At 41.9% G+C, this 57,671-nt stretch carries 55 protein-coding genes (1 of these 55 running past the window's edge); 21 read left to right on the top strand and 34 right to left on the bottom strand.

All coding sequences use genetic code 11. The features are described from left to right. Nucleotides 1–732, bottom strand: the 5' portion of a protein-coding gene (gene tsaD / locus DPG01_RS12330) for a tRNA (adenosine(37)-N6)-threonylcarbamoyltransferase complex transferase subunit TsaD (protein WP_110975289.1). 285 nt of this gene lie to the left of the window's left edge; 732 of the gene's 1,017 nt are visible here — the first part of the coding sequence; its start codon is at nt 730–732; its stop codon lies beyond the left edge, outside the window. Between the two features lie 146 nt (nt 733–878). Between tsaD and rpsU the strand changes: the two genes are divergently transcribed. Together rpsU and DPG01_RS12320 are read left to right on the top strand one after the other, a co-directional pair. Next, nucleotides 879–1,094, top strand: coding sequence for a 30S ribosomal protein S21 (gene rpsU / locus DPG01_RS12325; RefSeq protein WP_001136722.1), 216 nt, complete (start codon nt 879–881; stop codon nt 1,092–1,094). Nucleotides 1,095–1,127: 33 nt separating this feature from the next. Then, nucleotides 1,128–1,574, top strand: a complete 447-nt coding sequence (locus DPG01_RS12320) for a GatB/YqeY domain-containing protein (RefSeq protein ID WP_004982206.1) — start codon at nt 1,128–1,130, stop codon at nt 1,572–1,574. A gap of 168 nt (nt 1,575–1,742) precedes the next feature. Here the strand turns inward: DPG01_RS12320 and DPG01_RS12315 are convergent, their stop codons facing one another. From DPG01_RS12315 to DPG01_RS12260, 12 genes are all read right to left on the bottom strand, one after another. Then, entirely contained in the window at nt 1,743–3,182 is a 1,440-nt protein-coding gene (locus tag DPG01_RS12315) for a M48 family metalloprotease (protein WP_086208386.1), read from the bottom strand. A gap of 84 nt (nt 3,183–3,266) precedes the next feature. After that, nucleotides 3,267–4,235: a 2-hydroxyacid dehydrogenase gene (locus DPG01_RS12310; protein WP_110975288.1), complete on the bottom strand. Its 969-nt coding sequence runs from the start codon at nt 4,233–4,235 to the stop codon at nt 3,267–3,269. 2 nt (nt 4,236–4,237) lie between these two features. Then, a complete protein-coding gene (locus DPG01_RS12305) occupies nt 4,238–4,903 on the bottom strand; it encodes a hypothetical protein (RefSeq protein WP_110975287.1) in 666 nt (221 codons plus the stop codon). Between the two features lie 120 nt (nt 4,904–5,023). Then, entirely contained in the window at nt 5,024–6,910 is a 1,887-nt protein-coding gene (locus tag DPG01_RS12300) for a M48 family metalloprotease (RefSeq protein WP_213033317.1), read from the bottom strand. Between the two features lie 87 nt (nt 6,911–6,997). Continuing rightward, nucleotides 6,998–8,533, bottom strand: a complete 1,536-nt coding sequence (purF, locus tag DPG01_RS12295; RefSeq protein WP_086208390.1) for an amidophosphoribosyltransferase — start codon at nt 8,531–8,533, stop codon at nt 6,998–7,000. Between the two features lie 24 nt (nt 8,534–8,557). After that, nucleotides 8,558–9,142, bottom strand: coding sequence for a CvpA family protein (locus tag DPG01_RS12290; RefSeq protein WP_110975286.1), 585 nt, complete (start codon nt 9,140–9,142; stop codon nt 8,558–8,560). Then, a complete protein-coding gene (locus DPG01_RS12285; RefSeq protein ID WP_110975285.1) occupies nt 9,139–10,149 on the bottom strand; it encodes a quinone-dependent dihydroorotate dehydrogenase in 1,011 nt (336 codons plus the stop codon). The genes DPG01_RS12290 and DPG01_RS12285 overlap by 4 nt, the downstream gene beginning before the upstream one ends. Nucleotides 10,150–10,239: 90 nt before the next feature. Beyond that, nucleotides 10,240–10,719 carry a type II secretion system protein GspM gene (gspM, locus tag DPG01_RS12280; RefSeq protein ID WP_110975284.1) on the bottom strand — a complete coding sequence of 160 codons (480 nt, stop codon included), beginning with the start codon at nt 10,717–10,719 and terminating at the stop codon, nt 10,240–10,242. Continuing rightward, nucleotides 10,719–11,858 carry a type II secretion system protein GspL gene (gspL, locus tag DPG01_RS12275; protein ID WP_110975283.1) on the bottom strand — a complete coding sequence of 380 codons (1,140 nt, stop codon included), beginning with the start codon at nt 11,856–11,858 and terminating at the stop codon, nt 10,719–10,721. Before gspL ends, gspM begins: the two co-directional genes overlap by 1 nt. Nucleotides 11,859–11,887: 29 nt before the next feature. Next, nucleotides 11,888–12,343, bottom strand: coding sequence for a phosphohistidine phosphatase SixA (sixA, locus tag DPG01_RS12270; RefSeq protein ID WP_110975282.1), 456 nt, complete (start codon nt 12,341–12,343; stop codon nt 11,888–11,890). Between the two features lie 102 nt (nt 12,344–12,445). Then, nucleotides 12,446–13,519 carry an NAD(P)H-dependent glycerol-3-phosphate dehydrogenase gene (locus DPG01_RS12265; protein ID WP_086208396.1) on the bottom strand — a complete coding sequence of 358 codons (1,074 nt, stop codon included), beginning with the start codon at nt 13,517–13,519 and terminating at the stop codon, nt 12,446–12,448. A 23-nt stretch (nt 13,520–13,542) separates the two neighbouring features. After that, nucleotides 13,543–14,118 (bottom strand): nitroreductase family protein, encoded by a 576-nt coding sequence (locus DPG01_RS12260; RefSeq protein WP_086208397.1) that lies wholly within the window; start codon nt 14,116–14,118, stop codon nt 13,543–13,545. A gap of 236 nt (nt 14,119–14,354) precedes the next feature. Here DPG01_RS12260 and DPG01_RS12255 point away from each other — a divergent pair, with 236 nt between their 5' ends. Further along, nucleotides 14,355–14,735 carry a hypothetical protein gene (locus DPG01_RS12255; protein WP_110975281.1) on the top strand — a complete coding sequence of 127 codons (381 nt, stop codon included), beginning with the start codon at nt 14,355–14,357 and terminating at the stop codon, nt 14,733–14,735. A gap of 59 nt (nt 14,736–14,794) precedes the next feature. Here DPG01_RS12255 and rhlB read toward each other — a convergent pair whose 3' ends face one another. Further along, nucleotides 14,795–15,946 (bottom strand): ATP-dependent RNA helicase RhlB, encoded by a 1,152-nt coding sequence (gene rhlB, locus DPG01_RS12250; RefSeq protein WP_110975280.1) that lies wholly within the window; start codon nt 15,944–15,946, stop codon nt 14,795–14,797. A 98-nt stretch (nt 15,947–16,044) separates the two neighbouring features. After that, nucleotides 16,045–16,257 (bottom strand): cold-shock protein, encoded by a 213-nt coding sequence (locus tag DPG01_RS12245; protein ID WP_004648643.1) that lies wholly within the window; start codon nt 16,255–16,257, stop codon nt 16,045–16,047. A gap of 391 nt (nt 16,258–16,648) precedes the next feature. Here DPG01_RS12245 and DPG01_RS12240 point away from each other — a divergent pair, with 391 nt between their 5' ends. The 6 genes from DPG01_RS12240 to DPG01_RS12215 all read left to right on the top strand — a co-directional run bounded on the left by DPG01_RS12240 (nt 16,649) and on the right by DPG01_RS12215 (nt 20,318). Further along, complete coding sequence (locus tag DPG01_RS12240) at nt 16,649–16,882, top strand: sulfurtransferase TusA family protein (RefSeq protein WP_086208400.1); 234 nt, start codon at nt 16,649–16,651, stop codon at nt 16,880–16,882. 141 nt (nt 16,883–17,023) lie between these two features. Next, nucleotides 17,024–17,893 (top strand): RNA polymerase sigma factor RpoH, encoded by an 870-nt coding sequence (rpoH, locus tag DPG01_RS12235; RefSeq protein WP_086208401.1) that lies wholly within the window; start codon nt 17,024–17,026, stop codon nt 17,891–17,893. 130 nt (nt 17,894–18,023) lie between these two features. After that, nucleotides 18,024–18,389 carry a DUF423 domain-containing protein gene (locus tag DPG01_RS12230; RefSeq protein WP_004982244.1) on the top strand — a complete coding sequence of 122 codons (366 nt, stop codon included), beginning with the start codon at nt 18,024–18,026 and terminating at the stop codon, nt 18,387–18,389. A 19-nt stretch (nt 18,390–18,408) separates the two neighbouring features. Then, nucleotides 18,409–18,606 (top strand): sulfur carrier protein ThiS, encoded by a 198-nt coding sequence (gene thiS / locus DPG01_RS12225; protein WP_078388931.1) that lies wholly within the window; start codon nt 18,409–18,411, stop codon nt 18,604–18,606. A 12-nt stretch (nt 18,607–18,618) separates the two neighbouring features. Next, complete coding sequence (locus DPG01_RS12220) at nt 18,619–19,404, top strand: thiazole synthase (RefSeq protein WP_110975279.1); 786 nt, start codon at nt 18,619–18,621, stop codon at nt 19,402–19,404. Nucleotides 19,405–19,592: 188 nt separating this feature from the next. Then, nucleotides 19,593–20,318: a hypothetical protein gene (locus DPG01_RS12215; RefSeq protein ID WP_110975295.1), complete on the top strand. Its 726-nt coding sequence runs from the start codon at nt 19,593–19,595 to the stop codon at nt 20,316–20,318. Nucleotides 20,319–20,358: 40 nt separating this feature from the next. Here the strand turns inward: DPG01_RS12215 and DPG01_RS12210 are convergent, their stop codons facing one another. The 3 genes from DPG01_RS12210 to DPG01_RS12200 all read right to left on the bottom strand — a co-directional run bounded on the left by DPG01_RS12210 (nt 20,359) and on the right by DPG01_RS12200 (nt 22,035). Further along, on the bottom strand, nt 20,359–20,670 hold the full coding sequence (locus DPG01_RS12210) for a putative quinol monooxygenase (RefSeq protein WP_110975278.1): 312 nt from the start codon (nt 20,668–20,670) through the stop codon (nt 20,359–20,361). Between the two features lie 15 nt (nt 20,671–20,685). Next, nucleotides 20,686–21,267 (bottom strand): NAD(P)H-dependent oxidoreductase, encoded by a 582-nt coding sequence (locus tag DPG01_RS12205; protein WP_110975277.1) that lies wholly within the window; start codon nt 21,265–21,267, stop codon nt 20,686–20,688. A 156-nt stretch (nt 21,268–21,423) separates the two neighbouring features. Continuing rightward, nucleotides 21,424–22,035 (bottom strand): glutathione binding-like protein, encoded by a 612-nt coding sequence (locus tag DPG01_RS12200; protein WP_078388936.1) that lies wholly within the window; start codon nt 22,033–22,035, stop codon nt 21,424–21,426. A 219-nt stretch (nt 22,036–22,254) separates the two neighbouring features. Between DPG01_RS12200 and DPG01_RS12195 the strand changes: the two genes are divergently transcribed. Continuing rightward, entirely contained in the window at nt 22,255–23,697 is a 1,443-nt protein-coding gene (locus DPG01_RS12195; protein ID WP_110975276.1) for a SulP family inorganic anion transporter, read from the top strand. A 63-nt stretch (nt 23,698–23,760) separates the two neighbouring features. Here DPG01_RS12195 and DPG01_RS12190 read toward each other — a convergent pair whose 3' ends face one another. Beyond that, the gene (locus tag DPG01_RS12190; protein WP_171327410.1) at nt 23,761–26,217 is read right to left on the bottom strand and encodes an ExeM/NucH family extracellular endonuclease; all 2,457 of its coding nucleotides are present in this window, start codon (nt 26,215–26,217) and stop codon (nt 23,761–23,763) included. A 192-nt stretch (nt 26,218–26,409) separates the two neighbouring features. Here DPG01_RS12190 and trmB point away from each other — a divergent pair, with 192 nt between their 5' ends. Continuing rightward, a complete protein-coding gene (gene trmB, locus DPG01_RS12185; protein ID WP_005400603.1) occupies nt 26,410–27,126 on the top strand; it encodes a tRNA (guanosine(46)-N7)-methyltransferase TrmB in 717 nt (238 codons plus the stop codon). Between the two features lie 53 nt (nt 27,127–27,179). On the opposite strand, the gene DPG01_RS12180 is transcribed toward trmB, so the two are convergent. The 7 genes from DPG01_RS12180 to DPG01_RS12150 form a co-directional block, all read right to left on the bottom strand. Continuing rightward, on the bottom strand, nt 27,180–27,965 hold the full coding sequence (locus DPG01_RS12180) for a fatty acid desaturase family protein (RefSeq protein WP_110975274.1): 786 nt from the start codon (nt 27,963–27,965) through the stop codon (nt 27,180–27,182). Between the two features lie 127 nt (nt 27,966–28,092). Further along, complete coding sequence (locus tag DPG01_RS12175; RefSeq protein ID WP_110975273.1) at nt 28,093–28,866, bottom strand: Rossmann-like and DUF2520 domain-containing protein; 774 nt, start codon at nt 28,864–28,866, stop codon at nt 28,093–28,095. Between the two features lie 90 nt (nt 28,867–28,956). Beyond that, entirely contained in the window at nt 28,957–29,754 is a 798-nt protein-coding gene (locus tag DPG01_RS12170; RefSeq protein WP_110975272.1) for a thioesterase family protein, read from the bottom strand. Between the two features lie 53 nt (nt 29,755–29,807). Continuing rightward, complete coding sequence (locus DPG01_RS12165) at nt 29,808–30,482, bottom strand: class I SAM-dependent methyltransferase (protein WP_110975271.1); 675 nt, start codon at nt 30,480–30,482, stop codon at nt 29,808–29,810. Between the two features lie 70 nt (nt 30,483–30,552). Further along, nucleotides 30,553–31,545: a biotin synthase BioB gene (gene bioB / locus DPG01_RS12160; protein ID WP_110975270.1), complete on the bottom strand. Its 993-nt coding sequence runs from the start codon at nt 31,543–31,545 to the stop codon at nt 30,553–30,555. Nucleotides 31,546–31,619: 74 nt separating this feature from the next. Next, nucleotides 31,620–33,308 (bottom strand): AMP-binding protein, encoded by a 1,689-nt coding sequence (locus DPG01_RS12155; protein ID WP_110975269.1) that lies wholly within the window; start codon nt 33,306–33,308, stop codon nt 31,620–31,622. A 101-nt stretch (nt 33,309–33,409) separates the two neighbouring features. Continuing rightward, nucleotides 33,410–34,039, bottom strand: a complete 630-nt coding sequence (locus DPG01_RS12150; protein ID WP_086207833.1) for a TetR/AcrR family transcriptional regulator — start codon at nt 34,037–34,039, stop codon at nt 33,410–33,412. A gap of 148 nt (nt 34,040–34,187) precedes the next feature. On the opposite strand from DPG01_RS12150, the gene DPG01_RS12145 reads away from it, so the two are divergent. From DPG01_RS12145 to DPG01_RS12115, 7 genes are read left to right on the top strand one after another with little or no spacing between them, the layout of a single operon-like run. Then, entirely contained in the window at nt 34,188–35,360 is a 1,173-nt protein-coding gene (locus DPG01_RS12145) for an isovaleryl-CoA dehydrogenase (protein ID WP_110975294.1), read from the top strand. A gap of 36 nt (nt 35,361–35,396) precedes the next feature. Beyond that, nucleotides 35,397–36,998 carry a carboxyl transferase domain-containing protein gene (locus DPG01_RS12140; RefSeq protein ID WP_110975268.1) on the top strand — a complete coding sequence of 534 codons (1,602 nt, stop codon included), beginning with the start codon at nt 35,397–35,399 and terminating at the stop codon, nt 36,996–36,998. A gap of 10 nt (nt 36,999–37,008) precedes the next feature. Beyond that, a complete protein-coding gene (locus DPG01_RS12135; RefSeq protein ID WP_110975267.1) occupies nt 37,009–37,803 on the top strand; it encodes an enoyl-CoA hydratase/isomerase family protein in 795 nt (264 codons plus the stop codon). 20 nt (nt 37,804–37,823) lie between these two features. Then, nucleotides 37,824–39,815, top strand: a complete 1,992-nt coding sequence (locus DPG01_RS12130) for an acetyl/propionyl/methylcrotonyl-CoA carboxylase subunit alpha (RefSeq protein WP_110975266.1) — start codon at nt 37,824–37,826, stop codon at nt 39,813–39,815. Beyond that, a complete protein-coding gene (locus DPG01_RS12125) occupies nt 39,812–40,714 on the top strand; it encodes a hydroxymethylglutaryl-CoA lyase (RefSeq protein WP_110975265.1) in 903 nt (300 codons plus the stop codon). Before DPG01_RS12130 ends, DPG01_RS12125 begins: the two co-directional genes overlap by 4 nt. A 26-nt stretch (nt 40,715–40,740) precedes the next feature. Continuing rightward, nucleotides 40,741–41,445 carry a CoA transferase subunit A gene (locus DPG01_RS12120; protein WP_086207838.1) on the top strand — a complete coding sequence of 235 codons (705 nt, stop codon included), beginning with the start codon at nt 40,741–40,743 and terminating at the stop codon, nt 41,443–41,445. A gap of 3 nt (nt 41,446–41,448) precedes the next feature. Further along, entirely contained in the window at nt 41,449–42,078 is a 630-nt protein-coding gene (locus DPG01_RS12115; RefSeq protein WP_010327116.1) for a CoA transferase subunit B, read from the top strand. Nucleotides 42,079–42,292: 214 nt separating this feature from the next. On the opposite strand, the gene DPG01_RS12110 is transcribed toward DPG01_RS12115, so the two are convergent. The 5 genes from DPG01_RS12110 to DPG01_RS12090 all read right to left on the bottom strand — a co-directional run bounded on the left by DPG01_RS12110 (nt 42,293) and on the right by DPG01_RS12090 (nt 47,958). After that, nucleotides 42,293–43,315: a DUF1311 domain-containing protein gene (locus DPG01_RS12110; protein WP_171264400.1), complete on the bottom strand. Its 1,023-nt coding sequence runs from the start codon at nt 43,313–43,315 to the stop codon at nt 42,293–42,295. 112 nt (nt 43,316–43,427) lie between these two features. Next, nucleotides 43,428–44,885: an OmpA family protein gene (locus tag DPG01_RS12105; RefSeq protein WP_110975264.1), complete on the bottom strand. Its 1,458-nt coding sequence runs from the start codon at nt 44,883–44,885 to the stop codon at nt 43,428–43,430. Between the two features lie 168 nt (nt 44,886–45,053). Beyond that, entirely contained in the window at nt 45,054–46,289 is a 1,236-nt protein-coding gene (locus DPG01_RS12100; RefSeq protein ID WP_110975263.1) for a dihydroorotase, read from the bottom strand. Between the two features lie 11 nt (nt 46,290–46,300). After that, on the bottom strand, nt 46,301–47,317 hold the full coding sequence (locus DPG01_RS12095) for an aspartate carbamoyltransferase catalytic subunit (protein WP_086207842.1): 1,017 nt from the start codon (nt 47,315–47,317) through the stop codon (nt 46,301–46,303). A gap of 287 nt (nt 47,318–47,604) precedes the next feature. Further along, nucleotides 47,605–47,958: a hypothetical protein gene (locus tag DPG01_RS12090; RefSeq protein ID WP_110975262.1), complete on the bottom strand. Its 354-nt coding sequence runs from the start codon at nt 47,956–47,958 to the stop codon at nt 47,605–47,607. A gap of 230 nt (nt 47,959–48,188) precedes the next feature. Between DPG01_RS12090 and rlmKL the strand changes: the two genes are divergently transcribed. Further along, nucleotides 48,189–50,393, top strand: a complete 2,205-nt coding sequence (gene rlmKL / locus DPG01_RS12085; RefSeq protein WP_110975261.1) for a bifunctional 23S rRNA (guanine(2069)-N(7))-methyltransferase RlmK/23S rRNA (guanine(2445)-N(2))-methyltransferase RlmL — start codon at nt 48,189–48,191, stop codon at nt 50,391–50,393. A gap of 121 nt (nt 50,394–50,514) precedes the next feature. On the opposite strand, the gene DPG01_RS12080 is transcribed toward rlmKL, so the two are convergent. From DPG01_RS12080 to DPG01_RS12070, 3 genes are all read right to left on the bottom strand, one after another. Then, on the bottom strand, nt 50,515–51,801 hold the full coding sequence (locus DPG01_RS12080; protein WP_110975260.1) for a DUF945 family protein: 1,287 nt from the start codon (nt 51,799–51,801) through the stop codon (nt 50,515–50,517). A gap of 237 nt (nt 51,802–52,038) precedes the next feature. Continuing rightward, nucleotides 52,039–54,618 (bottom strand): ATP-dependent chaperone ClpB, encoded by a 2,580-nt coding sequence (gene clpB, locus DPG01_RS12075; protein ID WP_110975259.1) that lies wholly within the window; start codon nt 54,616–54,618, stop codon nt 52,039–52,041. 391 nt (nt 54,619–55,009) lie between these two features. Continuing rightward, nucleotides 55,010–55,432, bottom strand: coding sequence for an OsmC family protein (locus DPG01_RS12070; RefSeq protein WP_110975258.1), 423 nt, complete (start codon nt 55,430–55,432; stop codon nt 55,010–55,012). A 147-nt stretch (nt 55,433–55,579) separates the two neighbouring features. Between DPG01_RS12070 and crp the strand changes: the two genes are divergently transcribed. Continuing rightward, nucleotides 55,580–56,287 (top strand): cAMP-activated global transcriptional regulator CRP, encoded by a 708-nt coding sequence (crp, locus tag DPG01_RS12065; protein WP_086207848.1) that lies wholly within the window; start codon nt 55,580–55,582, stop codon nt 56,285–56,287. A gap of 183 nt (nt 56,288–56,470) precedes the next feature. Further along, nucleotides 56,471–57,520 (top strand): NADP(H)-dependent aldo-keto reductase, encoded by a 1,050-nt coding sequence (locus DPG01_RS12060; protein WP_110975257.1) that lies wholly within the window; start codon nt 56,471–56,473, stop codon nt 57,518–57,520. Nucleotides 57,521–57,671 lie beyond the last annotated feature (151 nt).

The raw sequence follows: 57,671 nt of genomic DNA, 5'->3' as shown, positions 1-57,671 counted from the left end.
AGTATCCACGATGGCTTCTTGGAAACTCGCCGCAATATCTGCATCTCGGTTTTCGTCACCTAATTTTTTCATTTGCACAGATACGGCTGTTTTTAAACCACTAAATGAAAACTCTAACCCCTGATGCAACATTGGACGCGGGAAAGCAAAAGCATTCGGGTCGCCTTGCTCAGCCAGTTTTGAAATATTCGGGCCACCTGGATAAGGTAAACCCATCATTTTCGCCACTTTATCAAAAGCTTCACCAGCGGCATCATCAATAGATTCGCCTAAAAGCTCGTATTGACCAATACCATAAGCGGCCATGAGCTGAGAATGCCCACCTGAAACCAAAAGTGCCACAAAAGGAAATTCAGGTGGTGTCGCTGATAAAAGCGGAGCCAACATATGTCCTTCCATATGGTGTACGCCAATTGCAGGTTTATTTAAGGCAAAAGCCAAAGTCCGACCAAATAATGCACCTGTCATGAGTGCGCCCATCAGCCCTGGACCACGTGTATAGGCTACAGCATCTATTTCAGATTTATGCACCCCACTTTCCTCAAGTAACTGATTTATGAGGGGAATAAGTTTACGTACATGATCGCGTGAAGCCAACTCAGGCACCACACCACCATACTCTGCATGCAGTTTAATTTGGCTGTACAGCACTTGCCCACGCAAACCCAACTCGCTGTCATAAAGGGCAAGTCCTGTTTCATCACAAGATGTTTCTAAGCCTAAAACGATCATTAAACTGCCTATAACCTGTATCAAATCTATTGCGTGAACCATTATAGACTTGTGGTATGAGATGTAAATGAGTAAAATACTGACCTTCACTTGTGATCATGGGCAATATCGCCCTGATCTTATCCATAACTTAATGAGGATTCTTCATGCCACAAGTTAAATTGAAAGAAGGCGAACCAGTAGACGTAGCTATCCGTCGTTTCAAGCGTTCATGCGAAAAAGCGGGTGTTTTGGCTGACGTTCGTAAGCGCGAATTCTACGAGAAACCAACTCAAGAACGTAAGCGCAAAAAAGCTGCTGCTGTTAAACGCTACCAAAAGAAATTGGCGCGTGAATCAGTACGTACTACTCGCCTTTACTAAGATTAATTTGTGATTGACTGTCTGGACTAAATAATGACTACTTTAAAAAGCCAAATAACTGAAGTTTTGAAAGCCACTATGCGTGCTAAAGAAATGGATAAGTTAACGGTAATTCGTGGTCTACAGGCAGCAATTAAGCAAATCGAAGTCGATGAGCGCAAAGAACTTGACGACGCTCAAGTTCTTGCGGTCATTGAAAAACAAATTAAACAACGTAAAGAATCGATCAAAGCCTTTGAAGGTGCTGGTCGAGAAGATTTAGCTAGTAAGGAACAAGCCGAACTTGAGGTTTTATCTCAATTTCTACCAGAAGCTATGACTGAGGAAGAACTTGATTCCATGATTGCGCAAACGATTGCAGCGCAAGAAGCTACTAGCATGAAAGATATGGGTAAGGTGATGAATTCTCTGCGTCCGCTCATAGCCGGGCGCGCCGATCCTTCTCAAGTTTCAGCTAAAATTAAAGCAAAACTGGCTTAATTTAAAAATCTTTAAATCCATTACGTTGAACTGACCCTTAAAAAGGCAGTTCAAAGTTTACTTGTCATAAAAATAATTCTCTCAAATCTTCTCTCTTTTTTATTTTCAAACCATTATCAATCTCTAATCTACCCCGTTCAACACACTACTTTTGCAGCTCAGTTTGGATTAAGCTCTAAATTGTCGATCTTTCTGCATTTGCGTTAAACGCATTTTAATTGTTGCAGACATCGACTCATTATCTTTCGCTAAACGCTGCGCATGCAATAGTGACTTAATTCCCTCTTCCTCAAAGCCCGACCAAAATTGTACCTCAGCCCGGTACCGCAAAACATTAACAGTATGCATTGGAGATTGCTTATCTAAGCTCGCTGCTTGTTGCATCAGGCGCCATGCACTTACATCTCTAGGATTGGTATTTAGGAACCGATTTAACACAGGTTGTGCCAGTTCAGGTCGTTTTTGCTGAATATACACTTCCGCTAACTTATAATTTAAAGCACGATTTTCAGGCATGATACTCGCAGGTGATTGGATCACTGCTAAAGCCTCATTCACCCGATTTTGCCCAAGTAAAATATCGGTCTGAATCAAGGTTTGCAAATTATGTAATCTTTGATGCGACTTTGCTTGATCTAATACTTGTTGAGCAAGCTTATAATCACCCTGTTTCACATAAAAACTAGCCAAAGCTAGCTCTGCTGCATAATTGTTCTGGTTTACTAACGTCTGTAATTGCTGCTCTGTGGCTTGATTGGAAGCGACCAAGGTGTATAACTTTAGGATTTCAAAGTCTTCATCACGCCAAGAAGACTTCACTTTAGGCAGCTGATTTGCTCTGAGCCTCGCTTCACTCATTCGTTCCGTTGTCAGTGGATGTGTGAGCCAAAAGTCAGGCAAAAAGCTCACTCGACTAGTCGCACGATGCATCACTTCAAAAAAGTCAGCCATACTCTGCGGGTTATAACCCGCACCATACATATATTGCATACCTATACGGTCAGCTTCACGCTCTTGGTTACGACTATAGGACAACTGCTTGTCCATCATCGCAGCCTGTGTACCCACCATCACAGCAGAACCCACATCCCCATCTGCTTTTGAAGCAACCAAAGCACCCACCAAAATACCAGCCAAAGCAAGTAAGCCCTGCCCCTTAAATGCTTCCTGTGAACGACTATAGTGGCGCTGTGTGACGTGCGCAATCTCATGTGCCATAACACCCGCCACTTCGTCCATATTATTGGCATTGGTGATCAAGCCTGCATTTAATGCAAACAAACCACCTGGGACTGCAAAAGCATTAATTTGTGGATCATCTATCACAACCAGACCGATCGGCTGTCCAAGTTGAGTTTGACTCAAAATATTGGAAAAAGCCTTCAACAATTGATCTTCCAACCAAGTGTTTTGCATAACTGGAAGCTGACGGTGCACTTCACGATAGACTTTCTCTCCAATATAACGCTCGTTATATTGGTCAATAAAACCTATACCTGAACCAATTTCAGGTACATTGAATTGGGGCGCAGTTGTTGAGAATTGATTTTCTGCAAAACCAACAGTCGAAATTAGACTTAAACTGTATGCACACAGAAAACGTTTCAACCCTCACCCCAACTTTGTTTAAAGGAATAAAATCACTATAACATTGATAATTGAATGAAAATGCAATGAAGTGTTATCAATTTTTTATTTAAATTCAGGGTTCACCAGATATTGTGGCTGATCTCCATCCAAAGCTTTTACTAAGTTTTGATACGCTAATTCTGCCATCTTTTTACGAGTTACTTCTGTTGCAGAGCCAATATGTGGCAAAGTGACGACATTCGGCAATTGAAACAGACCAGAATCTTGCAAAGGCTCTTTATCATAGACATCCAGACCTGCTGCAAAAATTTGCTTTTGTTCTAATGCTTGAATCAATGCTTGCTCATCCACCACCGCACCGCGAGAAACATTGACAAAAACCGCATGCGGTTTCATTTTCTCAAAGGCTTTAGCATCAATCAAATGCTTGGTATGTGCATTCAAATCAACGGCTACCACCACAAAGTCAGACTGCACCAGCAGCTCATCCAACCCACAGAAACGCGCATTTAAGGCTTGTGCTAATTCTAATTTTTCATGACGACCATGATATAAAATATTCATGTTAAAACCATGAAAACCTCGACGTGCTATCGCAGCACCAATATTCCCCAAGCCAATAATTCCCAAGTTTTGTCCAAAAATTTCTTGACCAAACTGTGCTTGACCTACGGTTCTTAGCCATTGTCCAGTTTTGGTCCATTGATCTAAATAGGGCACTTGACGCGCTGCACTCATCAATAGAGTAAAAGCCAAATCTGCTGTCGCATTGGTTAACACATGTGGCGTATGGCTCAGCCAAACTTTTGCTTGATTAAGATAGCTCAAGTCATAGTTATCATAACCAACACTGACACTAGATATAATTTTGAGCTGTTTCGCAGTTTCTAGGTTATTTTGATTGAGTACGCGCCCTGCGCCAATCATGCCATCCGCATCCGCAACTTGCTCACGGATTTGCATATTAACATCACCCTCTTTCGGGTTGATGACCACCACGTGATAACGCTGCTTTAGGCGCTCCAATACTTCTGTATCAATTTGACTAAAAACAACGACTTTTTGCTTCATATCTATTCCGTACCGGGTTGTTTTACTCGCATCATTTGCCACAGCTCTTTTTTCAACAAAGACTGATCCAGCATTTCTTGCAAACTTGCTACTTGTGTGAATTTTACACCATTAGCATTTGGTATGGCACCCAGTGCAATGACTGTCTTACCCTGACTTAAGCCATCAAAGAAACCTTGGATATAACTTTGCACGCCACGCCCATCTTGTAAATTAAGCAAAGGGAATGGCCAATTCAACGCATACTTTTGCGCAGGTAAAGCTTGTACGATATTTTGCCAAAGTTGTTGCTGCTCGGCACTCAATGAAGAAGCATCTATGACCAAAGCACAATGCGCCAAGGTAATCGCCTGCAACTGAAAAGCATCAACATGCATTGTCTCTCGGACAATCTCTTCTTTGAGCGCTGTAACAACTTCTTGTTGGATCGGCTGTGTTACAATTTCAGCAGATGGCGTTGGATGCGGATTCTTTTTTTGAATCAGCGGACGTTCAATGGTTATTTCTGCATTGGGTTGAACCTGAGGCACAATAATTTCAGAAATACGTTCCGCACTGTTTTGATCTCTCCAAATCGAAGGTGCAACATTTTGTTGAGACGGCAGTGATCGCGGAACCCATAAATCAATTCCTAAACCTGCCAAAACCTCACGCTGATGCCCGATCATCTTTTCACTTCACCTACCGATCAATGCTTATTCTAACGACAAATGCCCAGAGATGCTTTGCTTTTCACACGGTATTGCATACTCAATAGGCAAATACTGCCCCCATAAGTCTCCAATCTACTAAACAATCATCAAGCGGTTTTTCTTCTGCATTTGCTCAACGATCTCTTCACTATCAAAACCAAGACGCCAATAGAGCAACTCCAAAACATCTTGCTCATCTTGAGTAATGATGCGGTCATTCCACAAACAAATTTCAGCCACCCCCAAAATGCTTAAACGATCTCGGAGTAGAAGCCCAGCCATATCATTTAAAATTTCTGCCAAATCAATCGGCTCATCTGAAATTTCTGCATATTGCTCCAACTCTTGAAGGGTCAGAACCCGACGTAAAATTTTCTCACGTACTTCCAACTGTGTTTCACTATTGATTTGCTGTACATGCAACAGCGCATCAATCAAGCGCACAATCTGCGGTTTAACTTCATCCAGTGCGGCTGGCGTATGCACAGGCAATAGATTCAATTCAAATTTAACCCGTTCTAGCAACAAAGCATCCAAAAGACCGATTTCCCCATCCTCTTGAATAATTCTCGCCAGTTTCAGTAAAAACTGACGTGCAATCGTGGCAGGCATCCCCCCAATATTTAGACAGGCCTCATGGAAAATAGAAATGTGCACACGTCCATCAAGATTTAATAGTGAGTCAACAATGGCACGACTGACTTCCGCTTCAGCAGGGATAAATTCACGAAACTGGCGAATCATGAGAATCGCGACCATTAATTCTCGCGAACCTGTTGCAGTCTGTAACGCACGCTGAATCAACTCTGGACGTTCAATATGTGCACGTACTTCAGGGTTCAATGGTTTAATCGCATCTTTAATCGCAAAACTAATAGGGGATAGTCGTAGCAAAGGTAAAGGTTGTGGAGACGTCCACGGTGCTTGAAAGTCAGTATATTGCTCCTCTAAGGACCGAAACAAACCAAACAAAGGACGATTACGTAATTTCTCTAAATTTTCGAGTTGTATATCTTGTACCAAATTCGGATTCATTTCATAAATACGCTCTTCAATACTTGGATGAATATTCATCCAGCTCTGAGCGCTTAAAGAGTTAGCAAAACACATATGTGCAATCGACTCGGAATATTCACTATGAATTTGCGAGCCTGCATGATGCACATAAATCCGCATTAGTGTTTGAATATTGGCATCGTTTTGCATCAGGCGGCGCGTTTTCATGTCATTTTTTAGAGTTCGCCCGCCCAAGGTCAAAAACTTGATACAACGTGTGACCAATACACCTAAACTGCCCACCAACCAAATTACACCACCTGTTGCAACAAATGTCGTCTCAAAACCTTGTGACTTTTTATGATGAGTTGAAAAGCCTAATTTAGCAATTTTACTGCCCCACTGACTAAAGGTGGTTAAGGCACTATATAGAATTTTCAGACGTGTATTTTCTGCTGTTTCACCTGATAGAATTTGGTTAAATTCATGATTTAACAGACCAGTCAGCTCAAGCTCATCGAGGTTTTGTAAGGCACCCCATGTTATAATAATTGCAATATTTTTCGGCTCAAAACCCGCAGTCAATGCATTGACCCCTACTTCATCAGGCAAAACATAGATCGCAGGGGTTTCTATTAAAAAAGTATCTGCTAATTTTTCAGTAATTTTCAGCGCAATACTTTCTTCAGGCGTGCTTTCAATCAAACTTAAACGTCGTGCACGCAGTTGCTTTGCTAAACTATGTCCCCCTGAGCGAAACACATACAATTCATAAACAACTGAATAGCCCATTATGAGGAGCAATACACCAATTAAGTAAACACTCAAGCTGTGCCAAAAAATGCTTTGGCTCGGGTCAAAGTAAAAAACGAGAAGACCAACCACCGTATTTAAAATAAACAATGACAAGAGCACTGCAAGCATACAAATACTCGCAGACCACAACATATTTTTATTCTTTATGATTGAATAACTTACACCTTTCAATGTAAATCCCTTTTCTTACATTGCCTAATCAAATCCATCATAAATGAAAAAAGCGGGAAACTCCCGCTTTTCTCCACGCTAAATCGCTTAGACTTCTTTTACACCCGTCAAATCAACAGAAGCTGCATCAATATTGACGTCAATATAACTGTCTTTTTTCTTCGATGTTTCGCGACGTTTCGCTTGTAATTCATTTAAATATGCTTCATCAATACCGCCTGCAACATATTTACCATCAAATACAGAGCAATCAAACTCTTTCAAATCAGGCACTTTACTGGTACGCACAGCCGCTTTTAAGTCTTCCAAATCTTGGAAAATCAAACGATCAGCACCAATAATTTCACGAATTTCTTCCACACTGCGATCTGATGCAATGAGCTCATCTTTCGCAGGCATATCAATACCGTAGACGTTTGGGTATTTCACCATTGGTGCAGCAGAAGCAAAGAAAACTTTTTTCGCACCCGCATCACGTGCCATTTGGATAATTTCGTTACACGTAGTACCACGTACAATTGAGTCATCTACCAACAGTACATTTTTACCTTGGAACTCTAGTTCAACAGGGTTGAGCTTTTGACGCACTGATTTTTTACGTAGTTGCTGACCTGGCATAATGAAGGTACGGCCAATATAACGGTTCTTCATAAAGCCTTCGCGGAACTTCACGCCTAACATATTTGCAAGTTCAAGCGCTGAAGTACGTGAAGTATCAGGAATTGGAATCACCACATCAATGTCATGCTCTTCACTCCACTCCGTCAGGATTTTCTGAGCAAGTTTTTCGCCCATTTTTAAACGTGCTTTGTAGACTGAAATACCATCAATGATTGCATCTGGACGAGCAAAGTACACGTATTCAAAAATACATGGACGATATTCAGGCGCTTCAGCACATTGCTTTGTAAACATCTGACCTTTCGAGTCGATAAAGATCGCTTCACCTGGGGCAATATCACGCTCAACCTTAAAGCCAAGCGCCGTAATAGCAACTGATTCAGATGCAATGATGTATTCCATCCCAGCATCAGTTTCCCGCGAGCCATAAATGAGTGGACGAATACCATTTGGATCACGAAAACCCACTAAACCGTGGCCTGTAAGCATCGCAACTACAGCATAACCACCTTTACAACGCTGATGTACTTTGCTAACTACGTGGAAAATATCGTCTGCCGTAGGCATCAATTTACCGCGTTTTTGTAGCTCGTGTGCAAACACGTTTAACAGCACTTCCGAGTCTGAATCTGTATTCATATGACGTAAGTCTGTTTTGAACAGATCATCATGAATTTCTTCAGCATTGGTTAAGTTACCATTATGCGCTAACGTGATCCCATAAGGTGAGTTCACATAGAAAGGCTGCGCTTCAGCGCTGCTCGATGAACCCGCCGTAGGATAACGTACATGGCCAATACCGTAATTACCTTGTAATGCACGCATATGGCGAGTATGGAACACATCGCGAACCATGCCATTGTCTTTACGTAAAAATAAACGACCTTCGTGGCAGGTTACTATCCCAGCTGCATCTTGCCCACGATGTTGTAACATCGTTAATGCATCAAACAACATTTGGTTAACAGCTGATTTACCAGCTATACCAACTACTCCACACATAGCAACCTCGCAGACAAGCTAGGATTAATAAAAAGGATTATTTGTTGACTCACCCTGCCCCTCAGCATTTTTCGAGGAAATTTTAGGTGAAGAATCTGAAGATACATGTGCATCTTCAGACTTGATATGTGACATAGCCTCATTGGCCGCTTCTTTTGAAAGCTGCATCGCAAAAGGCGCGTAAGGCAAAAGTGTTTGTACAAACTTGGATTGTTTCCAATGTGGAGACGTTTCTACCCAAGATCCCACACCTTGCATCGTAATCAGAACAATTAACAACCCTTTTAAAGAACCAAACGCACCACCGGCTAAACGATTCAAAGGTCCGAGTTTTAAGCTCTTTAAGATGTTGTTGAGTAATGCCGTGACGAACCACGTCAAAACCACAATAACCAATACAATAAATGCAAAAGCTGCAATTTTTTGAACCACTGGATCTTCACTGAGTGAGACCATCGAAGGTGCTAGGACAGTTGCAAATTTCGCACCTAAAATCAGTGCTAGAATCCATCCTATCAAGTTCGCAAAGGCTTTGACAAATCCTTGACGCAAACCGTTAAGCCCTCCAATGAGCAATATAATCAATATGAAGATATCAATGGCATTCATGTTGTTTTCAGTGCGGCGACGCAGTCTTGAATTAAAGCTGGCCCTGTATAGATGAGGCCACTATAAACTTGTACAAGGCTTGCACCTGCATTTTGTTTTGCAACAGCCTGCTCACCCGATAAAATTCCACCCACACCAATCAACGGAATTTGACCCTTCAAAGCATCAGCAAACGCTTTTAAACACGCTGTACTTTTTTCAAATACAGGTGCACCAGACAAACCACCTGCTTCATCACCAAACGGTAAGTTTTCCACACCCTCGCGTGATAAAGTCGTATTGGTCACGATCAGGCCATCAATTTTAAACTGAAGCAATTGTTTCGCAATAAACTGAATATCTTCCGCTTCCAAATCTGGAGCAACTTTAAGCACCAAAGGCACATAATGTTGTTGCTCTTCTGCGAGTTCCAGTTGACGTTTTTTCAACGTTTCTAACAATTCTGTCAGCGCATCGCCACTTTGTAGACTACGTAGGTTTTTAGTGTTTGGAGAGGAAATATTGACAGTAATATAAGAGGCATAGTTATAGACTTTTTCTAAACAAATCAAATAGTCATCTACTGCTTTTTCAACTGGAGTATCGGCATTTTTACCAATATTAATGCCCAGAACACCTTTAAATTTTGCTGCTTTGACATTTTCAATCAGTTGGTCCACGCCATCATTGTTAAAACCCATACGGTTAATAATAGCTTTGGCTTGCGGAACACGAAACAAACGTGGCAAAGGATTCCCTGCCTGAGGACGTGGGGTAATGGTACCAATCTCAATAAAACCAAAACCCAAACCTGCCAGTGCGTCAATATAAGCACCATTTTTATCTAGACCAGCAGCCAAACCCACAGGATTAGGGAACTCGATGCCCATACATGTCACCGGTTTAGCCGCTATATTTTGACGCATTAAGCCTAGCTTATGCGTTGATTTCAATAGCGATAGTGTTAGCTCATGTGCACGCTCTGGTGCTAAGGTAAACAACAAAGGGCGGGCAAGAGAATACAACATATCTGTAAAAGTCTACTGCTTTTTAAGTCGCCATATTATAGGCATAGCCTAGCTAAAACACCATGCTTCGTCTGGCTTTATTTTTAGCGATTATTTCACGCTCGCCGATAATTTAATCTGCCCTGCGTCTGAGACCAACTCCATTTTTTCAATACTCAAACCATTTTGCGTCAGTTGGGTCAAAAAGTTGGCCAACACCACATAGTTTGCATGGCTTACGACCAACTGAATTTGTTCAGCATTTTGCTGTGAAGTAACCGATAAGCCTTGCTGCTGGGCGATACGCTGTATTTGCTCCATCGGGGTCAATTGACCATCAGAACTTGACTTCATGGTGACTGCATTGCTCTGCATCCATGTCATGGTTTCCTTGAGCTGATTCACGCGTTTTTGCTGTTTCTCTGCCGCAGCATGGGTATACCAAAGTGCAGCCCCTATCGAGCTCACCAAGACGAAAACGACCAAGAAGATAGCCAATATACGGTCGCGCGGTGTAAGACGGTCAAAATAAACACCGATTACCTCTAAACGCTGATCGAAAACTGTTTGTAAATTTTGCATGGCTTTCATTATTGTATTTTCACCATTCCAATGGCCCCACCCGTAGTCGGCTGGATATTGCCTAATTCAACCTGAAAACCTTGTTGGTTCAGTTGCTGAGTAAGTGCTTGCAAAGCGTCTGCCGAATTTGCCTTCAATTGCATATTCAAAGTATTCGCTTCATATACCACCTGATTGGCCACAATTTGCTGTTGCATCAATACAGGACCAACTCGACTAAGCAAAGATAAAGCTTGTGCATCAGCTTGTTTATTTATTTTTAGCTGGTATTCAAACTGACTTCGTAACGTTTGCTCGGTCACAGGATAATTCGCACCAAACCAATACTTAAATTGATCGACAGCTTGAACCGCAACTTGGTCTGCTATTTTTTTGTTTTGATACCAACGAGTTGTATCATAAGCGAGTTGCGTCACAATCAATGCAACCAAGACCACAGCACAGACTTTCCAGTAACCTCCTGAACTGCTCTGCTCTTTAACTTTAGGTAACACATTCCACGGATGTTGCTTTGCTCTTGGCAAGGCAACCCACTCATAGTGAAAAGACTCTAGCTGCTCCTGTGTCACACGGGCACTTAGACTGTGCATGTGTGAAGCAGTAAAATTACAAATTTTATATTTTTGCTCAGGCGCTTGATAATCTAAGAACACCGAAAGATCATCAATCGAGCCACCCAACCATGTATTAGAACGAAATAACAAGCGTTCTTCAATACAGCCCAGTATAACCTGTTCTGCTGTCGGTTCTGGCAGAATCAAAAAGTCTGGTAATAGACTCACCAATTTCACAGGAATTAAGCTAAGTGCATGTTGCAATGTTTCTAAGCGATGATTTGCAATACCTAATACCGTTAACTGCTCAGGCGCTTGAAAGTGGTGTAGAACCTTCATCTGGTCAATTGAGCTCAGCACATATTCTTCGAGCAAATATCTCACCCCTTCAGCACCCAATTGTTTGTATTGAGCCTTAGGTATGTTTTGCTGAATCATTTGCACATCTCGACTTGGAAAGAAAACGGTTGCTTCCTCACCATGATGAGCTTGTATATCTTGGATCAATTGCTCAAGTGTATAAGCAGTTTGCCATCTTTCCCCTGTAGACCAGTGCCATGTTCCATCGGCTTCGGGCATCCAAATTTGCAACATGTATTATATTCTGCCGTTTGAATTATTTTTTATATACTAGGTATAAATGCTTTTGTTTGTGTCGACAAGCCCTCTGCAATGACTGCTTGCTCATAAATACGAACTTCTGCCAAAGCATAAGGGTTAAATGATTCTGTTACCAAAATAGATGCTATATGTGCCACCACATTCATATGACATACCACAACAATAGACTCATAGGGTAAATGTGACAACCACTCAACCGCAACCTTAGCATCGTCATCGGGTTTAATAGTATTACACACCACGACAGGCACATCAGCAAAATGCTGTTTAATGTGCGCCAAGGTTTCCTGTGCTCGTAACAAAGGGCTCACGACAAATACATCTGGTTGAATACGTGACTTTAAAAAGTCACCAGTCTGTTCAGCTTGTGCATGCCCTCTTTCTGTCAATGGTCGCTTGCTATCATTCCCCATCATCGGTGGTGCAGCTTCACCATGACGAACTAAAGTCAGTTGCATAAAAAATCCTTATTCAAATCCTGATTATTTTAATTAATTTTTATGACAATACTGTCACTTTGGACATTCAAAAGTCCATTTTATCAGCCTTTTTCTATCATTTTAAACTTCATGATGTGGTAAAACGAATTCCACATCACTTCGATGTCCATTTTTCATCAATGAAAGCGCAATTGTCATTGGCGGTGCATTTTCAAATATCACACTGTATAACGCGCTAGTAATCGGCATATACACATCCAACTCTTCGGAGCGCGCTTTCACTTGCACAATGGTATTGATCCCTTCTGCCGTTTGTCCGAGTTCAGTGGTTGCCTGTTCCAAACTCTTGCCCTGCCCCAATGCAAACCCTACTTGATAATTGCGACTGAGTGGACTGCTGCAGGTTGCAAATAAATCCCCCACACCAGACAAGCCCAAGAAAGTGAGTGGGTTCGCCCCTAACTTGACAGCAAAACGGCTCATTTCAGCTAAAGCACGTGTCAAAATCATACTCTTGGTATTTTCACCGACTTTATAGGCTGCCGCCATACCCATTGCAACCGCATAAATATTTTTAAGCGCACCGCCCAGTTCGACCCCATGCACATCATCACTAGCAAAAACACGAAATAATGCACTATGTAATGCTTGTTGCACTGCATATCGCACTAGCTCGGACTCGCTTGCAATCACTGTTCCGGCTGGTTGCCCCGCGACAATTTCCTTGGCCAAATTTGGACCAGACAATACCCCATAAGGCACTTCAGGTAACTCAGAACGAATAATATCACTCATAAAACTAAAGGTATTGGCTTCGATACCTTTGGTCAAAGACACCACCGCTTGCGAAGTAATAAACGGTTTGATTTGTTTGAGGACATCACGAAAAGAATGACTTGGAATCGCCACTAAAATAATGTCGCGATCACGAACCGCCTCTTCTATATTTGAAACTGCACGCAAACCATCTTCCAATTTAAAATCAGGCAAATAGCGTTTATTCACATGCGTCGCATTGATATCCGCCGCAACGGCTTCATCACGAATCCAAATCATAGTATCGCAACCATTACGAACAGCCGTATTTGCCATAGCAGTACCAAAACTACCACCGCCCAAAACCGTAATACGTAGTGCTGTTTTTTGATTCACTGCTACAGGTTCAACCAAATCTGAAAACTTTAACTCTGACATTATTTTTATATCCTAAAATGGAACTATTGATTCCAATAACTTACGTAATCTTGGGTTTGAATCTCAGCACGTGGAGGAATCGCTTTAAATGCTGTACCAATGTATAAAATACCTGAAATCAAATCATCTGCGGTGAGGCCTAAAGCCTTTTTTAAATATTCCGATTCCACCACTGCTCCACTACGCCACATACTTGAAAAGCCTTGCGCCTGTAATGACAAAATAAAGTTTTGAATCGCAGCACCACTACTTAAAGTCTGCTCAAAATAAGGGACTTTCGGGTGTTGTTGAAACTTGGTTAAAGCCAATACCAATAAAGGCGCACGAAAAGGATGATTTTTGACCCGATCCAACTGTGCCACTTCCGTTTCACCTAAATCTGCCAAGGCTTGTGACAAAAGCTCACCAAATGCCTCACGCTGATCTTCAGCGATTACAATAAAACGAGTCGGTTTTAAACGATGGTGGTCAGGTGCAGTCAAGGCAGCTTGAAAGGCCCGTTCTAATTGTTCCGCATTCGGTGCAGGTTCGACTAAATGTCCAAGCGATTGACGTTGATGCATATTTTGATGAACGATATCTACTTCGAGTTCCGTCATTGGGTGCTTAATCTTTCAAATTAAAAAATACGTTTTAGATTAGCATACTCTGAAAAGTTTGCTCTAGCGCTTCGTTATGAAATACCCATTTTCAGCAAAACTTATTTTTAAAATCCAAAAATCTTATAGAAATGTATCGAAAAGACCATATTTTTCGTACATTTCTTTCACCTTAGACTCTAAAAGCTATGTTCAAATACAACCATTCATTTATTAAACACAACTGGGCTACGAAAATGAAAAAAAATATCGTTATGGCTGGAACAGCTGCTGTGATACTTCTTCTGAGTGCTTGTGCATCAACGCCAAGTAACTCTCTCGCTATACAAAAAGCAGATAATCAATACGAAGTTACAGGTATTGGTAAAACTGCATTGATTGCAAAAAACAACGCGATTGAAGCAGCAGCGAAAACTTGCGGTTCTAAAGCAACGGCGATTGTGAGTGATGAAAAAACTGAATATCAAGGTGCTTTAAAAGGCGTAGTGAGTGACGAAACTGGAAAAATGATTCAAGCAGCCGCATCTGTACTAGGCTCTATTTCGGGTACAAATTCAGGCATTAACCAAGACAGTGACTATCAAACAGTCCTGACTTTTTCTTGTAAAGCAAAATAAAGATGCCATAAAAAAACCGCTCATCTGAGCGGTTTTTTTACACCAATCACTTCAAACGATTAGCAATAGCCGTCTAAACGTGTCAAGGGAAGTTTTTGCCCAATGGCTTTTTCAATTTCTGGGAGATAGAACGCATCATCTTCAGATAAGAAACTGATACTCACACCACGCGTACCTGCGCGACCTGTACGACCAATACGGTGTACATAGTCATCCGACTGTTCAGGTAAAGTGAAATTCACCACATGCGATACACCATCTACATGGATACCACGACCCGCAACATCAGTTGCAATCATAATATTATGTTGACCATTTTTAAATTGATCTAACATTTTCAAACGTTTGTCTTGTGCAATTTCACCAGACAACATCACTACTTTATAGCCATCACGCTTTAAGTTGTCATACAGCTTACGCACTTGATCACGACGATTGGCGAAAATCATAACTTTTTCAATTGGCTCATCGCGTAGAATGTCTTGTAGCAATTTATATTTATCAGATTTTGCGACCATGTACACACGTTGCTCAACATCGGCATTGGTTTTCTTTTCTGGCTCAATTTCAACAGTTACAGGTTCAAACAACCATTGCTGTGCAAGGTTTAAAACATCGTAACTAAACGTTGCAGAGAACATCAAAGTCTGACGTTGTTCCTTGCGCGGTGAGAAACGGACAATACGTTTGACTGAAGGAATAAAGCCCATATCCAATAAGCGATCGGCTTCATCAATAACCAAAAACTCAATTTGGTCGAGCCAGACTTCTTTTTGCTCAACAAAGTCAATCAGACGACCAGGAGTTGCAACCATAATATCGACTGGTTTTTTATCAAGTTGTGCTTTTTGTTTATCAAAATCAACACCACCCAACAAAGTCACGACATTTAAATCGGAGAATTTCGTGAGTTCTTTGGCATCACTTTCAATTTGTAGTGCAAGCTCTCGCGTAGGTGCCAAAATTAAAGCACGTGGTTCACCACGATAACGTTGGCCTTGAATCGGGTTATTTAGCAAATCGTTAATTACGCTCACTAAAAATGCAGCCGTCTTCCCTGTTCCTGTTTGTGCACGACCAATTGCATCATGTCCTGCCAAAGTGAATTTTAAAACCTTTTGCTGAATAGGCGTCATATCCTTAAAACCTAAAGCATCAATGGCTTGTTTCAGTTGAGGATGTAAATTTAAGGTTTCAAAACCTGATGACATATATGTGCGCTCTGACGGAAAATCACGAAAATCGAATCGTATTATAAACAAAAAACGCCCCAATTTACATTGGGGCGTTTTTAAGTACTATCAGACGATTAGTCTAAAGGTTGTACTTCTTCAGCTTGGAAGCCTTTTTGACCTTTTACAACGCTGAATTCAACGCGTTGGCCGTCACGAAGTGAACGGTGGCCGTCGCCTTGGATAGCACGGAAGTGAACGAATACATCGTCACCGCCATTGCGTTGGATAAAGCCGAAGCCTTTAGTGTCGTTGAACCATTTAACTACGCCTTGTTCACGAGCTGTCATAAGTTAATCCTCATTGTATTTAAAAGAAGGACCACCCGGTGTTGCAAACAGCAGACCAAACAAGGTTTAAAAATATTTATTATTTCTAAGCTTGTAATCATTCTGTATAACTATTAACAAAATCCCGGTTACATCCATTTGTAAAATAGGCGTTAAAACAATTTATAGTTGTATTAAATCCCAGTACGCGACGAGCTTAACATGGGTTAAAAACAATTCATACCCTTTTTTTGATTAATCGTCTTTTTTAATTCAGCATATTTTTTAACTAGTTATTTGTAATTTTTGATATAGCGACTATCGGCCTATAAAATATGAAATAGTTGGGTTTTGGCACTGAATTTGCTAATATTTCTATCCGCCTAAATGTTGTAAAACTTAGCCTAACTATATGAGTAATATTGAACAAAATATCAACATTATTGATGCAATAGGACAACCTTGCCCTATGCCTTTGTTGTTGCTTAAACGCGCACTCAAAAAGAGCACTCATCAACATTTGCTGCTAAAATCGTCTGATCCACACAGTCAAGCCGATGTTACACGGTATTGCGAAATCCATCATTTAACTTGCGTTTTGAAACAAATTAATGCGCATGAATTTCACTACTTCATTGAATCTTAATTCTTTTCAATTACACTAACTGTATTCACATTTTGCATAAAAGTTTACATTTCTATACCCAATTTTCCATTATTCGCTGGAAGTTTGGATTAAGATAAAACTCAATGAGTGGGTAAAAATGAAAATCCCTAAGGAGAACACATGAGTGACAGCAGCAATCAATTGATGCCCCTGTCATTATCAGCACCAGGTGTAAACTTGGGTGCTTATATTAGTACTGTCAACCAAATCCCGATTTTGACAGCGGAACAAGAAAAAGAGCTAGCTGAACGCTACTATTATGACCAAGACCTCGATGCAGCTAAACTTCTAGTCATGTCGCATTTGCGTTTTGTGGTTCATATTGCCCGCAGTTATGCTGGCTATGGCTTACCTCAAGGTGACCTTATTCAAGAAGGTAACTTGGGCTTAATGAAAGCCGTTAAACGTTTCGACCCGAACATGGGCGTACGCTTGGTCTCTTTTGCAGTACACTGGATTAAAGCCGAAATTCACGAATATGTGATCCGTAACTGGCGTATTGTCAAAATTGCGACCACCAAGGCACAGCGTAAACTGTTTTTTAATTTACGTAGTCTGAAAAAATCGTCTAAGAAGTTGACTTTACAAGAAGCTCAATCCATTGCAAATGATCTGAATGTCACACCAGAACAGGTGTTGGAAATGGAAGGTCGTTTGACTGCCTATGATGCGGCATTTGAAGCTCAAGGGGAGGATGACGATGAAGGATCAACTCACGTTGCACCCGCTTTGTATCTTGAAGACAACCGTTATGATCCTGCTCGTTTAGCAGAAGAGGACGACTACGAAGAACAAAGCACCAATGCCCTGCATGATGCCATGGAGCAATTGGATGACCGTTCTCGAAATATTTTACAGCGTCGTTGGTTAGATGATGAAAAATCGACCTTACACGAACTGGCTGCTGAATATAATGTTTCAGCAGAACGTATTCGTCAGTTAGAAAAAAATGCCATGGAAAAAATTAAAGTGGCAATGTCATCGAACTAAGTTGATATAGATATAGAAAAGGGCGAAATGCCCTTTTCTTTTTTGTAAATAAATGAGGCTTTTTGTCTTTTAACCTGTCTTCAAAATATGCTACTTTGTTGCGCACAGTGATATAAGTAAAGCATTGCCTATGTGGATTGCGATTTCAGCGCTAAATTTAGCGTTTGCCGTTATATTAGGTGCCTTTGGCGCACATGGTCTCAAAGCACGTGCTACTGAAGCTCAATTGGCTTGGTGGCAAACGGCAACTGATTATTTTTTTTATCATGCGCTTGGTTTACTGGCGCTTGGCATTTTGGCCAAAGTCATCCCGCAACTTCCCATCAAAACCAGCTTTTTACTGATCCAAGTCGGCATCTTCTTTTTCTGTGGTTCCCTGTATGTCATGGCATTGGGCTTACCGCGTGGCCTAGGTGCAATTACCCCGATTGGTGGCGCATTGATGATTGCAGGTTGGTTGGTTCTGGCATGGAATGCCATGAAATATGCCAAGTAAACAACTAGAGATGAGCACAATGCAGATTTATTTAAACGGCGAACTACAGCATACCGAATGTAAAACCCTGCTTGAGCTGGTGCAAACCTTTGCACTTGAAGGCAAACGTTTTGCTGTTGAGCAAAATGAAAACATTATTAGTAAAAGTAAATTGGAACACACCCCAATTTGTGCAATGGATCGAATTGAAATTATTCATGCCGTCGGTGGCGGTTAATACGGAGTTCACATGCAAGACAGCCCTCTCATCATTGGTTCTAGATCATTTCAATCTCGTCTACTGGTGGGCACAGGTAAATATAAGGACCTGCAAGAAACCGATTTGGCCATTCAAGCCAGTGGCGCAGAAATCGTGACGGTTGCAATTCGTCGCGTCAATATTGGTCAGCATCCCGATCAACCAAACCTATTGTCCGTGGTCCCACCTGAAAAATACACGATTCTCCCGAATACAGCAGGCTGTTTTGATGCCAATAGTGCCGTGCGTACCTGTATGTTAGCGCGTGAGTTATTAGACGGTCATAACTTGGTCAAGCTTGAAGTATTGGGCGATGAAAAAACGCTGTATCCAAACATTACCGAAACATTGAAAGCGGCACGTACCTTGATTGACGATGGTTTTGAAATCATGGTCTATACATCGGATGACCCTATTGTGGCGCAAGAGCTTGAAAGCATGGGCTGTGTTGCCATCATGCCTTTAGGCAGTTTGATTGGTTCGGGTCTAGGGATTTTAAATCCACACACGATTTCTATCATTAAAGAAAATGCCAAAGTGCCTGTGTTGGTGGATGCAGGTGTGGGAACTGCAAGCGATGCAGCCATTGCCATGGAACTTGGCTGTGATGGCATATTGATGAATACCGCGATTGCTGCCGCTCAACATCCAATTTTAATGGCTTCTGCAATGAAAAAAGCCGTTGAAGCGGGTCGAGAAGCGTTCCTCGCAGGTCGTATGCCTCGCAAACGTATGGCGAATGCAAGCTCACCAGAAACAGGTTATTTCTTTAAATAATCTCTTGATCCGTGTTAAGCAATCAAAAAGGATTCTTCGGAGTCCTTTTTTTTTATTTAGTTCAACATAAAGTCAGTATTTTATGCTGACTTAGCTTGTAGGGACATTCCGTCGTACTCTTTGATACACTCAATAATATCCATCTTCAAATATCTATAACCATATAAAAATGAGAGGAAACGATGCCCATGCAAAAATGGATCAGACCAACACTCATAGTCAATACCTTATTTTTCATAACTTTTACCCACAGTACTTGGGCTAAATCAGAGGCAAAACCTACTCTCAAAACGAGCTACCAAGCTTTTGTGCCAAAAAACTGGAAGGTTTTAGAAAAAGTCCAAGGCGATTTAAACCAAGATGGTCAAGCGGACATTGCCCTGATTATTGAAGACACCAATCCTGAACATATCGTTAAAAATGATCGCTTAGGCAGTGATCTCCTCAATATCAATGAACGAAAGCTTTTGGTTTTATTGAAGCAAACCCATGGTTATCAACTTGCGGCGACTAATACTACTTTGCCGACAGAAGGTGACCTAGAGTCCCCTTGCCTCGCAGATCCACTCGGTGAGACTGAAGCGTTAAGCATTCAAAAAGGTGTGCTCAAAATTCATCTGCACTACTGGTTAAGCTGTGGTTCGTGGTATGTGACCAATCACACGTATACCTTCCGATACCAAGACCGCACATTTAAACTGATTGGTTATGATGTCGATGATTTCCACCGTGCATCGGGCGACATCACGGCACAAAGTATTAACTTTATGACAGGCAAAGTAAAAAATACGACAGGTGAAAATGAATTTGCTGAAACTACACAACCTGTCAAAGTTCAATGGTCAACACTCAAACAGCGCTACGCATTGAAACTCGAACAGGTTCAGTTCAATGAACCACTTGAGTTTAAATAGATAGAGCGAAGAAAAGCTTTATCAAACTCATATGCATCGCTTATTGCGCTTCTAAAATACGAATTTGTACATAAGCAACTGCACCTTCGGTTGCTTGAGCATGTTGCTGCATATTAACACTGTGCATATGTGTTTCTAAATGCTGCATGCTTTCCCATTTTTCATACATCATGATTGAAAACGGTACTTTGGTCTGTATTGCACTCTCAACAGTAGGATGATCAATATGCACGTCATAACGATGACAACCAGGCTCTTGTAAGACCTGCTCACGAATGTTGTTGAATGAATCAAGAACCGTTTTAAAATCTTGCTCTGAATGACAAATAATTTCAGCTATTACAGTTAACATCGTTGCCTCTCCGAATTAAGCAAAAACTTGCGTCAAATGATCACGGTACTGTGCCATATAGACTGCAACTTCAGGTGCTTTAATCACATCATTGACAATAAACGTCGGTAAGGTTTGCATTCCTAAGAACTGATTGGCTTTGTGAAAAGGTAAATAAACCCCGTCGACCCCAACCCCATGGAAAAATTGTTCAGTATCGTTAAATGCATCCATCGGTGCATTCCATGTCAACGACAGCATATAGTTTTTATCGTGAATCAGACCGCCTGAACCATATTTTTTTGAAGCATCTGCACGTGAGCGACCATCATTGGCATACAGACTACCGTGCCCTTCGGTAAAGACATCATCAATATACTTTTTCACAGTCCACGGCGCACCCATCCACCAACCTGGCATTTGGTAAATCACGGTGTCTGCCCACAGGAATTTCTCCACTTCAGCTTTTGCATCATATTCGCTATCGGCACGGGTCACTTGAACCTGATGCCCTAAACCTGACAAGACCTCTTGTGCAAGTTCAGTCAAGGTATCGTTTAACTGGCCATTCGAGTGTGCAAAGGTTTTTGCACCGTTAATTAATAAAATATTTTTCATTGGAAGAGCCCAAAAGCCAAAATCTATGTAGGCACTATAGAGACTCTGTTCAGCGCTAAAAAGTAGTGAATCTGCAAAATATTATTGACTAAATATCAACAATAAATTTTAAAGTACAAAAAAAGCGCCTTTCGGCGCTTCTTCAATGCATCAAAATTAAGGAATTAGACCTTCATCTCGCATTGCAATTTGTACTGACTGGCGTTCAGCCACTTTATTACGGATAAAGATAATATTTTTATACGGTGATAAATCATGTTCGATGCCATTTGACCAATTGGTGAGGACAAATAAATATGCATCCGCAGGGCCAAAATTATCATCGACCAAATAGTCATGATCCGACTCACCAATTTGTTTGTCAATATAACTAAGTAAACGATCAATCTCTGCATAGGCTTTTTCTTTGGCAGCAGCATCTAATGGCGCACCGAAGAAAACGGCATAAGCATCGTGCAATTCAGAGTTTAAATAACCTAGCCATTCTAAAACTTTGGCACGCCCTAAGCCTGATGGCGGAATAAGATCTTGTTTTGGATCATGTTGTGCTAAAAATGGCAAAATGGCTACATTTTCAGTCAGAATCAAACCTGGATTAATTTCTAAAGCGGGTACATATCCTTTTGGATTAATTTCGTAATAATCAGCACCTTTTTCTGTTTTATGTGTTTTTAAATCTACTCGGACTAAATCAAAGTCAACATTAATTTCATTGAGGATAATGTGCGCCGCAAGCGAGCACGCACCCGGTGCATAATAAAGCTTCATATCTGATCCTTGTTATAACTCTATTCTCTGTTTTAAATGGCTTCTAACAAACTTTCAAGTGATCAAAACCTGTAAATTGCAAAAAAGCGTAAACGAAAAATCATTCGTTCGCCTATTGAATATTGTCTAATTCACATTTTTTTTCAAGTACAACAACACTGCAATTTGCAACAGAGTTGTTTTAACATAGCCCCCTTGACCCTAAAATGAATTTGATCTGTGATTAGCCTTAAAAAAGATGAATGGTTTTCTAACATTCGTACCGATGTTCTTGCTGGTTTAGTGGTAGGACTTGCTCTAATTCCCGAATCTATTGCTTTTTCAGCAATTGCAGGTGTAGACCCTCAAGTCGGACTGTATGCCTCCTTTTGTATCGCGGTGAGCATTGCTTTTTTTGGCGGTCGTCCAGCCATGATTTCAGCTGCTACAGGCGCGATGGCTCTACTCATGATCACGCTGGTCAAAGAGCATGGCCTACAGTATTTACTGGCGGCAACTATACTCACTGGTGTCATTCAGATCATTGCGGGTTATTTTAAAGTCGCCAAACTGATGCGTTTTGTGTCGCAGTCAGTGGTGTATGGGTTTTTAAATGCACTGGCAATTTTAATCTTCATGGCCCAGCTTCCAGAACTCAGCCAAATGAATCACTGGGGCTATGCATTTGTTGCACTTGGCCTCGCTGTGATTTATCTGTTTCCCTATCTGCCTAAAGTGGGGAAAACCATTCCCTCACCGCTTATTTGTATTCTTGTCCTGACCGCTTTGGCGCTGTTTTTCGGCACAGATATGCGTATGGTCAGTGACTTAGGTCATTTCCCCGATACTTTACCTATTTTTCTACTGCCTGATATTCCACTAACCTTTGAAACGCTGCAAATTGTCTTTCCTTACGCCATTACATTAGCGACCGTCGGTTTGCTTGAAAGCATGATGACCACTACAGTAGTGAATGAAGTCACAGGCACTGAAGGTGACCGTCATCAAGAATGTCGCGGACAAGGTATGGCAAATATTGTGAGCGGTTTTATGGGCGGTATGGCAGGTTGTGCCATGATTGGACAGTCTGTGATTAATGTCAGCTCAGGTGCGCGTACTCGACTTTCAACCTTAGTGGCTGGTGTGTTTTTACTGTGTTTGGTGGTGTTTTTTAAAGACTGGCTGTCGTACATTCCAATGGCGGCATTGGTTGCCATTATGATCATGGTGGCATTTACAACCTTTCAATGGGACTCGGTTAAAAACATCGCTAAACACCCGTTACAAAGTAATATGGTGATGTTGAGTGTCGTGATCATTGTCTTAGCCACACACAATCTTGCCTTGGGTGTCTTTGTCGGAGTTTTACTGTCCGCATTATTTTTCATCAATAAACTGGAAAGTACAGTCCATGTTCAATCTGAACTGCATAACCATACCCGTCGCTATGTAGTGAGCGGTCAAATTTTCTTTAGCAGCTCAGAGAAATTCTTTCAGTTTTTTGACTTTAACGAACATATTCAGAAGGTTGAAATTGAACTCAGCCATGCACATATTTGGGATATGACTTCAGTCCAAATGTTAAATGCTGTGGTTGAAAAGTTTGCAGCCCGCGGTGTAGTGGTCGAGGTGTTAGGCTTAAATGAAGCCAGCAGCACCCTCATTGACCGCATCAGCTCATAAAACTGAAACCCTAGATAAAATAAAAGAGCGATAACGCCCTTTTATTATTATCCATAAAGAGAGTTAAGGCTGATTCTTACGACGTCTTAGACTGCCATATAAGGCCAAACCAATTAACCCTAATGCAGACCACAGCCCTGTACTTCCCGCACTGGTTTTATCATCCTCATTAGCCACTGCATCGTTTAAGTCTAAATCCACAATCACAGGATCATGGTCAGAAGAGCGGTAAGCATCGTCTGCATAGAATGCAGCAATTTGCTCCTCAGTTTTATATTCTTCGTTATAGTCCAGTGCCGTCGGTTCATCCGCATTGATATGCCATGCAAATGCTTTTTTCACCAAAGGATAAAGTGTTGCATCGGCAATCGCATGGTCTAAATTGCCTGCACCACCATAACCTTGGGCATTACTGGCTACACCGAAGACATAGCTATAGGCTGCTTTCCCCTGACCAATTTTTTCATCATTCAACAAGACTTTATAGTTGGCTTGTTCAAGCGCCAAAATTGGGTCTTCTTTGGCATAACTATTCATATCCCCCAACAGTAAGACATTTGGTTTACTCACCTGCGTTGGATTTTTTGCGACCCATTGCATTAACGCTTGCACTGCTTTAACGCGGGTTGGATTCCAACAGCCTTGACCATCGCCCTGATCTACCTCTATCGAAGTTTTATCATCAGGACAGCTACCTTTAGACTTCAAATGGTTGGGAATAACTGTAAAAGTCTTCCCGCCAGATAGAGCTTGAAAGGTTTGTGCCATCGTGACACGGTTTTTCTGACTCTGATCATCAAAGACCGCTGCGACATTGATTGGTTTGACCCGCTTAGCATTATAAATAATAGCAACAGCAATCGCATCGGTTCCGAGTTTGTCAGCATTTGGAGGTGTTACATATTTCCAATCATTCCCCAGCGCTTGGGCTAAATATGCAACTGCACTACGCTCGCCATAACCATTGTTGGCAATTTCCATCAGACCATAAACATCTGCATCAATCGCTTTTAATGCACTGACAATTTTCTGATGTTGCTTTTTAAACTCAGCTTCAGAACTTGCACCACGTTCCGTCGGAAAACCTTGCGCCAAACCATTGTCATAATTCAGTACATTAAATGCTGCAACACGAACTTGTTGTGTAGCCTTTGCTGGAACGCTCGTACGTGGGTTTTGCGCGTCTAAGACTTGCGGCGCTGTTGCATCAAGCACAGGTTGAATTCGCCATTGGTTATAACGGTATTCTAAAATGCCTTGTACATTTTGCAGTTGTGCACCTGTACGTAGGGTGTTTTTAGCACTAAAAGAAGTTGGCAACCACGGCGTTCTGTTCTGATTGTTGTAACCATCATCCAAAATCAGTTTAGAACGTAAATTTTGTTGTGCAAGCGCTTTGGCTTCCGTTGAGTTGGCAGGATATAAATTGGTTGGAATATATAAACGCGCAGGGCTTAAAGCCAACTGACCATAACGCCCATAGTCATAGTTTTCACTGACCGTTAGAGTTTGAGGAATATTGACCAACATACCCTGATAACGTTTTGGGGCATGGCCTGACATTTCAGTCAAATTATCAAAGGGCAAATTGATCGCTATTGGCTTAACCAAATCATGCGCCGAAGGATTACATACGTTAATATCGCTGCTTAAATCTTGAAGCTGTAGTTGGTTTTGATAGGTTTTCAGTTTGCCTTTAAAAATAACTTCCTGCCCGACTTGCCCACCTGTCACGCTACTTGAAGAGGGAACATAGACAAACACCGCGTTGCTGGTATTGACTTGGGCTTGAGTATCTGGGGTTTGGATAAAGAAACCTGAAAAACCATTGTTATAACGATAATCAGCCGTGATTACGCCTTTTACCACATACTCCACATCTTGCGGTGCACTTTGCAATGTCGCAATTGGGGTCGCTGTCGTACTACAGCTCAGGGTGGTCAATGGTGGTGCCACTGTATTTCCAGCAAGATAGCTGGAAAATGCATTTCGGTCTGACCATTTTTCCCATGCCGATGCCAAATCAAACGGTACGGTAACGTCAATCCCTGCACTGGAAACATGATTACTTAATAGTGTGCGTTTAAAGCTATTTCCCTTTGCAACACCACCCCATCCAGTGCTTGGTCTTTCGCCCACTGTACCAAAGCGGTCAATCGCAATGCCATTATGATAAAGCACCAAAGCATCATCACCATTGAAAGCTAAGTTCGCCTGCTGTTGTACCGCATCGCCCAGCGCTTCTTTTAAAGCAGAATGCCCGACCAGATAATACCCCTTTGCTGCCAATTGCCCAGACAAACTCACTGTCAAATTTGCATTGGTACTGCCATTTGCGAACTGTTTAATCTGATATTCTGCCAAATTGACCGTCGTCGGATCTGGATTATAAATTTCTAATCCTTTCTTATTTGAAGTGCCATCTACATACTGACTAAATAATAGTTGTGCATACGCGGGAAAAGAACAACCTGCCAAAATCAGGCTCAGGCTTAATATCTGTGGCTTAAAATTTTTCATCATTTTTTATCAGTTGGTTAAATTGTATGGCAGGTTAATTTTTATTCGTTACATCATGATTAATAAATGATGACAGTTTTTAGGCTAATCAAAATAGAGCGTGCTGAATTTGATAAATTCTGAGTAAAAAATTTGACTTGTCCTGCTCAGGACTTACAATACCGCTTTCGAATTTCTACATCTGCCAAAATTATGACGAATGATCAATTAGACCAGCAAGTCGTCGAGCTAGACAACTTAAATGAACACCGCGAAATTGTGACATTTATGCGTCGTTCATCTCCGCTGAACACCTCGCAACGCACTGCGCTTGAACAATATGGTCACATGATTTTGGAATACCCTGTAGGTGACTTACGCCAACAGTTTGAACATCCAGAACGTCCGCTCACAGTTGAAATTGGCTTTGGTATGGGACGTTCATTGGTCTTGATGGCGCAAGCCAACCCTGAACGTAACTATGTCGGGATTGAAGTGCATGTTCCGGGGATCGCACAATGTGTGTATGAAGCTGGAATTGCAGGTTTAACCAATCTTCGTCTTTTAGATGCAGATGCCATTCAAGTATTACGTGAAATGCCAGACAACAGCATCAACGCTGTGCAACTCTACTTCCCAGACCCATGGCAGAAAAAACGCCACTTTAAACGTCGTTTCGTTTCCCATGACCGTATGCCACTGGTTGAGCAAAAGTTGGAAATGGGTGGAACATTCCACGCAGCGACAGACTGGGAACCGTATGCAGAGTGGATGATTGATGTACTTGATAACCGTCCAAATCTTGAAAATATGGCTGGTAAAGGCAACAGCTACCCGCGTCCAGACTGGCGTCCACAAACTAAATTTGAACGTCGCGGACTCGAAGAAGGCCATAAGATCAACGACTTCTTATTTAAGAAAATAAAATAAATTTTAGATCCTCTAAAAATAGGGCCGAGTGCCCTATTTTTATACTTAAAATGTTAGAACACATGCCGAATTTCAACCGTTGGATCATGTTCATCCAAACGTTTTGCCAAAATATGCAAGTGTCGTGTCGGCACTGCGGGAAATAAATGATGCTCCACATGATAAAACATGTTGTAGGTCACGACCCGTTTAAACTCATTGCGCACTGTGCGCGCCATATACACATGATCTTCCGTATCATGATGTACCGTCCACACCGCAAAAAAAGCCGTCATGCATTGTCCAATCAACATGGCACTGACATGGTATTTTAAAATACTGATATCCAAGATCACAAAAACCAAAAACAATACCATGACGTTGGCAACCAGCTCAGCAGACATCCATTTTTTCTGGGTTTTAGTCCCAACCTCAAAGGCTTTTTTATGCAACATCCATGGAAAAATAGGGCCAAAAAGCAAAGCTTGCCACCACTTCATGCTTGCACTTTTCGCTTCAATATCTTCGTCCTGCATACAGTGCTGATGGTGTCGCAGGTGATTAATTTGTACCGCATGCATCGAGCCGAGCATGATAATACTTAAGACAAACATGACCCAATGAGTCGCAGGTCGGCTAATGCCTAAGGCAAAATGAAAGGCATTATGCACCTGTCTCAGTCCAGTTAAGAAAAACATAAACGAGCAAAACAGCGCCAAGACATACCACTGTAAACTTGCAAAAATGAAAGAGACGATCAACCACGGTAAAGAAATGAACAACTCACTGATCACATCGGTACGGCCTAACGGAACGAGATCTTTCCACTGCACTTGTTCTAATAATGAATGTGAACGCATATGCCCTCTATTTGTTTGTATTTATTTTAAGCAATACTGTACCGAATCTTAAGGCATAAAAAAAGCCACGTTTTCAGTGGCTTTGCTTGTTCTTTGTCACTCGCTTTTTCGTTTATTATTTTAAATGTTAACTGTGACGTTGACTGATCTGCTGACTCATTAAGGCATACACTTCAGCAAGATCCGCACGTTGAGCTTGCGCAAGCATCTGTTGATGCATTTGTAGAATATTCTGATCCTGACGCATCGCAGGGCCAGTTTGCATCTGTTTCGGATCATTCTGTGTCGCTTTCTGCGCGGTTTCTAAAATCAAGGGGTATAGCAGACTAAAATCGACCCGCTCTGCATCCACCACTTGTTTCGCCATGTCATAGCAATAATTACTAAAATTACAAGCAAAGACAGCCGCTAAATGCAAACTTAGACGCTGCGCAGAGCTATAGCTATACACGCGTTGGCTCATGCTTTCTGCCAGAGTATGTAGTCTTTGAAGATCCGTATTTTCGGTGGCTTCTACAAACAATGGTGTATTTGACCAATCAATTTCACGTTCTAAGCTAAAGGTCTGTAAGGGATAAAAAACCCCTGCACGTGCATGTTTCATCGCCAAAACTGAAAGCGCTGTACTTCCTGAAGTATGCACAATCAACACATTCGGCAGGTATTCAGTCAATGCTGAAATCACGCTTGGAATCGACTGATCACTTACCGCAATCATCACCAAATCCACATCAGCATTTAACTGCTTAAAATGACTGACCGCCTTTGCATGTACAACTTGCGCCAAATCCACAGCTTTATCGAAGCTTCGGCTATAAATATTGATGATTTCATGCTGAGACATCAGGGCTTTGGCCAAATGATGAGCCACCCGCCCTGCTCCAATTAAACTGATCCGCATCTTGATTTCACTATTTTAAAGTGCCTACAGCATGCCAATAAAAAAAGGATGAAGCAATTCATCCTTTTTTATTAAATTGACACTGACCAACTAAAACTTACGCAGGGTCAAAATCTGTTCACTACGACCAAATGGCCCTTGCTCATCGTGCAAAACCGCACTGGTTAAACCGATACCATCATCACCATATTGCTGCGTCGCTTCCAAACCTAACCATTTCCCTTGGGGTAAACGGTATAAATGCAGTTGTAGGTCTAAATTTGGAAAACCCCATCCAGATGCTGGATTTTGACGTGGCACAATACCATTGGCTGTGTCGACCATCCCCAGTAAGCGCACAAAACTTGATGTTTGCTGAGCTTCCACCATGTCCAAATCATTATGTAACCAGACGATGCCTTTACCTGCTCGATGGCCGTCTGCCGCACGTGTCTCAATACTCTGGATATAACCACCCGGCCAACATTTCATCCCATCCCACACTGGCAAAGTTTCAGGATGTACAATGGGTTGATCTTCCAACCCTGCAATTGCACTGGTATCTTGCTTCATCATTTTCCAAGCACGGGCCACAATACAGGTCTTGCCGTTTGCCTGCATTTCCGCCTCGATCAGTTCAATGGTTTTTCCAGCACGAATGACACGGGTATGCACCGTAAACTCACCAAAAGCGATCAGTCCAAAAATATCTAAACTCACGCGTCCAATGCGCATCTCATCGCGTGGTTGAAACTGTTCTAACTCTGCACACAAAACCCCTGTTGCTGGCGCCATGTGTTGCTCATGCGGATTCCATGCACCCTGTGCATGAATATTGGAAAGATAAGACGCCGTACAGCTCCCATCACTGTGCTGTTCACGATTTAAAAGTTGATAATAGGCTGCCATGTGTATTCCTTCACTCTTATCTTTAAAATGTATCTTTTCACTGCTATTGGCTTTTACTTTTGTGCAAAAAAACCATAATAATCCAACAGTTGACTGTAATTTCGTACTTCATGAAATCCAACTTTAGTCAGAAGCTCTCGCATCTGGTTGGCAGATATCAGGTAAAAATCTTGTTGCAGGCGCTCAATCATTTTTTCACTCTGCACCACCGTCAAACCATTGCTCTGACATAGTGTTTGTAAAACCTTGAGCTCACTGTCATCACTAGAGCTCATCAGGTCATAGTTGAGTAAAATCGCTTGTGTTTTAAGACAACGGAAAATATCGGCAAAGAAGAATGGCTTTGCTTCAAGCGGAATAAAATGCGCCACCAATATGGCTAAAGCTGCATCAAACTGTGCACTTTCATGTAATGCCGTGGTATCACCATGGACAAAGCGAACCCGCGTTAAATCACAATTGGTCGCGCTCAATAACTGCTGTGCTTTTTCAATCATGGTCAAAGATGGATCAACAGCGGTAAAATTCCACGTCGGATGCTGTGCCAACAAATATGAAAGCTCATAGCCTGTGCCACAGCCCACAATTAATACATGCGCATGTTCTGGTAAATGTGTTCTTAAAATGGCTTGAATTTGCAAATGAACCAACTCATACCCTGGAATGAGCTTACGAATATGTTCATCATAACCATCCACTACAGTTTGACTCTGAAAGTCTTTCGCCATTTTATTCTTCACTCATCTACTTTTAATCGTCGCCCTAAATCTACACTTTCATGACTGCATGTTCTAGCACTTAAGCCACAGCCATAGCATCGACCGTTAACTCAGTAAGCTGCGGTTTGGCTTTTTCTGCATGTAGACCCAGTTTTTGAAAGAGTTGTTGATCCTTCCCCTCAGCAGTATTTGGCGTAGTCAGCAATTTTTCACCTGAAAACAGTGAATTTGCACCCGCCATGAAGGCCAAAGCTTGGTCGGCATCGGACAACGATTCTCGCCCCGCAGACAAGCGAATATAACTTTTCGGCATAATGATGCGCGCTACCGCAATAGTGCGAATCCACTCCGTTACATCTAACTTTTCAACTTCTGCCAAAGGCGTACCTTGCATGGGAACCAACATGTTGATCGGTACAGATTCGGGATGAATCGGTAAAGTCGCCAATTCAAACAATAAGCCAATTCGATCTTTGGTCTCTTCACCTAAGCCAACAATCCCGCCACTACACACTTTTAAGCCTGCCTCTCGGACATGACTTAAGGTATCTAGACGGTCGTCAAAACTACGCGTACTAATCACATTGGGATAGTACTCACGCGACGTGTCTAAGTTATGGTTGTAATAATCGAGTCCTGCACCTTTTAAACGTTCCGCTTGTGAAGTATTCAACATACCTAGCGTCATACAGGTTTCTAAACCCAATGCTTTCACTTCACGCACCATATCCAAAACATATGGCATATCTCGCTCATGTGGATTTCGCCATGCCGCGCCCATACAAAACCGAGTAGAACCTGAGGCTTTCGCCTGCTGTGCTTCGCTAATGACCTTTTCAACCGCAATTCGTTTTTCAGCTTCAAGCTTTGAGTCATAACGCGCAGACTGTGAACAGTATTTGCAGTCTTCAGGGCATTTTCCTGTTTTGATCGACAGTAAAGTACTGACTTGAATCGCATTCGCGTCAAAGTACTGACGATGAATTTGCTGTGCTTGAAAGACCAAATCTAAAAAAGGCTGTTGGTAGAGTGCTTGTATTTCAGCGCGAGTCCAATCATTTCTCAGGTGCATATGCTATTCCTTTTGCTTTTCACTTCGGACTTTCCTTTGGCTTTAACCCAGCAAAGGAAAGTCCGTCTTCAACCTTATGCGATTTCTTTCAAATCCAGTTCATTACGCATAAATTCCTGCAATTTAAACTTCTGCGCTTTGCCCGAAGCCGTCATTGGGAACTCATTAAAAAACCGGACATAACGTGGAACTTTATTGTGTGAAATGTGTTCTGCACAGTACTGACGGATCGACTCTTCAGTAATGTCATGATGCTCATGTAAAATAATACAAGCACATAACTCTTCACCATAACGTGCATCTGGCAGACCAATAACTTGGACATCGCTGACATCAGGATGAGTATATAAAAAGTCCTCGATTTCTTTCGGAAATAAATTTTCTCCGCCGCGAATGACCACATCTTTAATTCGGCCTTTAATTTTCACAAAGCCTGCTTCGTCCATTTCTGCGATGTCGCCCGTATGCATCCAACGTGCTGAATCAATCACTTCTTGAGACTTTTCATGGTCTTCCCAATACCCCAACATTACCGAATAGCCACGAACACACAGTTCACCCAACTGACCACGTGGTACAACTTTGCCTTGTTCATCTACAATTTTAATTTCAAGATGTGGATGGACGCGCCCTACGGTTCCGACCCGTTGTTCAACTGAATCTGAGGTTGAACTTTGTGCACTGACCGGTGCCGTTTCAGTCATACCATAGCAAATGGTAATTTCAGACATGTGCATCCGATCAATAACACGTTGCATAATTTCACGTGGACACGGACTACCCGCCATAATGCCTGTACGTAAACTGGAAAGATCAAAGTCATCAAACTGTTCATGCTCTAAAGTGGCAATGAACATGGTTGGTACACCATATGCAGCCGTACATTTTTCTTGCTGAATGGCTTTTAAGGTTTCTAAAGGATTGAACACCGCCGATGGATAGACCATGGTTGAACCATGCGTAATGCAGGCCAAATTACCCATCACCATACCGAAACAGTGAAACAGTGGTACAGAAATACAAACACGATCGGCAGGACTTAAGTGAATGGCTTCACCAACAAAATAACCATTATTTAAAATATTATTATGTGTCAGCATTGTGCCTTTCGGGTTACCCGTGGTGCCCGAAGTAAACTGGATATTGATGGTTTCATCAAACTGCGACTCGCTTGCAACGAGCTCTAATTGATTGAGCTGTCGCTTACTGGGGGGAGAGAGTAAGTCGCTAAAACGATGCAAACCCGTATGTTCTTCTTCATCAATTTTAATAATATATTTCAAATGTGGCAGTCGTTCCGCCTTGAGCACTTTATTTTCAGCCCCTTTAATTTCAGGTGCAATTTTCATTAAAATATCTTGATAATTGGTGCTTTTAAACTGCGATGCAATGACCAAGCCCTTACAAGAGACTTTATTCAACACATATTCGAGTTCACTACTCTTATAGGCTGTGTTCAAGTTGACTAAAATGATGCCCGCTTTAAACGCAGCAAACTGGGTAATCGTCCATTCCACACAGTTCGGTGACCAAATCGCAAGTCGATCACCTTTTTTCAAGCCCAGTTTCAGTAAACTACAGGCAAATGCATTGACCTGCGTTTGTAATTCCTTATACGTAAGTCTGACATTTTGATGCAGGCTGACAACAGCATCTTGTTCCGCATACTGCTGACAAGCCTGATCAAATTTCTCACCAATCGTCATCCCTAATAGGGGCTGACTGCTCGTTCCATAGGCATAACTTAACCGTTCTTGTGTCATCGAATCGTTCTCCTTGATTCATTATCATCTTGTTATTCAACTTATTTGTTCTATGACCACTTCCTTTGAAAACGCCAAGCCTTTGTGCTTTATTCCTTGGGCTATTTTTCCTCCTGAACCTGAACTGCATTGACACAAAATTCGGCAATTTGTTTCACAAAGTAGTCTTTATGGTTTTGCTCAAACATTACACCTCGAGATGGGTTTAAAGGCTCTATCACCACAAAAGTCATGGCACCGACCACACAAAGTGCTGCGGTATTTAAGTCTTCAAAACCGAACTCGCCGTTAATTTTCCCTGCGGCCAGTATCTCTTTCATGCTCTGTTTAATCAGTTGTTTACTGCGAAAACGCTCATGTTCTAATTCAGCATCAACTGGTTCAAACATGAGTGAATACGCAAGTTGGGGGCTATTCATGGCACGCTTCACAAACGTGGTCACCGCTTTGTCTAATTTCTGTTTTGACGTCAGCTCATCACTTTCAGCAATGTGGTTCAAAATTTTCACCTCATGCTGAATGGCCTCCGAAAGAACCTCAATTAACACTTGGCTTTTGTTATCGAAGTAACGATATACCAAACCACTGGAAACACCTGCACGTTCAGCAATCGCTTGAATTTGTGCGTCCTTAATTCCCCCTTGAGCAATAAGTTCACGAGCAGATTGCAAAATCGCTTGGCGATTTTGTTCCATTCGTTCTTGCATCAACGATGATCTTTTATAACTCATAATTCTATTCTCAACCAGATAAAATGAATTGTAAATCAATTTGTGAATTTTAGTTCACTTTTTTAAAAATTCGATGTATTGTAAAAATCAAGCACAACAAAAATGCTTTATCAGGAACAACAAATACAATCATAGGATGAATGAAGAAATGACCTTCCAAAGCTTAACTTTCGGTTTAGATGAAACACTCATTGCACTGCGTGATTCCGTTGCGGCGTTTTGTGCCAAAGAAATTACTCCTATTGCCCAACAAGTCGATCAGAACAACAAATTCCCTGCTCAGCTATGGAAAAAATTTGGCGATATGGGCTTACTCGGTCTAACCGTCAGTGAAGAATATGGCGGTACAGGCCTAGGTTATTTAGCACATATCATTGCCATGCAAGAAATCTCACGTGCTTCAGCTTCGATTGGTCTTTCTTATGGTGCACATTCTAACCTATGTGTGAATCAAATTAACCGAAATGGCAGCGAGGAACAAAAACAACGTTATTTACCGAAGCTAATTTCAGGTGAGTATGTCGGAGCACTTGCCATGTCTGAACCGAATGCAGGCTCAGACGTAGTCAGCATGAAGCTCAAAGCTGAAGATTGTGGCGATCACTTTCTGTTAAATGGCTCAAAAATGTGGATCACCAATGGTGGCGATGCCGATGTGCTTGTGGTGTATGCCAAAACGGATCTGCATGCAGGCGCTAAAGGCATGACGGCTTTCCTTGTAGAAAAAGGCATGGAAGGTTTTAGCCACGGCACACATTTAGACAAATTGGGTATGCGTGGTTCGAACACCTACCCCCTGTTCTTTGACAATGTGAAAGTGCCAAAAGAAAACGTGATGGGTGGTGTAGGAAACGGCACCAAAGTGCTCATGAGCGGTTTAGACTACGAACGTGCTGTTTTAAGCGCAGGTCCTTTAGGCATTATGGATGCCTGCATGGATACCGTGATTCCGTATATCCATGACCGTAAACAATTCGGTCAAGCGCTCGGTGAGTTCCAGTTGATGCAAGGCAAAATTGCCGATATGTATTCGACTTGGTTGGCATGTAAAGCGTTGGTTTATGCCGTGGGTGCTGAGTGCGACAAGGCTGACCATAGCCGTAGCCTACGTAAAGATGCAGCCAGTGCAATTTTATATGCTGCGGAAAAAGCCACATGGATGGCAGGTGAAACCATTCAGACCTTAGGTGGAAATGGTTATATCAATGAATTTTCTGCAGGCCGTCTATGGCGCGATGCAAAACTCTATGAAATTGGCGCGGGAACTTCTGAAATTCGCCGTATGTTGATTGGCCGTGAACTGTTTAATGAAACAGCTTAACCCTCCACAACAATAAAAATGACAAGGATGTTCGTGATGAATCAATTACATAGCAAGATCAATATTCGAAGTGAAGACTTCAAAACCAACCAAACCGCGATGCAAAGCTTGGTCGATGACTTAAAGCAAAAAGCAGAACAAATTGCTTTAGGCGGCGGTGAAGCGGCGCGACAAAAACATTTGGCACGCGGAAAACTATTAGCACGTGATCGTATTGATCAGTTAATTGATGCAGGCACGGCATTCCTTGAAATTGGTCAGTTGGCAGCACAAAACGTCTATGCAGACGATGTGCCTGCGGCTGGTGTCGTTGCTGGTGTAGGTCAGGTCAATGGTGTGACCTGCATGATCGTCGCCAACGATGCGACAGTAAAAGGCGGCACGTACTACCCACTGACTGTGAAAAAACACTTACGTGCTCAAGAAATTGCAGAGCAAAACCATCTGCCCTGTATTTATTTGGTTGACTCAGGTGGTGCCTATTTACCGATGCAGGACGAGGTGTTCCCTGACCGTGATCACTTTGGCCGTATTTTCTACAATCAAGCACGCATGTCGAGCATGGGAATTGCCCAAATTGCGGTGGTCATGGGCAGTTGTACGGCTGGGGGGGCATACGTACCTGCCATGTCTGATGAAACCATTATTGTGCGTAACCAAGGGACAATTTTCTTAGGTGGTCCACCACTGGTGAAAGCGGCAACAGGTGAAGTGGTCAGCAGTGAAGACTTAGGCGGTGGTGATGTGCACACTCGCCTGTCCGGTGTGGCCGATCATTTGGCGGAAAACGATGAACATGCAATTATCATTGCCCGCAACATCGTGGCGAACCTGAATAAAACGCCACATACGCGTGCAACAGAGATTGAAGAACCGTTATTTGATGCAACAGAACTATATGGCGTTGTGCCAAGTGATGCACGCAAACCATTCGATATTCGTGAAGTAATTGCGCGTATTGTCGATGGTTCACGTTTTGATGAATTCAAAGCCCGCTTTGGCACCACCTTAGTCACTGGTTTTGCTAAACTTTATGGCATGCCCGTTGGCATTATTGCCAACAACGGTATTTTATTTTCAGAGTCTGCACAAAAAGGGGCTCACTTTATTGAACTCTGTACGCAGCGCAATATTCCCCTACTGTTCCTCCAAAACATCACTGGCTTTATGGTCGGTCGCCAATACGAAAATGAAGGTATTGCAAAAAATGGCGCCAAACTGGTCATGGCTGTTGCAACTGCGAACGTACCGAAACTCACTCTTGTGATTGGTGGTTCATTTGGTGCAGGCAACTACGGTATGTGTGGTCGTGCATATTCACCACGTTTCATGTGGACATGGCCGAACTCGCGTATTTCGGTCATGGGTGGTGAACAAGCGGCAAGTGTATTGTCGACCCTAAAGCGAGATCAAATTGAAAAACGTGGCGAGTCTTGGTCTGCGGCAGAAGAAGATGATTTTAAACAACCTTTTCGCGATCAGTTTGAACGTCAAGGCCATCCATATTATGCATCGGCGCGTTTGTGGGATGACGGTGTGATTGATCCTGCACAAAGCCGTCAGGTGCTCGGTTTAAGTTTAGCCGCAGCCCTAAATGCACCCATTCAACCGACCAAATTCGGCGTGTTCCGCATGTAGGAGATAAGCGATGAGCTTTCAATATTTACAACTCGAACAACGCGACCAAGTGGCAACGGTATGGATTAATCGTGCAGAAATGCATAATGCTTTCAATACTCAAGTGATTGAAGAACTACACCGCTGCTTTAGCGAACTCAATACGCGTGATGATGTCCGTGTCGTGATTTTAGCTGGACGTGGCAAAAGCTTTTCGGCGGGTGCAGACCTGAACTGGATGAAAGAAGCAGGACAAGCCTCACAGGCTGAAAATGAAGCCGATGCATTAAAACTGGCGAAAATGCTACAAAGTTTAGCGACATTAAAACAACCGACCATCGCCCGCGTACAAGGCATTGCTTTTGGTGGTGGCATGGGACTGGCTTCTGCCTGTGATATTTGTGTCGCAAGCAGTGATGCTAAGTTTGCAACCTCTGAAGTGCGCTTAGGTTTAGCCCCTTCAACCATTAGCCCTTATGTGATTCGTGCGATTGGCGCACGTCAGGCTTCACGCTACTTTTTAACCGCAGAACGTATTTCTGCGGAACAAGCCCTACAGATTGGTCTGGCGCATGTGGTGGCCGATGCTGAACAGTTGGATGAAAAAGTCGCAGAAATGGTCGATGCCTTACTTTTGGGTGGGCCAGAAGCACAAACAGCTTCAAAACAACTTATCCAAATGGTCGATCAACACGTGTTAACCGAAGCATTGTTGTTGCAAACCGCACAACATATTGCCCATGTACGCCAAGGATCAGAGGCGAAAAATGGCTTAAATGCTTTTTTAAATAAACACAGTCCAGTCTGGATCAAGACGACGGCATAACAACAAGAAAGGATATTGATATGTTTAATAAAATCTTAATTGCAAACCGTGGTGAAATTGCTTGTCGTGTGATCCGAACTGCAAAAAAAATGGGCATTGCCACCGTTGCAGTCTATTCAGATGCTGACGCTCAGGCACAGCACGTGCAACAAGCGGACGAAGCCATTTATATCGGCGAATCTCCTGCTGCACAAAGCTACCTACAAATTGAACGTATTATCCAAGCTGCCTTAGACACAGGCGCAGAAGCAATCCATCCGGGTTATGGTTTCTTATCTGAAAATGACCAATTTGCCAATGCCTGCCAAAAAAACAACATTGTCTTTATTGGCCCACCTGTAGATGCCATTTTAGCCATGGGCCTGAAAGCCACTTCTAAATCTTTAATGGAAAAAGCAGGCGTACCGCTGACACCGGGTTACCATGGCACCAACCAAGACCCAGATTTTTTAAAACAACAAGCCGATGCCATTGGCTACCCTGTGCTGATTAAAGCCAGTGCTGGCGGTGGTGGTAAAGGCATGCGTTTGGTTGATCGCGGCGAAGACTTTTTAAGCCATTTGGCTTCATGTAAAAGTGAGGCACGTTCAAGCTTTGGTAATGACGATGTTTTAGTTGAACGCTATGTGGTACAACCGCGCCATATTGAAGTGCAAGTGTTTGGTGATACGCATGGTAACTATGTGCATCTATTTGAACGCGACTGTTCAGTGCAACGTCGCCACCAAAAAGTATTAGAAGAAGCACCTGCACCCAAAATGGCAGAACCAAAACTCAAAGCCATGCGCCAAGCCGCTATTGATGCAGCACGTGCAGTAGATTATGTCGGTGCAGGTACAGTTGAGTTTATTGTGGAACAAGACGGCACGGCCTATTTCATGGAAATGAATACCCGTCTGCAAGTTGAGCATCCTGTAACAGAGATGATTACAGGGCAAGATTTGGTGGAATGGCAACTACGTGTAGCTTTTGGTGAACCACTGCCTAAACAACAACACGAACTTAGTATTCATGGTCATGCATTAGAAGCGCGTGTCTATGCTGAAGAACCTGAAAAAGGTTTCTTACCTGCGATTGGTAAAATTCACTACCTGCACTACCCTCAGCAAAATGAGCATGTCCGCGTAGACAGTGGCATTGTTGAAGGGGATGAAATAACGACCTTTTACGACCCAATGATTGCCAAATTGATTGTGTGGGCGAAGAATCGTGAAGCAGCACTCACGCAAATGCACCATGCTCTCAGTCAGTTTCATGTCGATGGCTTGGGCAATAACATTGCATTCTTAGACCGCTTGGTCCGTTCAGAATCGTTTAAAACCGCCAACCTAGACACCAACTTAATTCAACGTGAAGAAGCGTTTTTACTACAACACAATGAAACAGCCTCTTCAGAGCTTATTATCACGGCGGCATTGATTGAACTCTTGTCCCGCTTTGCCAGCAATCAAACAGCTGCAAATCCTGTATGGCAAGCCGAGTCTCTATGGCGTTTAAATATTAATGCCAGCTATGCCATTAAACTGGCACTGAACGATGAAGAACATAAAGTCTATTTCAGCCCAACGGCAAAAGGCTTTACCGCAAAATACAATGGAAATAGCATTTTCATTCAAGGTGAATTGTTAGAGACACATTTAGCTAAAATTGAATGTGCAAAAAGCAAAAAGACCTATGCTTATAGTTCAAGTCCGCAGGGCCTAACCCTATATGCAGATGGTCAAAGCTATAAATTTGCACATATTCAGCCTAACTTTAATACCGAAGATGATACTTCTGATGCCAATAACTTAAAAGCACCAATGCCGGGTGTGATTACGCAAGTCTTAGTACAAAACAACAGTACAGTGAAAAAAGATGAGGTTCTCCTCACGCTTGAAGCGATGAAAATTGAATATTCAATTCGTGCTCCACATGACGGCATTGTCTCTGCGGCTTACTTCCAAGTCGGTGATCAGGTCAAAGCGGGCGATGAATTGGTTGAGTTTTCAAGCTTGGAAGGTGCCGCATGAGTGAATTTGTCAGAATTGTTGAAGTCGGCCCACGAGATGGTTTGCAAAATGAAAAGACACCACTCACTTTGGATGACCGTCGTAAACTGATTTTAGATTTAATGCAGACAGGACTCAGTGCCATTGAAGTGGGCTCTTGTGTCTCTGCAAAGTGGGTTCCACAAATGGCACAGAGTGATGAACTCTTTGCCAGCTTACCTAAAGATCCGAATATCAGTTTTAGTTTATTGACCCCAAACTTAAAAGGGTTTGAGTCTGCATTGGCTGTCGGCTGTCAGGAGGTTGCTGTTTTTACCGCAGCCTCCGAAAGTTTTACCCAAAAGAACATCAATTGCTCCATTGATGAAAGCTTTGAAAAATTTGCAGACATCATGACTGCGGCGAAAGCTCATCACATCAAAGTGCGTGGCTATGTGTCTTGTATTGTGGACTGCCCCTATGAAGGCGCAATTGCACCGAGCAAAGTTGCACACGTCAGTCAACGTTTGCTGGACATGGGCTGCTATGAAGTGTCCTTAGGTGAAACGATTGGTACGGCGACACCAGACCGCGTAAAAAAAGTCTGGCAGGCATGTTTAGCTGAAATGGATGCTGCGAGTTTAGCAGGACATTTTCATAATACTTATGGCATGGCGATTGCCAATATTTACCAGTCTTTAGAACAAGGCATTCGTGTATTTGATTCGTCCATTGCAGGTTTAGGTGGCTGCCCTTATGCCAAAGGCGCATCGGGCAATGTTTCCACAGAAGACCTTTACTACCTACTCTCCAACATGGGTTATGACACAGGGGTTGATCTTGATGCACTGATGATTGCCAGCCAAAACATCAGCCAAGTACTACAACGTACCAATCCATCTAATTATGCCAATGCCTACTGGCAAAAGCGCTGTGCCTAAGCCATTCAATTGATAACGAGAACACTATGGTCAATAAAGTTTATTCAAGTGCAAAGGATGCACTGCAAGATGTGGTTCAAGATGGTCAAACCCTAGCGGTTGGTGGCTTTGGCTTATGCGGTATTCCAGAAAGTCTGATTGCGGCCTTAAAACAAACGGGCGTGAAAAACCTTACCTGTATTTCAAACAATGCAGGCGTCGATGGTTTCGGCTTAGGTCTCTTATTAGAAAGCAAACAAATCAAAAAAATGATTGCTTCTTATGTGGGTGAAAACAAAGAATTTGAACGTCAGTTCTTAAGTGGTGAGCTTGAAGTGGAGCTCACCCCTCAAGGCACACTGGCAGAAAAACTCCGTGCTGGAGGTGCAGGTATCCCCGCCTTCTTTACCGCAACAGGTGTCGGCACACTCATTGCCGAAGGCAAAGAAGAGCGAGCGTTTAATGGTAAACCTTATATTCTAGAAAACTCGCTCACCGCTGACATTGCACTGGTCAAGGCGTACAAGGCCGATACTGCAGGTAACTTAATTTTCCGTAAAACCGCACAAAACTTTAACCCAGTATGTGCCATGGCTGGAAAAGTCTGCATTGTCGAAGTTGAGGAAATTGTTGAAATTGGCGCTTTAGACCCTGACCAGATTCACCTACCGGGTATTTATGTCAATCGCATTGTGCTAAATGCAAACCCTGAAAAACGTATCGAACAACTCACATTAAAAGAGGAGGCTTAACCCATGGCTTGGTCTCGTAATGAAATGGCACAACGTGCAGCGCTTGAGCTGGAAGATGGTTTTTATGTCAATTTAGGCATTGGCTTACCCACACTGGTAGCCAACTATATTCCTGAAAACGTCAACGTCTGGTTGCAGTCTGAAAATGGGTTATTGGGTATTGGCGAGTTTCCAACAGCCGAAACGGTCGATGCCGATTTAATCAATGCTGGAAAACAAACGGTTACGGCACGTCAGGGCGCTGCATTTTTCTCTAGTGCAGATTCTTTTGCCATGATCCGTGGAGGTCATGTCAATATTGCCATTTTAGGGGCCATGGAAGTCTCACAAAATGGCGATTTGGCTAATTGGATGATTCCAGGCAAAAAAGTCAAAGGCATGGGCGGCGCAATGGATTTGGTTGCTGGAGTGCAAAAAGTGGTGGTGCTCATGGAACACTCTGCAAAAGATGGTACACCGAAAATTGTCGAGCAGTGTAGCCTGCCCCTGACAGGTAAAAATGTCGTACATCGCGTAATTACTGACCTCGGTGTCATGGACATTACTCAGGAAGGTGTGAAATTAGTTGAACTGGCGAAAGATGTCAGTTTTGAAGACATTCAAAAAGTGACAGGTGTTCCCCTCATCCGCTAATTCAACACCATTTAATACCAATAGAAAAATAATCCAATGCCTTTAAAGCAACGATCCTGTTTTTAAAGGTATGGTTCCCATACATGAATAAATGCCTGCTATTCTTTAAACTAAACCAAAGATAAAACTTAATCCAAATAAGAAAAGGACGAATTCTCTTCGTCCTTTTCTCATTCTACAAATACTCAAAAAGTGTACTTATAGTGTAGGCTACTTAATTAAACACATTATTTAAATACACAACACGCTCGGTCGTTTTTTGGTTAAAGCACTTGGTATATTGCAATTGTTGATCTTGGGCACGTAACGCATCATCCCAATATTGTGACTGCTTTTGATAGGTTTCTTTTTCACTATCCGCCATTTGGTAGACACTTTTCTGAGAAATCACTTTACAGTCTACATCACGTTTTTCAAACCACTCGGTTTGGTCTTGTTGTAGCTGCTGTTTTTGTTCCTCAGTCAAGTTATCCCAAGTTTGATTCAGGCGTTCCACCACTTTAACTTGGTCTGCATCCAGTTCTTTTTTACGGATATTCATGGCTTTTTGAGCCAGTTCCATCTGCGCAACTTCTTGCTCGTTATACTGCTTCATATTCGCTTGGATTTCTGCATTTTCTTTTTCATAGGCTGCAAACTGCACTGCATTTTGTGTTACGAGAACCACACCATCAATCACACCATTTTGATTAGGTACGTTGAGGCTAATGCCCTCTTTATCTGTTTTTATGATGTTATAGCTAAATGCGCCTTGTAGCTGATCATTGTCCAAACGGAGTGAGTATTCACCATCTTCTAGGACATCGCGTAGAGTACTTTGATAACCATCTTCACACTCTTCACATGGACGCGCTAAAAATGCATTTTCAGCACGTTTCTGTAAACCTTTCGGGAAAATCACCACCAACTGGCTTTCACAGTCCAACTGCTTTGCTGTTTCTGGTTTTTCTGTGATTGTTGAAATGCCTTTAATTTCAAAACGAATGCCTTTATTAATTTGCGCTAATAGTTTTTCATCTGCCTCATATTCACGACTATCACGTAAACGGCGGTCTAAGGCTTTTAAATATTCCGTTTTTAAATGTGCTTGAATTTGTTCGACATTGGCAGGGGCTGTACAACTCCAATCCGACATATCTTGCGTCTCAGCAGCTGTTTCTGTTTTGTTCTCTGAACGATTGCAAGCACTCAAAAATAAGCTGCTCAAGATTAAGCTGGCAAAAATTGTTTTCTTCATCATTGTTATAAACCATAAGGTCGTTGTTTTCGCTGCGTATTTAACCAAAAAATAAAGCTTTACGCGAGTATATAAATAAAATAACCCTGCCTAAGCAGGGTTTAAATACCTTTTAATTAACCTTTTCAACACCACTTTCGCCTATTTCACGTACGACACCAGTGTCTGTATTTAAAACTTCAAACTCAATGCGGCGGTTTTTAAACTTACCTTCAGTGGTTTGATTATCTGCAATTGGCTTTTCTTGCCCATAACCGATCGCTCGAAGCTGTGCAGGATCGACACCTTTAAAAATTAAATAATCCACAACAGCTTGCGCACGGTTTTGCGACAAAGTTTTATTGATACTCGCATCTCCTGTTGCATCAGTATGTCCTATCACGGTCAGTTTGGCTTGAGGTGCTTTTTGCATCAGAGCCGCTGCCTGATCTAAAATCGACTTATTGGCATCGGGAACTGTAGATGAAGCCGTGTCAAAGTTGATAATTTGCAAATTTAATGCAGTCGCAACATCTAATGCTCGAACTTGCGCTGGGTTAATTTCAGCTAATGCACGTTCAGCATCACTAATACTGGTATCAATTGCACGATTCACATCTAGTGGTTGCTGTGTTGTAAGCTTCATATCCCTTAATAAAGGTTTAATTTGATCTACTATTTTAGCGGCATTGGCTGGATCGTTGGCTTGAATTGAGAGCTGATCACCCAACCAAGTAAGGTTAACATTTGGCACACCTTTTAGGGTACGCAAAACACTGGGGATCACGTCTTGATCAATAAACGCGGTATGATAAATGTTCTGTGTATCAACCCCACATCCAATGCTGTTGTTAAAAGTTTGCTTCACTTCCTTTTGCAAAATTTCAACATAGCTGGCATTCCCCGATAAAATTTGGCAAGTCACCAGATCCCCTGTCGCCCCAGTTGTGATTTGAAATTTTGCAGGTTGGCTGGCGCTCACGTTATTGGCAGGTGTTATTTCTGAATCTGTTTTATCTGTACAGGTTCTAAAAATAAACGCGAACAACGCAGCTAAAATAATCAAAGCAAAGACTGGCAGTAAAAAAGAGCGTTTTTCTTCTGATTTAGAGCTATATACACTTGTAGGTGAGACATGTGTAGCCTGCCCCTGTAAAGGATTTACCCCTAATCCAGACAGTAATGCTCTTGCCCACTCAGGCAGTGCATTGTTAATAGAAGCAGCATTCACCTGTAGCAAATGTAAAATCGCTTCGGGTTCAGAAGAACCTGCCTCTGTCGCTAAAAATGCCAAGGCAGGTGTAATCGAACGGCTCAAGGTACTTTCAATTTCATCGGTAGGGGCACTCCCCCTCACTTGTTCGAGAAATTGTTGCTTCAACCCTATATGTGATGCAAAAGCATCATTTAAACGTGGGTTGAGCTGCTGTTGAAATGCAGAAATTAACTCAGATTTTGACTTCAATACAGACAGTAAAATAGGTAAAAAAGATTGAATTGCTTGATTTTTTTCAAGTAAATGTTGTGTATCCCCTTCTAAAACAATAGCAGAGACATTTTGTTCTAGTAAATCCATAAAATCGACATTCATGAAATCTTACCCCCCACTTTTTTCGCATTGTTTTCATTGTCATTTTTTAGTTTATCTGCTCATTTTTTGTACTTTGTAAAATATTGTATTTACATTACTTTTCGTCAAATCAATAAAAAAGCCAGCCTAAGCTGACTTTTTAGTCAATTTTGAAATATAGGCTGGAACTTAAGAAATAAAAGTTTTTATAACTTTACCTTTCACGACTTGATTGATTAAAGGTGTATTTTTCCCTTGCGACAAAATATTGTCTTTATTCACAATCCAATCTAACTCTGGGTCAACCAATACCCAGCCTGCTTCAACAGTCCAACGTTCAAGCATATTTGCTACTGTTGCTGGTGCAGTTGTGACTTTCTCAACCCATTCCAAAGGACTAAATAAACCTTCGCGTACCAATTGCACACCGAAAGCCACATAGGTATCAAAAGCGCTAATGCCAGGCTGTGTTTCAGCAAATGGTGCTAGCTTTGCAGAGCTGCTCAATGGTTCATGATGGGTACAAATTGCGTCGATCACGCCATTTTTCACACCTTGGCGAAGGAACTCTTTATCTGACTCAGCACGTAGTGGTGGACGAACATGCGCAAGTGAGTTGAAACCATCAATCAACTGATCTGTTAAGTGCAGTTGATGCATCGCCACATCACAGGTGACTGGCAAACCTTTATCTTTAGCAATTTTGATCAAATTCACAGAAGCACCTGTAGACAGCAAACCAAAGTGTGCACGAACACCCGTTGCTTCAATCATCAACAAATACTTGGCAATCGCAATGGTTTCAGCAATTGCAGGAATCATCGGTAAACCTTGACGGGATGCAACGAAACCCTCGTGCACACAACCATCTTTGGCAATTTGTGGTTCCTCTGCATAAAACACCACAGTCATGCCTAGGCCTGCTGCATACTCTAAAGTACGTAGTACAACATCATCATCTGCAAAAGGCGCATTGGCATTTGACACTGCCGTACAACCGCCCTTTTTCAAACCTGCCATATTTGCAGGTTGCTTGCCTTGCAAGCCTTGGGTTTGGGCACCAATCACTTCTAGATAAATACCGCCATCCAACATGGCTTTTTCCATCAGACCATGAATCAAAGCACCATTATCTTGCACAATTGGTTTGGAGTCTGGTGGTGTAAACACATGTAAAATACCATTTTCACGTGCAGCACGACCCTCTGACTTTAATGTCCCGTGCTGTTGCTGACCTGGTTCACGTAGGCGTACACATAAGTCCACCATAGTTGGCATCAACCATTTACCATGTCCATCCATAGTTTCTGTGATGTCAGCTGTTTCAGAAACCAACTTGCCATTTTCCACATATACTGTTTGAACCGTATCTGTTTGATGAATTGGGTCAAGGACACGTACATTTTCAATTTTTACAACAGTCATGACTTATTTCCTTACACCGCAATCGCGTCTAACAAACCTTGCTCTTGCAGTTGACCTTGCATTGCAAGCGCCAAAACTGCCATACGTACTGCAATCCCGTTGGTCACCTGATTTAAAATCACCGACTGTGGGCCATCGGCAATACTGGAATCAATCTCTACACCACGGTTCATAGGCCCCGGATGCATCACGATGCAATCAGGTTTTGCCATCGCAAGGCGTTCTTTGTTTAAACCGTACATTTTATAGAATTCAGCTTGAGATGACAGCGCAGGCGAATCAATACGTTCATTTTGAATACGTAGGGTAATAATCACATCGCAGTCTTTAATCCCTGCTTCCATGTTATTAAAGAGGCGTACACCTTCACCATATTCATCAAAACCATAGGGCAACAGTGTATTCGGTGCAATCACGCGAATGTCTTTACAGCCCAAAGTTTGTAATGCAGCAACATCTGAACGTGCCACGCGTGAATGTTTAATATCACCAATGATGGCAATTGAAATATCTTCAAACTTCTTTTTGGTTTCACGGCGAATGGTTAACATGTCCAACATGGCTTGTGTTGGATGTGCATGACGACCATCACCTGCATTAATAATTGCGACATGTGGACAAACAGTTTGGGCAATGAAATGTGCGGCACCTGACGATGAATGACGTACCACAAAAATATCTGCCGCCATCGCTTCTAAGTTCCACAAAGTGTCTCTAAGCGTCTCACCTTTGGAAGTACTCGAACGTGCGATATCAATATTTAATACATTTGCAGAAAGACGTTTTGCAGCAGCTTCAAAAGTGGTACGAGTACGGGTTGAGTTTTCAAAGAAGAGATTCATGACCGTTCGACCTTCTAAGAGGTTGTTCGTCATCAGCTGATTTTGGTCATTAAAAAAGGACTGCGCAGTGTCCAATATTTTTGTAAGAGTTTCTTTAGAAAGACCTTCGATGGTAAGGAAGTGTTTGAGATGACCATCTTGGTTGAGTTGAATCTGACTCGGAGTATGCAATGCTGCCAAGTGCATGAGAGATTCCTTCTACGTTAAGTTAACGCATTATACAGATTTTCTTTTTGATTTGGACCTCAGTTTAAAACAATTGCCTTAATTATCATCGGCTTCAAAACTAAGATTATGAAATTCTTATTTATTATTTCAATTAGTTAAATTAAACATTTTTTAGCATCTATTTTCTCAAAATTTTACTCAAATCCATTGAGGATCATCTAGCACATTGCACATTCTTTCACCGATACGTTTCGCATCGCTATAAAAAAGCCCTCTTTCGAGAGCTGATCAAATTTGAATGATTATTATCGTAAAGCACCAATATAGTGATGCGACACTTGAGCTCGGTAAATTTCTTCTTCGGTTGCTCCTGACTCATAGCGACTGTTATTCATGTTTTTTGGTTTCTCGATAGCTTCTGGTTCCTCATAGTTGAATAAGTCCATAACACTATCTAAACGGCTCACCAAACGAATCAATTCGGCATCCTCTGTGCTTAAAGCCAACTCCGCCATTTGACGCGCATAACTTGGATTTTCAACTAAATAAAGCACATCAATTACGCGCCCCGATACACGGCGCAGACGTGCGTAAAGTAAAGTTGCAATTGAAAAAGTATCAGCATGACTTACAACACCTCGGTCTAACTTGGTCGACATATTCTTCCCCTTTCAAATGAAAAATATTTACTGATGACTTATAAAAATCATTCAATAAATTAAACTTGCAAGGATTTAGCAAAATGCGTACCAAAAACGTTATTGTTCACATGGCAATTCATTTATTTTGCTATTTCCTAAAGCTAGAAGCACATTAAAAAAACCATTCAGAGGCAAAATACGTTAAACTTTAGCGAGTTTATTTTGTTTTATTTTGGTCTCTCAAATTTATGAATACCGCTTCACGTTTAAGCAGCTATTGGGTTACTTGTGCTGATGGGTTAGAAACCTTACTCCAAGAAGAATTAGAAGGTTTAGGTGTTCAAAACATTGAACGTTTCCCTGGGCGTTTAGTTTTCAAAGGCACTCTTGAGCATGCCTATCGCATTTGTATGTGGTCACGTCTTGCATCACGTGTACTCACGCCTATTCACGTCCACGAATTAGAACGTAGTCATGATGCACGTGATGTTGCTGAAGAGCTCTATGAAGGTGCAATCAATTTTGATTGGTCTCTGATTTTTGCACCACAAAGTACCTTTGCTGTACGTTTACATATTGAACGTGAAATTAAGGTCAACAGCCAGTTTGCAACGCTACGTGTAAAAGACGGTATCGTCGATTCGTTTATGGAAGCTATGGGTAAGCGCCCAAGTATTGACATTAAGCAACCTGAAATTACCATTTATGCACTCGCAGGCAAAACTGAACATACCTACTGTTTAGACTTATCTGGTGACTCACTGCATAAACGTGGCTACCGTCGTTATATGACCGATGCCCCAATTAAAGAGAACTTAGCGGCTGCGATTTTACAAAAAGCCAAGCTGCTGTCAAAAAGACCCGATATTTTCCTCGATCCAATGTGTGGTTCAGGGACATTCATTATTGAAGCGTTGATGATGCTGACAGACCGTGCACCCGGCTTAGTCCGTCGTTTCGGTTTCAATGGTTGGAATGGTCATAATCACGAACTATGGATGAGCATCAAAGCGGAAGCAGCTGATCGCCATCAAGCAGCTTTGGAGCAACCGCTCCCTAAGTTCTATGCTTTTGATGCTGACTGGGAAGCAGTAAAAGCCACCAAACAAAACATCATCGCTGCAGGATTTGAACGTCTACTCGACCACATTCAAATCGAAGAACGGACTTTGGCAGATTGGCCAAACTTCGAAGCAGAAGGAAAAACAGCCTTTATTGTGACCAACCCGCCTTATGGTGAGCGCTTAGGCGATAAGGCCTCTAACCGTGCTTTATATTTAGGCTTATCTGCTTTATTGCAAAAAAACTTCCCAAATCAAACTGCAGCAGTCATCGCCGCAGCCGTTGAGCAAGCCGATGTATTGGCGCTGAACGACCCGCAAACCATGCGCTTGATGAATGGTAAACTGCCAATTTATGTGCGTTCAGGTTGTGTTAAGCCTGTGGCAGTAGTTAAACCTTTCTTGGAAACGTGGCAGCCACAACAGTTTGAAGCAATTGAAGGCGCTGAAGACTTTGCTAACCGCTTGCAAAAGAACATGCAAACTTTAAAGAAATGGGCAGTGAAAGAGAACATTCACTGTTTGCGTTTATATGATGCTGATCTTCCTGACTTTAACGTCGCAGTCGATTTGTATGGTGATCGTCTCCACGTCCAAGAGTACGCACCACCGAAAAAAATTGATCCTGAAAAAGCCAAGAAACGTTTCAATCTTGCTTTACAGGCGATTCGTGCAGTAACAGGTTTAGGTCGTGATGCGATCTTTATCAAAACACGTGCTCGTCAAGAAGGTAAAAACCAGTACACCAAACAAAGTACAGCTTCGAAACGTTTTATCGTACAAGAAGGCAAAGCAAAAATCTTAGTCAACTTAACCGATTACCTAGATACTGGCTTGTTCTTAGACCACCGTCAAATCCGTCTACGTATTGCACAAGAAGCGCGTGGTAAGCACTTCTTGAACTTGTACAGTTATACCTCTACAGCCAGCTTACATGCAGCTTTAGGTGGTGCAGCAAGTACAACCAGCGTCGATCTGTCAAACACCTATTTGAGTTGGTCTAAAGAAAACTTCGTCTTGAATGGCTTAACGGTCGATCATGCCGATGAACAACACCAGTTCTTTGCCAGCGACTGTTTTGAGTGGTTGAAAGAAGGTCATGAACAGTATGATCTGATCTTTATTGACCCACCAACTTTCTCAAACTCAAAAAAGTTCTACGGTACCTTTGATGTACAACGTGACCATTTATCATTGCTTAAACGCGCCATGAACCGTTTAACCACAGATGGTACTTTGTACTTTTCAAACAACTACCGCGGCTTTGAAATGGACGAAGAAATTTTGGCGTTCTTTGATGTCGAAGAAATCACCAGTGAAACCATTGGGCCTGATTTCAAACGTAATCAAAAAATCCACCGGGCATGGAAAATCACCCATCCAAAAAATTAATGCATTAAAGATGAAACCTGATCTCATATTTCATCTTCATTAAATTTTACATGGACAATTTTCAAAGATAAAAAGGGACGAAATACGTCCCCTTTTATTTGCTACAGCAACATATTTTGCATTATTCAGTGAGAAAATTGGTTTGCCCATATTTGTATTCAACTGACATTTTCATAGTATTACCTTCGCGTTTCACCTGACCTGAACTTTGCATTGTCGAAAGCATGCTTTCAACTTCTTGATCAGACATCGTTATCCCGCCTTTTTGCAGATAATTATTCATGATGCGCGAGATCATATTTTTATCAAACTGAACATCTGCTTTATATTCCATTAAACTTGGCATCATTTTCACCATTCCCATCACAGTCGATTGGTGACTCGGCATAATACGCCCCGTCACATTCGCCTGAGCAACACCATCTCCGATAGCAAACTGGTTCTCTTTGGATTCGAAGCGGAAACCTTCATTGATCACGGCTAATAAAGCAGGCTCCATATCTTTTTCCACAGTCTCTTTGGCTAAGCAACTATTTTCACTTTTCGCCACAATATCAAACAGCGCCTGCATTTTTTGTCGATTCACATCGAGTACATTAAAATTAAACTGTAGGTTTTGAATTGCAGGTGCGGCGGGCATTTTCATTTCATCTAAGCGTAGCATCATCTCAGTGTTTAAAACACGATCCGTCAATTTGCTTTGCGTTTCTAGACTAAAATTTTTAATTTCAGCACTAATGGGTTTATTGATATCTCGATCTGACATTTTCAGCAGATCCATCTGGATTTTGCTTTCACCTGCTTCAAGATATTCGCCATTGAGCCCTTGGTTGGTTGCTAGCTTTAACCCCACCATTTGCATATGCATATTGGGCTCGGTAATCGTGAAATTTGGAATTTCAAGCTGTAAATCCAGTATCTTAAGCTGTTGTTCTATCGGCTTTGCTCGAAACCGCAACGTCATTGGATCTAATCTAGACTGGAGTTGAGCTTCATTGCGGGTAATCACTGGTGTAGTCAATACACTATTCATGGTGCCTAACCAATTGACTTTCGTATCAACTTTGAGTGGTTCCTTCAACAAAGATTGGAGTGCTCCTGATGCCTGAGTAATTTTAATATCCGACTGGATCGCATACCCATTCCAACTACGCTGAATATTATCCTGACCACTTAATTTAACCACGTCTTTGGGTTTACACGGATCTGGTACTAATTCGGCACTCCATTTCGCACTCCCTTTTAAAGCACCCATTTGGAATTGTTGATACTGCAAATTCAAATTATTCGATTGTTTAGTGCCCTGTTGATAATAATCCTTTAAGCTTTTATCTGCATAAAGATTACCACCAACTGCGACCACAGCCAGCGTCAATATGCCCCCAACACCCCACTTTAATTGACTCATTTTATCTATCTCAATTTATTTACTTTTTATTAAAATAAATTATAAAGACAATTTTTAAATAAAGATAATTATTTTGCAAATAAAGCACTTAGATGCCATATCCATCACATAAATGTGAAAACCTACGTCACATTTATGCTTAAAAATGTCACCTTCTAACACTTCTATCCTGCCATAAAAAACCCAGCCGAAGCTGGGTTTTTTAATCTCAACAAATAAAATTAATCATTTGAATGGTTAATTCATTTTTACTTTATCGAAGCTGAGTTGACCATCTTGCGCTGTGACAACAATATTGTCTCCAGCAACAAATTCACCAGACAATATTTTTTGCGCCAAACTATTCTCAACTTGCTGTTGGATGGCACGTTTCAGTGGACGCGCACCATATACAGGGTCAAAACCAGCATCAATCAACAAATCAAAAGCATGATCATCGACTGTTAAACGCATGTCCTTTTCAACCAAACGAGCACGTAAACGATCCAACTGGATATCTGCGATACCTCGAATTTGTGCTTTTTTGAGTGAATGGAACACCACCAACTCATCAATACGATTGATAAACTCTGGACGGAAATGTTGCGTCACGGCATTCATGACTACTGCTCGCACTTCTTCATCAGATGGATTATCGCCCAACTCGCGTACATCACTTGAACCAAGATTAGATGTCATCACAATTACAGTATTTTTAAAGTCAACCACACGACCTTGCGAATCTGTTAAGCGACCATCATCCAATACTTGGAGCAAGATGTTAAACACATCTGGATGTGCCTTTTCCACTTCATCAAATAACACCACACTATACGGTTTACGGCGCACAGCTTCGGTCAAGACACCACCTTCTTCATACCCCACATAACCTGGAGGCGCACCCACCAAACGGCTGACCGAGTGTTTTTCCATAAATTCAGACATGTCAATTCGAATCATGGCATCATCACTATCAAACAAGAAGTTTGCCAGTGCTTTAGTCAACTCTGTTTTACCAACACCCGTTGGACCCAAGAATAAGAACGAGCCGCTCGGTCGGTTCGGATCAGATAAGCCAGCACGCGAACGACGAACCGCATTGGATACTGCAACCACAGCCTCATTCTGCCCAACGACACGATTATGCAAGAACTCTTCCATATGGAGAAGTTTCTCACGTTCACCTTGCATCATTTTTGCCACAGGAATACCCGTTGCAGCACTAACAACTTCTGCAATTTCGTTGTCAGTAACTTTGTTACGTAGTAGTTTCGGCTCCTCTTTCTCCTCCACCACTTCTTCTTCATTGAGACGTTTTTCCAGCTCAGGAATCACACCATACTGAAGACGCGACATTTCACCCAAGTCATTTTCACGTTGCGCTTTTTGCAGCGCAATACGAGCCTGATCCAATTCAGCTTGAACTTGTTTGGTGCCTTCAACTAAAGTTTTCTCAGCTTTCCAAACTTCTTCCAAGTCATTGTATTCACGTTGAACTTCACTAATTTGCTTTTCAAGATGAGCGACTTCCGCACGGCTGCCAACATCTTCATCTTTTTTCACTGCTTCAAGTTGCAGTTTCAATTGAATTAAACGGCGTTCAAGTTTATCCAACGCTTCAGGCTTAGAATCTAGCTCCATTTTGATACGAGAAGCCGCTTCATCAATCAAATCAATCGCTTTATCTGGCAATTGACGGTCGGTGATATAACGATGTGACATTTTCGCTGCCGCAATGATGGCAGAGTCTAAAATTTTCACGCCATGATGTACTTCGTAGCGTTCTTTCAAGCCACGTAAAATCGCAATAGTGTCTTCTACACTCGGCTCATCGACCAAGACTTTTTGGAAGCGACGTTCTAATGCGGCATCTTTTTCAATGAATTGGCGATATTCGTCTAAGGTCGTCGCACCCACACAACGTAGCTCACCACGTGCGAGAGCAGGTTTTAGCATATTACCTGCATCCATCGCGCCCTCGCCCTTACCTGCGCCTACCAGTGTGTGTAATTCATCAATAAACAAAATGACTTCACCATCTTGTTTTGCTAAATCTTTCAATACTGCTTTTAAGCGCTCTTCAAACTCGCCGCGGTATTTAGCACCAGCAAGCAAAGACCCCAAGTCCAAAGATAAAACTCGTTTACCTTGTAAACTTTCAGGCACTTCACGGTTAATAATTCGCTGAGCTAAACCTTCTACAATTGCAGTTTTACCCACCCCAGGTTCACCAATCAAAACTGGGTTATTTTTAGTACGACGTGACAACACTTGGATGGTACGACGAATTTCATCATCACGCCCAATAACAGGATCTAATTTCCCTGCCAATGCACGCTCAGTTAAATCAATCGTGTACTTATTCAGAGAATCGCGTTGATCTTCATGATTGTTGCTCATGACTTTCTCATCACCTCGAATTTTTAAAATGACTTGGCGCAGGTGGTCTGGTTTAACACCCACACTATTTAATAAGGTTTTGGTTGCACCTACTTCAGCTAAAGCTTGTATTACCCAATCAGTAGATAAAAACTCATCACCTGCTTTTTGCGCAAAACTATCTGCCAAATTCAATGCTTTGACTGCATCTGCACTGAGGTTGACATCACCTGTCGGATTCGACAGGGTTGGCGCATCAGCAAGGGCTTGCTTTAATTTGGTTTGTAATTCAGGCAGATTAGCACCTGCTTGTTGCAACAAACTCAGATTTGAGGTTTCTTCCAACAAGGTTGATAAAATATGAATTCCCTCAATTGCGGTATGGTCTTTCCCCATTGCAAGTGATTGAGCATCTGAAAGAGCTTGCTGTAAGCGGTTTGTGAATTTTTCAAATCGCATTCTTGTTTTCCTCACAACAAATTTTGAACTTGATGGATATATGGGAACGATTACTCAGAATTCAATTCAAATTTAATTAACTTTTCTACATTTTATTTTATTTTTCATTAGTTTATCTTAACAATAAACAAATAGAACTTAATCATAATATGGGTTCCCCATGTACATTTTTCAAGCATAAGCTTGCATTTTTTGTCAAAGCGAAATGGCCGATAGATTTAAATGGGCTAAACCTAGAATCATTTGATCAATTATTAGACAAACAAACAACTCTTTTTTTCTATTTATCCATGTAACGAACTGTGTACCAGTTTACGGAATGAAAACAAAAGCGTGAAGCATGAAAAAGGCCGATCATCAGATCAGCCTCAAATGACTTAAAAGTCAGGGATTAATTTGCTTCAATAATCTCAAAATCATGGGTGATTTCTACGCCACCATCCATCAACATTTTGCTCGCAGAACAGTACTTTTCTGCCGATAATTCCACAGCTTTTGCGACTTGTTTTTCCTTCACTGCATGACCAGCAATCACGAAATGTAAGTGAATTTTTGTGAACACTGCGGGGATGCTATCTGCACGCTCTGCCTTGAGTTCACAGCGAACATCCGTTATTTCTTGACGTGATTTTTTAAGGATAGTCACGATGTCAAAAGAAGCACAACCTCCGAGTCCTGTCAGGATCAATTCCATTGGTCTTGGACCACGGTTTTCACCACCATATTCGGGTGAACCATCCATGATGACACTGTGACCACTTTGAGTTTTTGCTTCGAAAGCAACATTCTCTAACCAATGAACAGTTGTTTGCATTGCAACTACCTAAAAAAAGCTATAAATTGACGAAGTACCTGTACACTACCATAAATTGAGTTGATAAGGAATTTCAGCTCTGACTGTGTGACAAGTTCACTCTAGGTCTGTGCGATCTATAATTTATCCATTTTCGGAACCGTTAGCATGACTTCAAGCTTTTCACAATTAAGCACTGATGCGCTGTCTCCAGGTCAACTCCCAGAGTCAGTGAAAGCACTATTAAAACGCGCATATATTAATCGTTATCCAAAGCGCACAACGATCGTAGATGCTGGCTCAGAATCTAAATCGTTATATTTGATTTTAAAAGGTTCGGTCTCTATTATTTTGCGTGAAGACGATGAACGCGAAATTGTTGTTGCGTATTTAAATGCGGGTGACTTTTTTGGTGAAATGGGTCTATTCGAAGCAAATTCACAGCGTACTGCTGAAGTACGTACACGTGACGTTTGTGAAATTGCTGAAGTGACTTATGAAAACTTCCATGAATTGAGCAAACAATACCCAGACCTCAGCTATGCAGTTTTTGCACAGCTTGTGCGTCGTCTAAAAAACACCACGCGTAAAGTCACTGACCTTGCATTTATTGATGTTTCAGGTCGTATTGCACGTTGTCTTATTGACTTATCTGCTCAACCAGAAGCAATGATCTTACCTAATGGCCGTCAAATCCGTATTACGCGTCAAGAGATCGGTCGCATCGTTGGTTGCTCGCGAGAGATGGTTGGTCGTGTTTTAAAAACATTAGAAGACCAAGGGATGATTGAGACTGATGGTAAAGCTATCTTAATTTTTGATGCCTCTTTAGAAGAATCCAAAGCCCATGCTGAAGATTATGATGACGAAGAATAAAATTTATTCTTCGTAGCTGATACAGCCAAAAGCAGATCTTCGGATTTGCTTTTTTTATGCCTTCAATTCGTAACTGCTTTGACAAAATCTTGACAAACTTTGTAAAAATAGTGATTTAACCTACTGTAGATAATTGTTTAATCTTATTCGACCCCAAAGCACAGTCCATAAAGGAAATGTTGAATGCAATTTAAACCCTTAGCCAATACAGGCATTTTGGTTCCTGAAATTTGTCTCGGCACCATGACCTTTGGTGAACAAAATACGCAAGCTGAAGCCTTTGAGCAACTTGACTATGCTTTAGCACAAGGCATCAATTTTTGGGATACTGCAGAAATGTATCCAGTTCCACCCAAGCCTGAAACGCAAGGCGCAACGGAAGTCATTATTGGACAATGGATTGCGCAGCGTGGGGGACGTGACAAACTTTTTTTAGCTTCTAAAATTGCTGGCCCATCTCAAGGTGGCAGTCATATTCGTGACGGACAAACCCGTTTTAATGCCAACGACATTTCTTCTGCGCTAGATGGCAATCTAAAGCGTTTACAGACCGATTATATTGATTTGTACCAATTACACTGGCCACAACGTCCGACCAACTTTTTCGGCAAATTAGGCTATGAAAATGATGAAGCTCACAGCACCAAAACCGTAACATCTCTAGAAGAAACTTTACTTGCGCTCGAAGCTGAAATTCAAAAAGGTCGTATCCGTTATATTGGTTTGTCTAATGAAACGCCATGGGGAACCATGAAATTTTTACAGATTGCAGAGCAACTTGGTCTGTCTAAATTTGTAAGTGTGCAAAACCCTTATAACTTACTCAACCGCACTTACGAAATTGGGATGTCTGAAATTGCGAAATATGAAGGCATTGGTTTACTCGCCTACTCCCCACTCGCTTTTGGTTACCTCACGGGGAAATTCCGCAATGGTGCGCGCCCAGCGAATGCTCGAGTGACTCTTTTTAGTCGCTTTAGTCGTTATAGCAACCCTGAGAGTGAATGGGCAACGGAACAGTATGCTCAACTGGCTGAACAACATGGTTTAACACCTACACAACTGGCTTTAGCCTTTATTAAACAACAGTTCTTTGTGACCAGTACCATTATTGGCGCAACAAACTTAAACCAACTAAAAGAAAATATTCAAGCTTTTGAGATTGATTTATCAGAAGAGGTTTTACAAGGTATTCAAGCCATTCATCAGCAACAGCCAAACCCAGCACCCTAAGTCATACAAGCAAGCACTGCTTTGTTGTATGACTCAGACTATATCTGTACTGCTTCTATTGGGGTGAAATGTTTGAATCACTACTTCACCTGTCACAAATAATTTATGATTTTTAAAATCCTAAACTGATATTAAAAAAGGACGCTTTAGC

It is taken from the genome of Acinetobacter sp. WCHAc060042 (genome assembly GCF_003231195.1).
Lineage (GTDB): Bacteria > Pseudomonadota > Gammaproteobacteria > Pseudomonadales > Moraxellaceae > Acinetobacter.
The sequence above is the reverse complement of the archived record's forward strand: the minus strand, read 5'-3'. Positions and strand labels throughout refer to the sequence as shown.

What these genes read in the sequence shown, in the direction of transcription:
- DPG01_RS12135 (WP_110975267.1), top strand. Translation starts at nt 37,009, where the DNA reads ATGAGCTTTCAATATTTACAACTCGAACAACGCGACCAAGTGGCAACG.
- DPG01_RS12155 (WP_110975269.1), bottom strand. Translation starts at nt 33,308, where the DNA reads ATGACACAAGAACGGTTAAGTTATGCCTATGGAACGAGCAGTCAGCCC.
- DPG01_RS12120 (WP_086207838.1), top strand. Translation starts at nt 40,741, where the DNA reads ATGGTCAATAAAGTTTATTCAAGTGCAAAGGATGCACTGCAAGATGTG.
- DPG01_RS12305 (WP_110975287.1), bottom strand. Translation starts at nt 4,903, where the DNA reads ATGATCGGGCATCAGCGTGAGGTTTTGGCAGGTTTAGGAATTGATTTA.
- DPG01_RS12165 (WP_110975271.1), bottom strand. Translation starts at nt 30,482, where the DNA reads ATGGCGAAAGACTTTCAGAGTCAAACTGTAGTGGATGGTTATGATGAA.
- rhlB (WP_110975280.1), bottom strand. Translation starts at nt 15,946, where the DNA reads ATGTCATCAGGTTTTGAAACCTTAAATTTACATCCTCAACTGAAACAA.
- DPG01_RS12110 (WP_171264400.1), bottom strand. Translation starts at nt 43,315, where the DNA reads ATGAAGAAAACAATTTTTGCCAGCTTAATCTTGAGCAGCTTATTTTTG.
- DPG01_RS12140 (WP_110975268.1), top strand. Translation starts at nt 35,397, where the DNA reads ATGAATCAATTACATAGCAAGATCAATATTCGAAGTGAAGACTTCAAA.
- DPG01_RS12100 (WP_110975263.1), bottom strand. Translation starts at nt 46,289, where the DNA reads ATGACTGTTGTAAAAATTGAAAATGTACGTGTCCTTGACCCAATTCAT.
- DPG01_RS12210 (WP_110975278.1), bottom strand. Translation starts at nt 20,670, where the DNA reads ATGTTAACTGTAATAGCTGAAATTATTTGTCATTCAGAGCAAGATTTT.
- DPG01_RS12265 (WP_086208396.1), bottom strand. Translation starts at nt 13,519, where the DNA reads ATGTCAGAGTTAAAGTTTTCAGATTTGGTTGAACCTGTAGCAGTGAAT.
- DPG01_RS12260 (WP_086208397.1), bottom strand. Translation starts at nt 14,118, where the DNA reads ATGACGGAACTCGAAGTAGATATCGTTCATCAAAATATGCATCAACGT.
- DPG01_RS12095 (WP_086207842.1), bottom strand. Translation starts at nt 47,317, where the DNA reads ATGCACTTGGCAGCATTGCATACTCCGAGTCAGATTCAACTCAACCAA.
- DPG01_RS12320 (WP_004982206.1), top strand. Translation starts at nt 1,128, where the DNA reads ATGACTACTTTAAAAAGCCAAATAACTGAAGTTTTGAAAGCCACTATG.
- DPG01_RS12230 (WP_004982244.1), top strand. Translation starts at nt 18,024, where the DNA reads ATGTGGATTGCGATTTCAGCGCTAAATTTAGCGTTTGCCGTTATATTA.
- bioB (WP_110975270.1), bottom strand. Translation starts at nt 31,545, where the DNA reads ATGCACCTGAGAAATGATTGGACTCGCGCTGAAATACAAGCACTCTAC.
- DPG01_RS12070 (WP_110975258.1), bottom strand. Translation starts at nt 55,432, where the DNA reads ATGCAAACAACTGTTCATTGGTTAGAGAATGTTGCTTTCGAAGCAAAA.
- DPG01_RS12125 (WP_110975265.1), top strand. Translation starts at nt 39,812, where the DNA reads ATGAGTGAATTTGTCAGAATTGTTGAAGTCGGCCCACGAGATGGTTTG.
- DPG01_RS12220 (WP_110975279.1), top strand. Translation starts at nt 18,619, where the DNA reads ATGCAAGACAGCCCTCTCATCATTGGTTCTAGATCATTTCAATCTCGT.
- DPG01_RS12115 (WP_010327116.1), top strand. Translation starts at nt 41,449, where the DNA reads ATGGCTTGGTCTCGTAATGAAATGGCACAACGTGCAGCGCTTGAGCTG.
- DPG01_RS12205 (WP_110975277.1), bottom strand. Translation starts at nt 21,267, where the DNA reads ATGAAAAATATTTTATTAATTAACGGTGCAAAAACCTTTGCACACTCG.
- crp (WP_086207848.1), top strand. Translation starts at nt 55,580, where the DNA reads ATGACTTCAAGCTTTTCACAATTAAGCACTGATGCGCTGTCTCCAGGT.
- gspM (WP_110975284.1), bottom strand. Translation starts at nt 10,719, where the DNA reads ATGAAAGCCATGCAAAATTTACAAACAGTTTTCGATCAGCGTTTAGAG.
- DPG01_RS12285 (WP_110975285.1), bottom strand. Translation starts at nt 10,149, where the DNA reads ATGTTGTATTCTCTTGCCCGCCCTTTGTTGTTTACCTTAGCACCAGAG.
- DPG01_RS12060 (WP_110975257.1), top strand. Translation starts at nt 56,471, where the DNA reads ATGCAATTTAAACCCTTAGCCAATACAGGCATTTTGGTTCCTGAAATT.
- DPG01_RS12145 (WP_110975294.1), top strand. Translation starts at nt 34,188, where the DNA reads ATGACCTTCCAAAGCTTAACTTTCGGTTTAGATGAAACACTCATTGCA.
- purF (WP_086208390.1), bottom strand. Translation starts at nt 8,533, where the DNA reads ATGTGTGGAGTAGTTGGTATAGCTGGTAAATCAGCTGTTAACCAAATG.
- DPG01_RS12240 (WP_086208400.1), top strand. Translation starts at nt 16,649, where the DNA reads ATGAGTAATATTGAACAAAATATCAACATTATTGATGCAATAGGACAA.
- DPG01_RS12080 (WP_110975260.1), bottom strand. Translation starts at nt 51,801, where the DNA reads ATGAGTCAATTAAAGTGGGGTGTTGGGGGCATATTGACGCTGGCTGTG.
- rlmKL (WP_110975261.1), top strand. Translation starts at nt 48,189, where the DNA reads ATGAATACCGCTTCACGTTTAAGCAGCTATTGGGTTACTTGTGCTGAT.
- gspL (WP_110975283.1), bottom strand. Translation starts at nt 11,858, where the DNA reads ATGTTGCAAATTTGGATGCCCGAAGCCGATGGAACATGGCACTGGTCT.
- clpB (WP_110975259.1), bottom strand. Translation starts at nt 54,618, where the DNA reads ATGCGATTTGAAAAATTCACAAACCGCTTACAGCAAGCTCTTTCAGAT.
- DPG01_RS12190 (WP_171327410.1), bottom strand. Translation starts at nt 26,217, where the DNA reads ATGAAAAATTTTAAGCCACAGATATTAAGCCTGAGCCTGATTTTGGCA.
- DPG01_RS12310 (WP_110975288.1), bottom strand. Translation starts at nt 4,235, where the DNA reads ATGAAGCAAAAAGTCGTTGTTTTTAGTCAAATTGATACAGAAGTATTG.
- rpsU (WP_001136722.1), top strand. Translation starts at nt 879, where the DNA reads ATGCCACAAGTTAAATTGAAAGAAGGCGAACCAGTAGACGTAGCTATC.
- sixA (WP_110975282.1), bottom strand. Translation starts at nt 12,343, where the DNA reads ATGCAACTGACTTTAGTTCGTCATGGTGAAGCTGCACCACCGATGATG.
- DPG01_RS12150 (WP_086207833.1), bottom strand. Translation starts at nt 34,039, where the DNA reads ATGAGTTATAAAAGATCATCGTTGATGCAAGAACGAATGGAACAAAAT.
- thiS (WP_078388931.1), top strand. Translation starts at nt 18,409, where the DNA reads ATGCAGATTTATTTAAACGGCGAACTACAGCATACCGAATGTAAAACC.
- DPG01_RS12255 (WP_110975281.1), top strand. Translation starts at nt 14,355, where the DNA reads ATGAAAAAAAATATCGTTATGGCTGGAACAGCTGCTGTGATACTTCTT.
- DPG01_RS12290 (WP_110975286.1), bottom strand. Translation starts at nt 9,142, where the DNA reads ATGAATGCCATTGATATCTTCATATTGATTATATTGCTCATTGGAGGG.
- rpoH (WP_086208401.1), top strand. Translation starts at nt 17,024, where the DNA reads ATGAGTGACAGCAGCAATCAATTGATGCCCCTGTCATTATCAGCACCA.
- DPG01_RS12180 (WP_110975274.1), bottom strand. Translation starts at nt 27,965, where the DNA reads ATGCGTTCACATTCATTATTAGAACAAGTGCAGTGGAAAGATCTCGTT.
- DPG01_RS12245 (WP_004648643.1), bottom strand. Translation starts at nt 16,257, where the DNA reads ATGACAGCTCGTGAACAAGGCGTAGTTAAATGGTTCAACGACACTAAA.
- DPG01_RS12200 (WP_078388936.1), bottom strand. Translation starts at nt 22,035, where the DNA reads ATGAAGCTTTATTATGCACCGGGTGCGTGCTCGCTTGCGGCGCACATT.
- DPG01_RS12105 (WP_110975264.1), bottom strand. Translation starts at nt 44,885, where the DNA reads ATGAATGTCGATTTTATGGATTTACTAGAACAAAATGTCTCTGCTATT.
- DPG01_RS12130 (WP_110975266.1), top strand. Translation starts at nt 37,824, where the DNA reads ATGTTTAATAAAATCTTAATTGCAAACCGTGGTGAAATTGCTTGTCGT.
- trmB (WP_005400603.1), top strand. Translation starts at nt 26,410, where the DNA reads ATGACGAATGATCAATTAGACCAGCAAGTCGTCGAGCTAGACAACTTA.
- DPG01_RS12175 (WP_110975273.1), bottom strand. Translation starts at nt 28,866, where the DNA reads ATGCGGATCAGTTTAATTGGAGCAGGGCGGGTGGCTCATCATTTGGCC.
- DPG01_RS12090 (WP_110975262.1), bottom strand. Translation starts at nt 47,958, where the DNA reads ATGTCGACCAAGTTAGACCGAGGTGTTGTAAGTCATGCTGATACTTTT.
- DPG01_RS12170 (WP_110975272.1), bottom strand. Translation starts at nt 29,754, where the DNA reads ATGGCAGCCTATTATCAACTTTTAAATCGTGAACAGCACAGTGATGGG.
- DPG01_RS12215 (WP_110975295.1), top strand. Translation starts at nt 19,593, where the DNA reads ATGCAAAAATGGATCAGACCAACACTCATAGTCAATACCTTATTTTTC.